The organism is Halogeometricum sp. CBA1124 (genome assembly GCF_009741955.1).
Lineage (GTDB): Archaea > Halobacteriota > Halobacteria > Halobacteriales > Haloferacaceae > Halogeometricum > Halogeometricum rufum.
Genome location: NZ_WPCD01000011.1, coordinates 1 through 47,309, shown reverse-complemented (window position 1 = coordinate 47,309; position 47,309 = coordinate 1). Strand labels below are relative to the sequence as shown.

General features: G+C 67.8%; 34 protein-coding genes and 11 pseudogenes. 24 read left to right on the top strand and 21 right to left on the bottom strand.

Annotated elements, in window-relative coordinates; genetic code table 11:
• Nucleotides 1-135: 135 nt before the first annotated feature.
• A complete protein-coding gene (locus tag GJ632_RS03130; RefSeq protein ID WP_191452047.1) occupies nucleotides 136-1,221 on the bottom strand; it encodes a site-2 protease family protein in 1,086 nt (361 codons plus the stop codon).
• Nucleotides 1,222-1,690: 469 nt separating this feature from the next.
• On the opposite strand from GJ632_RS03130, the pseudogene GJ632_RS25745 reads away from it, so the two are divergent.
• The 3 genes and pseudogenes from GJ632_RS25745 (at nucleotide 1,691) to GJ632_RS25740 (ending at nucleotide 3,778) form a co-directional block, all read left to right on the top strand.
• Nucleotides 1,691-3,008 (top strand): annotated as a pseudogene (locus GJ632_RS25745) (DUF362 domain-containing protein).
• Between the two features lie 114 nt (nucleotides 3,009-3,122).
• Nucleotides 3,123-3,281 (top strand): hypothetical protein, encoded by a 159-nt coding sequence (locus tag GJ632_RS03120; RefSeq protein ID WP_197427843.1) that lies wholly within the window; start codon nucleotides 3,123-3,125, stop codon nucleotides 3,279-3,281.
• Nucleotides 3,278-3,778: a PIN domain-containing protein gene (locus tag GJ632_RS25740; RefSeq protein ID WP_197427841.1), complete on the top strand. Its 501-nt coding sequence runs from the start codon at nucleotides 3,278-3,280 to the stop codon at nucleotides 3,776-3,778. The genes GJ632_RS03120 and GJ632_RS25740 overlap by 4 nt, the downstream gene beginning before the upstream one ends.
• Here GJ632_RS25740 and GJ632_RS03110 read toward each other — a convergent pair.
• From GJ632_RS03110 to GJ632_RS03100, 3 genes and pseudogenes are all read right to left on the bottom strand, one after another.
• Nucleotides 3,709-5,180 (bottom strand): annotated as a pseudogene (locus tag GJ632_RS03110) (MATE family efflux transporter). The gene GJ632_RS25740 and the pseudogene GJ632_RS03110 overlap by 70 nt on opposite strands.
• The gene (locus GJ632_RS03105; RefSeq protein ID WP_089810993.1) at nucleotides 5,177-5,773 is read right to left on the bottom strand and encodes a TetR/AcrR family transcriptional regulator; all 597 of its coding nucleotides are present in this window, start codon (nucleotides 5,771-5,773) and stop codon (nucleotides 5,177-5,179) included. The pseudogene GJ632_RS03110 and the gene GJ632_RS03105 overlap by 4 nt, the downstream one beginning before the upstream one ends.
• Before the next feature lie 170 nt (nucleotides 5,774-5,943).
• Nucleotides 5,944-6,153: a hypothetical protein gene (locus tag GJ632_RS03100; protein ID WP_231751290.1), complete on the bottom strand. Its 210-nt coding sequence runs from the start codon at nucleotides 6,151-6,153 to the stop codon at nucleotides 5,944-5,946.
• A 191-nt stretch (nucleotides 6,154-6,344) separates the two neighbouring features.
• Between GJ632_RS03100 and GJ632_RS03095 the strand changes: the two are divergent.
• The 5 genes and pseudogenes from GJ632_RS03095 to GJ632_RS03080 all read left to right on the top strand — a co-directional run bounded on the left by GJ632_RS03095 (nucleotide 6,345) and on the right by GJ632_RS03080 (nucleotide 10,821).
• Nucleotides 6,345-7,141 (top strand): annotated as a pseudogene (locus tag GJ632_RS03095) (SDR family oxidoreductase).
• A 153-nt stretch (nucleotides 7,142-7,294) separates the two neighbouring features.
• Nucleotides 7,295-8,416, top strand: a pseudogene (locus GJ632_RS03090) (MFS transporter).
• Between the two features lie 445 nt (nucleotides 8,417-8,861).
• Nucleotides 8,862-9,146: a winged helix-turn-helix domain-containing protein gene (locus GJ632_RS03085; RefSeq protein ID WP_089810989.1), complete on the top strand. Its 285-nt coding sequence runs from the start codon at nucleotides 8,862-8,864 to the stop codon at nucleotides 9,144-9,146.
• 458 nt (nucleotides 9,147-9,604) lie between these two features.
• A complete protein-coding gene (locus tag GJ632_RS25130; protein WP_343160991.1) occupies nucleotides 9,605-9,763 on the top strand; it encodes a hypothetical protein in 159 nt (52 codons plus the stop codon).
• Between the two features lie 35 nt (nucleotides 9,764-9,798).
• Nucleotides 9,799-10,821 (top strand): VCBS repeat-containing protein, encoded by a 1,023-nt coding sequence (locus GJ632_RS03080; protein ID WP_343160990.1) that lies wholly within the window; start codon nucleotides 9,799-9,801, stop codon nucleotides 10,819-10,821.
• 103 nt (nucleotides 10,822-10,924) lie between these two features.
• Here GJ632_RS03080 and GJ632_RS03075 read toward each other — a convergent pair whose 3' ends face one another.
• Both GJ632_RS03075 and GJ632_RS03070 read right to left on the bottom strand, forming a co-directional pair.
• Entirely contained in the window at nucleotides 10,925-11,284 is a 360-nt protein-coding gene (locus GJ632_RS03075; RefSeq protein WP_191452046.1) for a hypothetical protein, read from the bottom strand.
• Nucleotides 11,285-11,393: 109 nt separating this feature from the next.
• Nucleotides 11,394-12,914: a lipopolysaccharide biosynthesis protein gene (locus GJ632_RS03070; protein ID WP_089810983.1), complete on the bottom strand. Its 1,521-nt coding sequence runs from the start codon at nucleotides 12,912-12,914 to the stop codon at nucleotides 11,394-11,396.
• A 638-nt stretch (nucleotides 12,915-13,552) separates the two neighbouring features.
• Here GJ632_RS03070 and GJ632_RS25125 point away from each other — a divergent pair.
• Entirely contained in the window at nucleotides 13,553-14,665 is a 1,113-nt protein-coding gene (locus tag GJ632_RS25125; RefSeq protein ID WP_343160993.1) for a glycosyltransferase family 4 protein, read from the top strand.
• A gap of 158 nt (nucleotides 14,666-14,823) precedes the next feature.
• Here GJ632_RS25125 and GJ632_RS03060 read toward each other — a convergent pair whose 3' ends face one another.
• On the bottom strand, nucleotides 14,824-15,060 hold the full coding sequence (locus tag GJ632_RS03060) for a hypothetical protein (protein WP_191452045.1): 237 nt from the start codon (nucleotides 15,058-15,060) through the stop codon (nucleotides 14,824-14,826).
• 9 nt (nucleotides 15,061-15,069) lie between these two features.
• Here GJ632_RS03060 and GJ632_RS03055 point away from each other — a divergent pair, with 9 nt between their 5' ends.
• The 5 genes from GJ632_RS03055 (at nucleotide 15,070) to GJ632_RS03040 (ending at nucleotide 20,781) form a co-directional block, all read left to right on the top strand.
• A complete protein-coding gene (locus GJ632_RS03055) occupies nucleotides 15,070-16,626 on the top strand; it encodes a heparinase II/III family protein (protein WP_191452044.1) in 1,557 nt (518 codons plus the stop codon).
• A 207-nt stretch (nucleotides 16,627-16,833) separates the two neighbouring features.
• Nucleotides 16,834-17,247 carry a glycosyltransferase family 2 protein gene (locus GJ632_RS21855; RefSeq protein WP_197427839.1) on the top strand — a complete coding sequence of 138 codons (414 nt, stop codon included), beginning with the start codon at nucleotides 16,834-16,836 and terminating at the stop codon, nucleotides 17,245-17,247.
• A 98-nt stretch (nucleotides 17,248-17,345) separates the two neighbouring features.
• A complete protein-coding gene (locus tag GJ632_RS21850; RefSeq protein ID WP_197427837.1) occupies nucleotides 17,346-17,606 on the top strand; it encodes a hypothetical protein in 261 nt (86 codons plus the stop codon).
• A gap of 157 nt (nucleotides 17,607-17,763) precedes the next feature.
• Nucleotides 17,764-18,771, top strand: coding sequence for a DUF1616 domain-containing protein (locus GJ632_RS03045; RefSeq protein ID WP_191452043.1), 1,008 nt, complete (start codon nucleotides 17,764-17,766; stop codon nucleotides 18,769-18,771).
• Between the two features lie 144 nt (nucleotides 18,772-18,915).
• Nucleotides 18,916-20,781 carry a hypothetical protein gene (locus GJ632_RS03040; protein ID WP_191452042.1) on the top strand — a complete coding sequence of 622 codons (1,866 nt, stop codon included), beginning with the start codon at nucleotides 18,916-18,918 and terminating at the stop codon, nucleotides 20,779-20,781.
• 116 nt (nucleotides 20,782-20,897) lie between these two features.
• Here GJ632_RS03040 and GJ632_RS03030 read toward each other — a convergent pair.
• A pseudogene (locus tag GJ632_RS03030) lies at nucleotides 20,898-22,005 on the bottom strand (glycosyltransferase family 4 protein).
• The gene (locus GJ632_RS03025) at nucleotides 22,002-22,823 is read right to left on the bottom strand and encodes a glycosyltransferase family 4 protein (RefSeq protein WP_231751289.1); all 822 of its coding nucleotides are present in this window, start codon (nucleotides 22,821-22,823) and stop codon (nucleotides 22,002-22,004) included. Before GJ632_RS03025 ends, GJ632_RS03030 begins: the two are co-directional and overlap by 4 nt.
• A gap of 606 nt (nucleotides 22,824-23,429) precedes the next feature.
• On the opposite strand from GJ632_RS03025, the gene GJ632_RS03020 reads away from it, so the two are divergent.
• Entirely contained in the window at nucleotides 23,430-25,190 is a 1,761-nt protein-coding gene (locus GJ632_RS03020; RefSeq protein WP_191452039.1) for an asparagine synthase-related protein, read from the top strand.
• A 180-nt stretch (nucleotides 25,191-25,370) separates the two neighbouring features.
• On the top strand, nucleotides 25,371-26,798 hold the full coding sequence (locus GJ632_RS03015) for a sulfatase (protein WP_191452038.1): 1,428 nt from the start codon (nucleotides 25,371-25,373) through the stop codon (nucleotides 26,796-26,798).
• A gap of 168 nt (nucleotides 26,799-26,966) precedes the next feature.
• On the opposite strand, the gene GJ632_RS03010 is transcribed toward GJ632_RS03015, so the two are convergent.
• From GJ632_RS03010 to GJ632_RS02995, 4 genes are all read right to left on the bottom strand, one after another.
• Nucleotides 26,967-27,959 carry a hypothetical protein gene (locus GJ632_RS03010; RefSeq protein WP_231751288.1) on the bottom strand — a complete coding sequence of 331 codons (993 nt, stop codon included), beginning with the start codon at nucleotides 27,957-27,959 and terminating at the stop codon, nucleotides 26,967-26,969.
• A 123-nt stretch (nucleotides 27,960-28,082) separates the two neighbouring features.
• The gene (locus GJ632_RS03005) at nucleotides 28,083-29,429 is read right to left on the bottom strand and encodes a right-handed parallel beta-helix repeat-containing protein (RefSeq protein WP_191452037.1); all 1,347 of its coding nucleotides are present in this window, start codon (nucleotides 29,427-29,429) and stop codon (nucleotides 28,083-28,085) included.
• Between the two features lie 369 nt (nucleotides 29,430-29,798).
• Nucleotides 29,799-30,119 carry a hypothetical protein gene (locus tag GJ632_RS03000; RefSeq protein WP_191452036.1) on the bottom strand — a complete coding sequence of 107 codons (321 nt, stop codon included), beginning with the start codon at nucleotides 30,117-30,119 and terminating at the stop codon, nucleotides 29,799-29,801.
• The gene (locus GJ632_RS02995) at nucleotides 30,017-30,961 is read right to left on the bottom strand and encodes a glycosyl hydrolase family 28-related protein (protein WP_343160992.1); all 945 of its coding nucleotides are present in this window, start codon (nucleotides 30,959-30,961) and stop codon (nucleotides 30,017-30,019) included. Before GJ632_RS02995 ends, GJ632_RS03000 begins: the two co-directional genes overlap by 103 nt.
• Before the next feature lie 653 nt (nucleotides 30,962-31,614).
• Between GJ632_RS02995 and GJ632_RS22915 the strand changes: the two are divergent.
• Nucleotides 31,615-31,940: pseudogene (locus GJ632_RS22915) on the top strand (glycosyltransferase family 2 protein); the annotation flags it as partial.
• 69 nt (nucleotides 31,941-32,009) lie between these two features.
• Nucleotides 32,010-32,576, top strand: a complete 567-nt coding sequence (locus GJ632_RS22910; protein ID WP_231751286.1) for a hypothetical protein — start codon at nucleotides 32,010-32,012, stop codon at nucleotides 32,574-32,576.
• 39 nt (nucleotides 32,577-32,615) lie between these two features.
• Here GJ632_RS22910 and GJ632_RS02985 read toward each other — a convergent pair whose 3' ends face one another.
• On the bottom strand, nucleotides 32,616-34,097 hold the full coding sequence (locus GJ632_RS02985; RefSeq protein WP_191452034.1) for a carbohydrate-binding domain-containing protein: 1,482 nt from the start codon (nucleotides 34,095-34,097) through the stop codon (nucleotides 32,616-32,618).
• A 155-nt stretch (nucleotides 34,098-34,252) separates the two neighbouring features.
• Nucleotides 34,253-35,401, bottom strand: a complete 1,149-nt coding sequence (locus GJ632_RS02980) for a Gfo/Idh/MocA family protein (protein WP_191452033.1) — start codon at nucleotides 35,399-35,401, stop codon at nucleotides 34,253-34,255.
• A gap of 176 nt (nucleotides 35,402-35,577) precedes the next feature.
• Here GJ632_RS02980 and GJ632_RS02975 point away from each other — a divergent pair.
• A pseudogene (locus GJ632_RS02975) lies at nucleotides 35,578-36,503 on the top strand (NAD-dependent epimerase/dehydratase family protein).
• Here the strand turns inward: GJ632_RS02975 and msrA are convergent.
• Nucleotides 36,500-37,045 (bottom strand): peptide-methionine (S)-S-oxide reductase MsrA, encoded by a 546-nt coding sequence (gene msrA, locus GJ632_RS02970; protein ID WP_089810957.1) that lies wholly within the window; start codon nucleotides 37,043-37,045, stop codon nucleotides 36,500-36,502. The pseudogene GJ632_RS02975 and the gene msrA overlap by 4 nt on opposite strands.
• A 209-nt stretch (nucleotides 37,046-37,254) precedes the next feature.
• On the opposite strand from msrA, the gene GJ632_RS21845 reads away from it, so the two are divergent.
• Nucleotides 37,255-37,404: a hypothetical protein gene (locus GJ632_RS21845; RefSeq protein ID WP_177232715.1), complete on the top strand. Its 150-nt coding sequence runs from the start codon at nucleotides 37,255-37,257 to the stop codon at nucleotides 37,402-37,404.
• 43 nt (nucleotides 37,405-37,447) lie between these two features.
• Here the strand turns inward: GJ632_RS21845 and GJ632_RS02965 are convergent.
• From GJ632_RS02965 to GJ632_RS02950, 4 genes and pseudogenes are all read right to left on the bottom strand, one after another.
• A pseudogene (locus GJ632_RS02965) lies at nucleotides 37,448-38,571 on the bottom strand (aminotransferase class V-fold PLP-dependent enzyme).
• Nucleotides 38,572-38,596: 25 nt separating this feature from the next.
• On the bottom strand, nucleotides 38,597-38,854 hold the full coding sequence (locus tag GJ632_RS02960) for a hypothetical protein (protein ID WP_089810952.1): 258 nt from the start codon (nucleotides 38,852-38,854) through the stop codon (nucleotides 38,597-38,599).
• A 110-nt stretch (nucleotides 38,855-38,964) separates the two neighbouring features.
• Nucleotides 38,965-40,026, bottom strand: coding sequence for a zinc-dependent alcohol dehydrogenase family protein (locus GJ632_RS02955; RefSeq protein ID WP_191452032.1), 1,062 nt, complete (start codon nucleotides 40,024-40,026; stop codon nucleotides 38,965-38,967).
• A gap of 40 nt (nucleotides 40,027-40,066) precedes the next feature.
• Nucleotides 40,067-41,097 (bottom strand): annotated as a pseudogene (locus GJ632_RS02950) (NAD(P)-dependent alcohol dehydrogenase).
• 219 nt (nucleotides 41,098-41,316) lie between these two features.
• Here GJ632_RS02950 and GJ632_RS02945 point away from each other — a divergent pair.
• The 4 genes and pseudogenes from GJ632_RS02945 to GJ632_RS02930 all read left to right on the top strand — a co-directional run bounded on the left by GJ632_RS02945 (nucleotide 41,317) and on the right by GJ632_RS02930 (nucleotide 47,045).
• Nucleotides 41,317-43,560: a hypothetical protein gene (locus GJ632_RS02945; RefSeq protein ID WP_343160987.1), complete on the top strand. Its 2,244-nt coding sequence runs from the start codon at nucleotides 41,317-41,319 to the stop codon at nucleotides 43,558-43,560.
• A gap of 161 nt (nucleotides 43,561-43,721) precedes the next feature.
• Nucleotides 43,722-45,302, top strand: coding sequence for a long-chain fatty acid--CoA ligase (locus tag GJ632_RS02940; RefSeq protein WP_394351776.1), 1,581 nt, complete (start codon nucleotides 43,722-43,724; stop codon nucleotides 45,300-45,302).
• Nucleotides 45,299-46,437 (top strand): annotated as a pseudogene (locus tag GJ632_RS02935) (acyl-CoA dehydrogenase family protein). Before GJ632_RS02940 ends, GJ632_RS02935 begins: the two are co-directional and overlap by 4 nt.
• A gap of 92 nt (nucleotides 46,438-46,529) precedes the next feature.
• Entirely contained in the window at nucleotides 46,530-47,045 is a 516-nt protein-coding gene (locus GJ632_RS02930) for an Lrp/AsnC family transcriptional regulator (protein WP_191452030.1), read from the top strand.
• A 22-nt stretch (nucleotides 47,046-47,067) separates the two neighbouring features.
• On the opposite strand, the pseudogene GJ632_RS21840 reads toward GJ632_RS02930, so the two are convergent.
• A pseudogene (locus tag GJ632_RS21840) lies at nucleotides 47,068-47,309 on the bottom strand (TetR family transcriptional regulator); the annotation flags it as partial.

Below are 47,309 nucleotides of genomic sequence, written 5' to 3'. Positions count from 1 at the left end.
TTGCGGTCTCTCAGCCACTCGAACGTGCGTTCAGCATCCCGTCCGCCCTCGTGGACGGGTCGGCTGGAACGGTTATACGGTCGATCGGACGTACACCTCCGGGAATTTCGGCGGATGTACCTCCTCGAGACCGAACTACGCCAACACCAGCGAAACCGGCGTGAACGAGAGGACGCCGAGGAGGAGCGTCACCCCGCCGACGAGGAGACGCGAGACGCCGAGCGCGGAGTCGTCCAGCGGTTCCGCGCTCCCCATGCGCGCGAACAGCAGCGTCAGGAAGCCCCAGACGACCCAGAGGCTCACCGATTCGCCGTCGCCGAAGGCGTACAGGGACGCGGCGAGGCCGAACAGGACGACGGGGACGAGACGTTGAATCGTCGCGTGCGCGCGGCCGAACATGGCGCGGACGATGTGGCCGCCGTCGAGTTGACCGACCGGGAGGAGGTTGAGGAACGTGACGAACGCGCCCACCCACCCGCCGACGACGACGGGGTTCGCCATCAGCGACGCGTCGGCGTAGGTGAGCGGTTCGCCGAGTGCGGCCGCGACCAGTTGGATGAGCGGAGGGTAGCCCAACCGGACGGGGAACGCGCCGACTTCGACCGGCGGGAGAGAGACGCCGACGGCCGTCACGACCAGCGTGGCGGCGAGGCCCGCCAGCGGACCGGCGACGCCGATGTCGAACAGCGACTTCCGGTCGGGGAGCGTGTCGTTCATGCGGATGACCGCGCCCATCGTCCCGAGGAGCGTCGGGATGGGGACGAAGTACGGCAGCGACGCCTGCACGTCGTGGTGGCGACTGGCGACGTAGTGGCCGAGTTCGTGGACGCCGAGGACGCCGAGGACGGCGACGGTGAACGGCCACGCCTCGAGGACGCGCGTGGGGTTCGAGAGGGCGTCGATGCCGTACCACTGCGACCCCGCGAACAGCGTCGTCGCGACGGTGGCGAGGAAGAGGACGACGTTCGTCGTCGGGAAGCCGTCGACGCCGACCGACCGTTCGCGCGCGACGAGGACGTCCTCCCCCAGTTCGCGTTCCAGCGAGACGGTGTACCCCCGGTCGCGGAACGCGGGCGCGAGGGCACGGACGACCGACTCGCGGTCCGAACGCGGGCGGCCGTAGTAGCGCACCGCCTCGGCCGTCGTCTCGACCTCGTACACCTCGAACACGTCCGCCACTCGGCCCGGGTGGGGAGCGCCGTCGGGGGGCGTCTCGCTCATCGCGTCGACTAGGGACTCGACGTACAAAGGCCCACAGAATCCCGGAGCGAATGCCCTCGAACGCGGGCGTTTTACTCGCCGAACCCTTCGGGACCGAGACACGAGTCGCCCGACGTCCGTGGCTCCGTAACGTTCATTGCGTCCGCCAGTCGATTCCGCGTCCGTGGAGGTCACCATCCGGTGTTACGGCGATATCGCCGACGCGGTGGGCGAGCAGTCGCTCACGCGCGTCGTCGAACGCCGTTCGACCGTCGACGACGTGATTCGGGGGCTGGCGGCCGAGTTCGACGCGTTCGACCCCGAGTCGGTGTCTGACGACCTCGTCTGTCGCGTGAACGGCGCCGGCGCGACCGGACGACCAGACTCTCGCCAGGCGACGCCGTCGTCCTCACCGAACCGTCCGCCGAGGAGTGACCCGACGGCGGGACGGTCCCCCCGATTTACGTCCGGGCGCGCCGAGACGCCTCGCATGGAGTTTCCGGACATCGACACGGTCGACGAGCTAGTCGACGACGTGTCGTTCCCGACGTTCGCCACGGTCCGGCAGACGCCCGACACCGAACGCGTCGCGGACGTGCCCGCCGCGGCCCGCGACGCCGTCGAACGCCTCCTCTCCGACCGCGAACTCGACGCCGGCGCGTCCGTCGCGGTGGGCCTCGGCAGTCGGGGAATCACGACGTGGTCCCCGTCGCGTCCGCCGTGGTCGCCGTCCTCCGCGAACGCGGGTTCGACCCGTTCGTCGTCCCCGCGATGGGGAGTCACGGCGGCGCGTCGGCCGCGGGCCAGCGACGGACGCTGGACGCGCTCGGGCTGAACGAGGAGAGCCTCGGCTGTCCGATAGACGCCCGGATGGAGACGGTCGTGCTCGAACGCGACGGCGGCCCGGACGCCCACCTCGCGACGGCCGTCGCGGAGGCGGACGCCTTCCTCGTCGTCAATCGCGGAAACCGCACACGAACTTCACTGGGGACGTCGAGAGCGGCCTCTGCAAGATGACCGCCATCGGCCTCGGGAAGCGACCCGGGGCCGCCGCCGTCCACGCGCGGGCGGCCGAGGAGGGGTACGTCCCGGCCATCGTCGAGACGATGGAGACGATTCGCGCGGCGTCGCCGGCCGCGTTCCTCGGCGGCGTCGCCGTCGTCGAGAACTTCGCGGAGGAGACGGCGCGCGTCGCGGGCGTGCCGGCCGCCGACCTGCCGGGCGCGGAGGCGGAACTGCTCGACGACGCCAGGGCGGCGATGGCGACGCTCCCCGTCTCGGACCTCGACGTGCTGGTCGTCGAGCGACTCGGCAAGGACGTCTCGGGGACGGGGATGGACACGAACGTCGTCGGGCGGTACGGCGTCCTCGGGAGCGACGACCCCGAGACCCCTCGAATCGACCGCATCGTCGCGCTCGGACTCACCGAGGAGACGCACGGCAACGGCCACGGCATCGGACTGGCGGACCTCACCACCGTCGGCGTCGCCGAGTCGCTGGACCTCGACCAGATGTACGCGAACGCCCTCACCAGCGGATCGCTGTCGCGCGACGCGATTCCGGTTGCGCTCCCAACCGAGGAACTGGCGCTGGCCGCCGCCTGCACGACGGCCGGGCCGTACGACCCCGAGACGGTCCGAATCGCGTGGGTTCGCGACACCTCACACCTCGGGAAACTCCGCGTCTCGGAGGCGCTGGCGCGGGAGATAGAGCGCGGCGAGGACGAGGACGTGCGCGTGGGCGAGCGGTGGGAACTGACGTTCGAGGACGGGACGGCGGGGTTCGAGGCGCGCGACGAGACCGCGTAACCGCGCGTAACCTTCTTGGACGCGTATATCTGAATATACGGCATGAGTAAATCGTTCCGGGTGTCCCCGGAGTTCCACGAGTACGTCAAGTCACACAAACGGGACGACGAAACGATGGAGGAGACGCTCCGACGACTCATCGGCGGTCCCGACCCTGACGAAGTGTCGGGTATCCTGTCCGACGAAACAGCGGATTCCATCGAAGCCCAGCTAGAGAAAAAACGCGAGCGTGCGGTCGAAGAGAAGAACGACCTCGCGGAGCGATTCGAGTGATTCTCGACACGTCGTATCTCGTCCACCTGTTTCGTGGCCGGGACGACGCGCATCGGAAAGGAACGGCACTCGCGGACGCGAACGTCGTCCAACGTGTTCCGTCACCCGTCGTAACCGAGCTCTCGTACGGCGTTCGGATGTACGGCGACGACGACGAGAGACGACAGTTCGAGAATGCGATGCGGATGTACCCTGTCGTGGACCTCGACCGCGAACTCGCCCGACGAGCAGGAAACCTACTGGCCGGCGCGGACCGAGAGGCGGGGGGTGACAGCGGCATCGACACTATCGACCCAATGGTAGCAGCCGTCGCTGACGTTCTCGACGAACCGGTTCTCACGAGCACGTTCGGGACTTCCGAACGCTCGGTGTCGAAGTCGAGACCTACTGAGCGCCCGTCCTCGTCAAACACAGCGGATTGGGGCCGTCAGTCGTCCGCGGGCGTCGTCCGCGCGAGGGACCCCTCGCGCCACGTCCCGCGTCGGTACCACGCGTAGGCGATGGCCGCGCCGGCGACGTTCGAGACGGTGAACGCCATCCAGATGCCGGTCGACCCGTAGCCGAACGACTGCGAGGCGAAGTACGCGAACGGGAGGCGGATGAGTCCGAGCATCGTCACCGCGATGGCCGCCGCCGTCAGCGTCTCGCCCGCGCCGCGGAAACTCCCGGTGTACGAGCGCATGATGCCGATGAAGCCGAACGACGGCGCGACCCAGTAGAGGAAGTCCGCGCCGACGCGAATCACCTCGCGTCGTCGGTGAATATCGCGATTATCGGCTCGGCGGCGACGAACGCGACGACGCCCGCGAGCGAGAGGATGGCGAACATCGCTATCGCCGCGATGTTGGCGGCCTTCGCGGCGCGCCCCTCCTTCCCCGCGCCGATGTTCTGCCCCGTCATCGTCTCGACGCCGCGCGCGACGGCGATGGCGGGGAGGAAGATGACGGAGAACACGCGCACGCCGATGCCGTAGGCGGCGACGACGGTGGTCGGGAACATCCCGACGACGATGAGCAGCAGGTTCACCGAGAGGGCGCGGCCCGTCACCTCGACGGAGGCGGGGACGCCGATGTTGAGCAGTCGGCGGAGGTAGCCGAAGTCCGGGCGCATCTGCGAGAGGTGAATCTCGACGCCGCGGGTCCCTCGGAACATGATTGCCAGGCCGACGACGAGTGCGAGCGACCGGGAGAAGACGGTGGCGACGGCCGCACCGGCGATACCGGACCCGGCGTAGCCCGTGGCGGCGAGCAGTTGGGTCTGGAGTCCCCCGAGACCGAGCATCCCGAACAGAGGGTTGCCCTCGAATCCGAAGATGAGGATGGGGTCTAAGGCGATGTTGAGGACGACGGACCCGAACATGACGAGCATCGGCGTGATGGTGTCGCCGTACCCCCGCATGAGGGCGATGAAGACGAGGAAGCCGAACATGAACGGCAGGCCGAGCGAGATGATCTGCATGTACCCGCGCGCGAGGGGGAGCACGTCGGCGGACGCGCCGAACACCTGCAGGAGGGGGCCGACGATGACGTAGCCGAACAGGCCGAGGAACACCGACCCGACGAGCGAGAACGTCACCGTCTGCGACGCGGCGTACTCGGCCTTCTTCTCCTCGCCCGCACCCGTGTGCTGGGCGACGAGGACGCTGCCCGCGACGGACAGTCCCATGCCGAGGGCGATGAGGAGGAACACCATCGGGAACGCGAAACTGATGGCCGCCAGCGCGTTCGTGCTGAACTGGCCGAGCCAGAACGTGTCCGCGAGGTTGTACGCCGTCTGCAGGAGGTTCGTGACGACGATGGGGAGAGACAGATAGAACAGCGGTTTCGCGATGTCGCCCGACGTGAGGTCGAACTCGTCGCGACTCTTGAAGACGCCGTCCAACCGGTCGCGGAGGCTCACTCGCCCGCCCCTCCGTCATCGGCCAGCAGGGTCCCCTCGACGTAGTCGCGGAACGCGGCCAGCGAGTCGTCGAGGGGCGTTCCGACGGCGACGTTCTGCGTCCGGGCGCCCCGAACGTAGGTGACGACGAACGACGCCACCTCGTCGGGGTCGACGTCCGCGGCGAACGTCCCCTCCTCGACGCCCGTTTCGAGTATCGAGCGAACGCGAGCGGTGAACGTCTCGTCGAACCGTTCGAGGCGCGCGCGGAACGCGTCGTCGTAGGGGGCCTGCGCCTCGATTTCGAGGAGCGCCGTCCGGAACTCGTGAGGGTCGTCGTCCGTCGGCGGGAGCAGCACCGTCTCGACCAGCGACAGCAGTCGCTCCGCGGCGTCGTCGCCGTCCAGTTCGGCGATGCGCGCCTCGAACTGTTCGAACAGGCGGTCGAGAAACGCCACCAGCAGGTCGTGTTTACAGTCGAAGTGGTAGTGAAGCGCCGCCGTGCTCAGGCCCGCTTCGTCGGCGATATCCTGCATGGTCAGCCCCGCGTAGCCGTGCGTACGAAGGGCACTGTGCGTCCCGTCCATGATGTCGGCGGCGGCGTCAGAGCTCATGGGCTCCCTCCGAGAAATCGGTCACTGTTCGTACTGACTGGCTAGTCAGTCAAAAGCCTTGTAGCTGGCGAGTGCCGTGCCGGGAACGATAGCGCTATATCGGGTACTTGGACCAGAGCGTGCGTAAAGACACGCGCAGGTGGGAAGGCCGTCGAGTCCGCCGGCGCGGGTCACCAGGCGAAGAACTGGTTGGCGTCGCCCCAGAACAGGTCCTGCGGCGCGCGCCTGTCGGCCGCCCGCCGTTCGAACGACCGGTCGCCGAGGAGGTCCCGCACCACCTCTTCGGACAGGACGCCCGACTCGAACAGACTCCACACCTCCGCCTTCAGGTCGTCGGTCAGTTCGTCCGCCATCGTCTCGCCATCGTCGCCGGACGACATTGGTTTTCACACCGTACCACTCGTTAACAGCGTATTAACGTCCCGGTACGGGCGTCTCTGGCCGTCTCGCGCCGATATTTTACCATATTCCGAGTGAAGTTCGAACCGAGCGGGCGGGGGCGTTCGGGAGGACGGCACCGAAATCGACCGCCACGAGTAGCATTTTGAGGCAGACGCCCGCATTGTGTCACATGGACCTCGGAATCGCAGGTAACGCGGCACTCGTGACGGCGTCGAGTAGCGGTCTCGGAAAGGCATCGGCGCGCGCCCTCGCGGCGGAGGGCGCGAACGTGGTGATGAACGGGCGGGACGAGGACCGACTCGAATCGGCCGTCGCGGAGGTACAGGCCGACGCGGCGGACGGCGCGACGGTGGTCGGACACGCGGGCGACCTGACCGACGCGGACGACGTCGCGGCGATGGTCGAACGACCCGTCGAGGAGTTCGGCGGCCTCGACCACCTCGTCACCTCCGCGGGCGGGCCGCCGTCGGCCCCGTTCATGGAGACGACCGACGAGGACTGGTACGAGGCGTACGACCTCCTCGTGATGAGCGTCGTCCGGGCCGTCCGCGAGGCGGCGGACCACCTGCGGGCGGGCGACGGCGGCACCATCGTCAACATCACCTCCCGGAGCGTCAAGGAGGCCATCGACGGCCTCGTCCTCTCGACGCCGTGCGGATGAGCGTCGTCGGTCTGGAGAAGACGCTGTCGAAGGAACTCGCACCCGAGGTGCGGGCGAACACCGTCCTCCCCGGGTCGCACGAGACGCCGCGCATCGAGGAACTCGTCGAACAGGGGGTCGAACGCGGCGAGTACGACGACTATCAGGCCGGACTCGACGACTGGGCGCAGGGCATCCCCGTCGGTCACGTCGGCGACCCGATGGACCTCGGCCGGACCGTCGCCTTCCTCTCCTCGCCACAGTCGGAGTACATCAACGGTGCCGCCCTCCCCATCGACGGCGGGGCCGGCGCGTCGAACCTGTAGCGCGGGACTGCGCTCGGCGAGTGACGACGGGCCCGTGGCCGCCGCCCGCGAGCGGTTTCCGGAATCAGAAGCGACGTGGTGCCTCGCCTCGGAGTCCCGGGCGTGACAGAGAGGACGGCGACGACGGGCGAGGCGGGAACGTACGCGACGCGGATGCTGCTGGCCGTCTCGCTCGGGTGGGCCGTCCTCCAGACGGGGCGCTTTCTGCTCTCGCCGTTGCTCCCGACCATCATCGAGGACCTCGGCATCACCGAGGCGACGGCGGGACTGGCGCTCGCGTCGTTTCAGGGCGTCTACGCGGTGACGCAGTATCCCGGCGGCGAGTACTCCGACAACTGGAACCGGACGACGCTCGTCGTCCCCGGACTGGCGGTACTCGTCGTCGGCTTCCTCCTGTTCGGCGTCGCCACCAGTCTCGCCACGTTCCTCGTCGCCGCCGTCGTCGTCGGACTCGGGAAGGGCCTGTTCGCCATCCCGTCGCGCGCCCTCCTCTCGGACCTGTTCACCGCGCGGCGCGGCCGCGCACTTGGCATCTACGCCGCCGGCACGGACGTGGGCGGTCTGGTCTCCTCCGGCGTCGCCGTCCTCGCACTCACCTACGCGACGTGGCGGACGCCGTTCCTCCCCGTGGCAGTCGCACTCGCCGTCGTGACCGTCCTCTACGCCGTCTGGACGCGCGAGGGGTTCCGCGTGGGGTCGCCCTCCCTCGACGCCGTCGGGACGGTCCGCCGCCTCGTCGCCAGTTCCGATCAACGGGAGACGCTCGTCGCGTTCTCGCTGTTCTACTTCATGGTCGGCGGCTTCATCAACTTCTTTCCGACCTACCTCGCGCAGGCGCGGGGGTTCTCGGACGGGTTGGCGAGTGCGACGTTCGCCGTCGTCTTCGTCGTCGGCCTCGGCATCAAGCCCCTCGCGGGCGGCCTCGGCGACCGGTACTCTCGTCGCGGTATCGCCGTCGCCGGCCTCCTGCTCGGGGCCGCCGCCCTGACGGGACTCGTCCTCGCCACGTCCAGAATCGCGCTCCTCGCCGCCACCGTCGCGATGGCGGCCGGGTACAAGACGGGCTTTCCCCTCGCGGACGCCATCATCATGGACGACGCCCCAACGGACGGGATGGGCGCGGACCTCGGGGCGGCGCGCGCCCTCTTTCTCGCCGCGAACGCGCTCGGCCCGGCGTACGTCGCGTCGTCGTCACCTACGGCACCTACGCGCACGCGTTCGGGGGCTTCGGTCGTCTGCCTTCTCGTCGCGGCCGCACTGTTGCTGAGGGGATGACGCCGCGCCGACCCGGCGGACGCGGCGACGACTCCGCGCGAGTGGCGAACAGAGACTGCTTCCCCCGGCGGCGACGCGCGGTGGTTCGTCTCCGTCGAGACGACCAGATTCAGGCGGGGAGAATCGAAGAGTTATGAGACCGTTTGAAACAATCTAGCGGCGTGAGAGCATTTGTTTTGAATCTGAAGTCGTAATCCCAATCTCATTCGTTCAGGTTTTTATGATTGTCTCAGAATAACCAAAATTTATGCGAAAATCTTATTTAACGAAGCCCTAATTCGGTTATGATGGCAAAAATGGCAGAGCATCGGACCGGGCAAGTCGGGAAGAGTCGCGTGGGGGCGACTCGTCCGCCACGCCGACGCCGTTCGGGACGGCGTCGTACGGACGCGTGTATCGACGGTCGTCGTATTCGGTCAGTCGTTCGGGTCGAGGGGGGGCACCGATGAGCGTCGGAAAGAGTCGGTGGGACGAGGTGGGGTACATCATCAGTTCGCGGTACCGCGTGCTCGTCCTCGAACGTCTCATCGAGAGTCCGGCGACGCCGTCTCGTATCGCGTCGGACTCGAACAGTTCGATAACGCACGTCTCGCGCGCCTTACAGCAACTCCGGGAACGGTCGCACGTCGAACTCCTCGTCTCCGAAGACCGGAAGAAGGGCCGCGTCTACGGCATCACGGACGAAGGACGGTCGGTGTGGGAGACGGTCAACACGAAGAACATGGTCTGACCCGACGCACGGAGCGACACGGCACCACCGACGCCCGGGCCGTCGGTGGCCGGTGGGTGCGCGGCGGTCGGCCGAATCTGTTTTCGACGCGACTCGGAACGCTCGTGAATCGGTTCCCCACGGGGGCCAGCCGAGAGAAGGTGCAAAACGACGTTAAGATGACGTTAACTGGGAGAGATAGCGTTCGTCCTGACGTTCACTCGCACCCGAAGAGTCAGGAGAGCCGACTCGAACGGGCGGTGCGTCGGCGACGACAGACGGGGGCGCTACAGAGGTGGTCGCCGCCGCCAGAACCATCACGGCGAGCGTCACCTTCTGCATAACAAAGGCTCGGTTCGACGAGTATCGACCAATGCGACCAGACCAATCCATCGCATCGAGAGTGCCAGCGTCCGCCGACGGGGCGAACCGAGGAGACGCCGCGGCCGCGCGGGCACCGACTCGGGCGGGGGGCGGCGATGAGTAGCGACGAGTCGCGGACGGCGTCCGGCGGCCCCGGGGGCGCGACGACTCTCGGAGACGCCGACGGGACCGACGACAAGTACCGGTTCCGACACAAGGTCATCGACCCGGACCCGCCGAGCGGTCGACTGTTCATCTGCACCCGACGGACCTGACGGGGAACGGGCTTCCGGACCTCGTCGTCGGGGGGATGGGGTCGACGAACGTCTCGACGCCGATACCGGGACTGACGGTCGAGCGCTCGTCCCTCCCGGGGAACCTGTTCAAGCGGTTCGAACGCGACCTGTTCTGGTACGAGAACGGCACCTGGGACCGGCACGTGATGACCGACGAGACCGAACTCCGCCTCCTCGGCAGTACGCTCGTGGACTTCGACGGCGACGGGTCCGAGGACGTCGTCGTCGGGCAGGGCATCGGCTTCGGCGGCATCTTCTGGTTCGAACGACCGGACGACCCCCGCGAACAGTGGACCAAGCGCCTCCTCCGTGACGACTTCGAGAAGTACCACGACCTGGCGTTCGGCGACGTGGACAACGACGGCGACCCCGAACTGGTGGGCGTCTCACAGGAGAGCGAGACGGTGTTCTACTACGACGTCCCCGACGACCCGCGGCGGACGCCGTGGCCCGACGAGACGAAGCACGTCGTCGACTCCGGCGTCAACCTCGAAGGACTGGAGATAGTCGACGTCGACGGTGACGGCGAGAACGAACTCATCGCGGGCACGCACGTCTACCGACAGGGCGACGACGGGTGGGAACGCGAGACCATCGTCTCCGGGTGGGACTGGACGCGCGTGGCCGTCGCGGACCTCGACGACGACGGCGAACTCGAGGTGATATTCGCCGAGGGCGACTCCCCCCTCCTCGGCGACCACCCGGGACGCGTCGCGTGGTTCGACCCGCCGAACTGGGAGCAGCACACGCTGCGAGACGACCTCTACTGTCCGCACTCGCTGCAGGTGGCTGACCTCGACGGCAACGGCCGGCCGGACATCTACGTCGCCGAGATGGGCGCCGGCGAGAACGACGACCCCACGCACTACGTCTTCGAGAACCTCGGCGGCGGGGAGTTCGAAGAACACGTCGTCGCCAGGGGCGTCGAGACGCACGAGGCGAAACTCGTGGACATGACCGGCGACGGGCGACTCGACATCGTCGGGAAGTCCTACGAACCGGACGCGCACGTCGACGTCTGGTACAACGAGTCCTGAGTCGTCGCCGCCCCGCTTCCTTTTTCGGTTCGTCCGGCGCAGTCGCCTCAGTTTCGGCGGCGAGCGACGGCGTCGGCGTCGGTGACCGCTCGTCTCGACGGAGTCAGGGCAGCAGTTCCGGCAACTGCTGGAGGACGAGGTAGCCGAAGACGACGAAGCCGGCGCGCACGACCCAGTTGAGTCGGGACCACCACGTCGGGATGCGGTCGGTCGGGGCCAAGACGATGCGGAGGACGAGCAGTCCCAGGAACGAGATGACGAAGTAGAGCTCCGGCGTCCACATCTCGAGGACGAAGAGGACGGCGGCTATCAGGACCATCGCCGCCGTCTGCGCGACGGCGAAGATTCTGAGTCTGTCCGCCCCGTCCGACCACTGCTGTCGCTGGCGCGTCCCGGCGTGGTACCCGCCGGACCCGTCGCAGGCGGCCACCGCACGCTTCGTCTCGTCGTCGCCGTCAGACATGGTTTCGGGATGCATCGAGTATCTGTGCTGTGCTCACGTTTGTCTCGCGTGGGAATTCGGCTCGGTCGGTTTGAATATTGCTACTGTCATGGATTCGTGAGAGCGGTGGTCAGAGCATGTCGCGGATGTCTTTGATGTCGTGCAGGATGTTCCAGTTGATGCGGGAGTCGAGGGCCACGACGGCCGTCGCGTACGTCGCGACGCCGACGACGACGAGGACGAGGAGCGACAGGTACGCCGGGAGGTCAGAGACGGCGTTCCGCGTCCAGAAGACGGTGACGCCCATGAGCGCCGCCGCCGGGAGCGGGTAGGCGAACTCCAGCAGCAACCGCTTGAAGTCCGCGTCCGCGGCGCTCGCAGCGAGGTACGTGTCTATCGGGAACATGATGAACGCGTACACGAGCGTGATGACCAGCGCGGTGCCGGTGAGGCCGTACTCCACCGTCGCGGGGTACAGGGGAATCGCCATGAGGACGATGCTGACGAGTTGGAGTTTGACGAGGTAGTCGGGGTGGCCGGTGGCGCGCCAGACGGATCCGTACGAGGAGACGAAGCCGCGTATCATCCCGTAGCCGGCGAGCACCTGCATCGGGACGACCATCGGCATCCACTGCTCGCCGAGGACGGCCTTCACGAACGTCGGCGCGACCATGGCGATGCCGACGGCCATCGGCGCGGCGAGGAACGCGGAGATGCGGACGGTCTTGTAGAACGCGGTTCTGAGCTTCTGCAGGTCGTCCTGCACCTCCGAGTACGCCGGGAACGACACCGAGGAGATGACGTGCGTGACCTCCGTCGCGGGCGCGTTCGACAGGCGGTAGGCCATCTGGTAGAAGCCGAGCGAACTCGACGCCAGCAGCCAGCCGACGAAGTGGTCGTCGCCCTCGTTGCGGATGTAGTTCGCGATGCTGCCGCCGGTTATCCACTTGCCGTAGTCGAACATCTCGCGCGCCAACTCGAGGTCGAACCGCGGCCACGGCCGGTAGCCGTGGAGGACGTACGACAGGAACGTCCGGACCACGTTCCGCGAGAGGTAGCCGACGACGAGCGCCCACGCCGTCGGACTCCAGAGCGCGTACGCGAGTGCGGCGAGGAAGTACGCCGCCTCGCCGCTCACGTCGTAGACGAACTCCTTGTGGAAGACCAGGTCCTTTCTGAAGTAGAGGATGCCCGGGTTCCGCAGGCCGAGGACGAGCGGTCCGATGGCCATCACCGGGAGAATCTCCGTCACGATGGGTTCGTTGTAGAAGGACCCCACGTAGGGCGCGCTGAAGAACAGGATGGCCGAGAGGAGAACACCACGAGTGGCGTTCATCACCCACGCGGTGTCGAGGTATCTGTCCACGTTCGAGTCGCGGTTGTAGATGAGGGCGTCGTCGAGTCCGAGCTTCGAGAACCGTTCGAGCCCGATGATGACGAGCATCCCGATGGCGACGATACCGAACGCGCGCGGCGTGAGGAGTCGCGCGAGGAGAATCGCCGTCAGGAGCTGAAAGATGCGGCCCGAGACGTTGAGCGCCGTCGCCCAGATGCCGCCGGTGACCGCTCGTTCCATGAGCGTCCCTTCCGGCGTCAGCGTCTGCTTGACCCTGGCGAACGCCTTGCGGAGACGGTCCGTTATCCCCGACATCTACCGACTCACCCTCCCGCGTCGTCCGCGCGACTCGTCGGCACCCCCGAGCAGTCGCTCGACTGGAGCCTCCGGAAACCTACCGAACGGAACTGTATCGCTCATGTTTCCGGTCAGTTGTAATTTTAGCCAGTTAGTTAATCAGTCTAAACCCGGACTGAACGACGGCCAAAGCTGATAACAACTCCCGAGACCGCCCGCGTTCGACCGCGAAACCCAGAATCCGGAGCGCGCCGGGTTTTCCCCGGAACGAGGGCCCTACCCCGCACCTGGTCAGCTGGAAAACAAAGTAGGTGCGAATTAACAAACAGGAATCATATCGCATATCCCCGTAGATGAGTCACAATCACGGCAGGCAACTGGGGATGCCGCCTTCGGCGCTGCGCGCGCGGCAGGGTCGAAACGCGTCGCGGGAACGGACGGGCAACGAGGAATGCCGACGATGAGCGAGTCGGACAGACGAATCGTCGTCGTCTCCCAGCACTTTCCCCCGGACACGAGCGGCCACGCCTCTCGGATGACTGATATGACGAAGAACCTCGACGCCATCGGGTGGGAGGTGGACGGTACTCGCACCCCCGCCGAGCTTCCCGCACGGCGAGTTCGACCAGCAGTGGTACCGGTCGGAGTCGAGCACCATCGACGGAGTAAACGTCAATCGAATCTGGAGTTGGCAGCCGACCACGTCCGACCCGAGCGTCCTCTCCCGCCTCGCCTACTACATCACGTTCGCCCTCCACGCGACGCTGTGGCTGCTGTTCAACAGCCGCAAGTACGACGTGGTGCTCACGACGACGCCGCCCATCTTCACCGGCATGGCCGGGTTCGTGCCGTCGCTCACCGGCACCCGGTGGGTCGTCGACGTGCGGGACCTGTGGATAGACGCCTCCGTCTCGCTCGGCTTCATCGGCGAGGGCGGGATACTGGAACGGTCGAGTCGGGCGTTCCAGCGGCAGGTGCTCCGGACGGGCGACACCGTCGCCGTGACGACGGAGATGCTCGGAGAGGCGCTGTGTGAACAGTACGGCGAGGAGTTGCGCGAGAAACTCGTCGTCGTCCCGAACGGCGTCGACATGTCGCGGTTCGGCGTCGAGTCCGAACCGACGGCCGAGTCGGAGGCCATCTCCGTCCCCGCGGGCGGTTCCGAGTCCGAACCGGCGACGGGGTCGGAGCCAGAGGCGAAGGCGGAGTCGGAGGACCGGCCGTCTATCGTCTACGTCGGCAACATCGGGCACGCGCAGGACCTCGAATCGTGCATCCGCGCGATGAATCTCGTCTCGCACGACGCGGTGCTCCGCCTCGTCGGCGGCGGCGACACCGTGCCGCGACTCAAGCGAATCGCCGCCGAGGAGGGACTGGAGGACCGCGTGGAGTTCGTCGAACCGATTCCGCGCGAGGAGATTCCGGACCTGCTGTCGGAGTCGGACATCGGCATCGCACCGCTCGTCCGCGACGAGGAACTGGCGTACGCCATGCCGACGAAGGTGTACGAGTACTTCGGCTGCGGCCTGCCGATCGTCGTCACCGGTTGCGGCGAACTCGAACGGTTCGTCCGGGAGTCCGGCGGCGGCATCCACGTGGACAACGACCCCCGCGAAATCGCCGCCGCGTTCGACAGACTGCTCGCCGACGAGGCGATGCGGACCGACATGGGCGCGAACGGACACGAGTACGTCCGGACCCGGTACGACCGGCGACGAATCGCCGAGCGCCTCGACGGGCACGTCAGAGAACTCGTGGGAGGCGACTGACGGCGATGCGAGGCCAGCAGCCAGCCGTGGTGGACCGTGAGTGACCTGCAGTCGCGACTGGCCCGTCTCGTCGACGGCCAGACGCTGCCGTTGCTGTTTCACACGGCGGCGAACATGGAACCGAGACAGCTCGTCGGCGTCGCCGAGCGGAAGGTCCGTCACGCCGTCGTCCCCCCGCTCCCCGTCGACTTCGCGCCCGGTACGACAGCCGCGTTCCCGAGCGACTCACCTGCTCGCCGGGACCGCTCCGCGCGAACACGGCGATACTCCGTCGGAGCCTCTCGGCGGACGAGCGTGCGACGTTCCGGGCGCACGCCGCCGAGGCCACCGACGGCGACGTCACCTTCCTCGACCGCACCGTCCGCGTCGAGGACGGCGACGGCGTCGGGTGGCACGGCGAAGCCGTGTACGAACCGCCGGCGCTGTGGGCGCTGAAGTTCCACGGCTTCGAGTTCCTCAAGGGCGCGTACCTCGGACACGACGACCCGACAGACTGCCCGGCCGCCACCGAGACGTTCCCGTGGTGGCTCGCCGACTGGCAGGCGGACGACGGCACCGACATCGGAGCCGAGGCGTACCTGCGGCGCGCGTGGACGCCGCACTCGGTGTCGTTCAGGCTCATGAACGTCGCCCGGTACTACGCGTGGCTCCGCGCCGACGAGGGACACCCCGCCCTCGCCGCGCGGTTGCATCGCCTCCTCCACCGGAACGCGAGTTTCCTCGCGAACCACGTCGAACACGACGTCGGCGGCAACCACCTCATCGAGAACGGCGTCGCCCTCGTCATCGCGGGACTGCTGGTGGACGACGCCGGCGACCCGTGGGTCGAGACGGGCGTGAACGTCCTGTGCGACGCCGCCGACCAGTTCCTGCCCGACGGCGGCCACTTCGAGCTAAGTCCGATGTACCACGTCCAGACGCTGACCCGGTATCTGACCGCGCTGGACCTGCTCCGACGGTACGGGCGCACCCCATCGGCGGCGATTCGCGACGCCGCCGAGCGCGGGACCCGGTTCCTCCGGGCTATCGAACCTCCGGACGGGGAACTGCCGCTTCTCAACGACGCCGTCCACGGCGAGTCGCTGTCGCTCCGGGCCTGCCTCCGGTACGCGAGTGCGGTCGGCGTGGACCCCGGGCCGTCGACGACGACGGCGCTCCCCGACTCGGGGTACTACTGGCTCGGGCGGGGCGAGGACGCCCTCCTCGTCGACGCCGGGGGAATCGGCCCGCGGCACCTGCCGGCGCACTCGCACAACGACCACCTCTCGATTCTGCTGTGGGCGGACGGCCGGCCCGTCCTCACGGACACCGGGACGTACGAGTACGCGCCGACCGAGAAGCGACAGTACACGCGGAGCGTCGCCGCGCACAACACGGTTCAGTACGGCGACGTGGAGCCGATTCCCATCGCCGGGAGCTACCTGATGGGCCGGCGGTTCGAGCCGACGGTCGAGTACGGCGTCGCGGACGGCGTGACGGTGTTCGACGGCGCCTACCGCCGGGCGGGCGGCGGACCCGACGCCTACGGCCACCGACGCCGCATCTACGCGGACGACGGCTGGTGGCTGGTCTGGGACCACGTCACCGCGAGCGAACCCCGACCCGTCCACAGCCGACTCCACGTCGACCCGTCGGTCGCGGTGGACACGACCGCGTCCGCCGACACCACCGCGTCCGCCGTTCCGTCCGCGTTCGTCCTGCGCGCCGACGACGACGGGACCGACGGCCACGGCGACGGCGAGGACGACCGGAACGAGCCGCTGGCGTATCTGTCCCCCCTCGACGCGGACGAGGCGACGGTCGGCACCAGCCCGTACTATCCGGCGTTCCTGACCGAGGTCGAACGGGAGTCGCTCACGCTCGGCGCGTCGGGGGCGGACGTCTCGTTCGGCTTCCTGCTCTCGCGCGACCGTACGACGCCGTGGCCGTCGAGTGCGACGACGGCGGTCCGGCGACGCTGACGCTGGATGGGACGGTTCACGGGCTCCCGGAGACGCCGCCGTGACGCCGCTATCGGCACCGTGGGGCGGGCTGCGACGTCTCCGAGGGATAGCGAGAGCATATGCCGCTCATAACAATGCTCCGTCTTCCCTACCATTCGACCGAGAGCGGTCGCGACCCCCCGTCGCGGCCCGACCCGGCAGTTCGACACGAACCAGAGAGAAGACATGGTAGACATCTCCATCATCATTCCGACGCTCGAAACGGACCCGACGTTCGGGTGGGAACAGCAACTGGAAGCCGCGGCCGTCGAGGGAGAGGTCGTCCTGCGGGACGACCCGACCGCCTCGGCGGCCAGAAACGCCGGCATCCGCGAGGCCAGCGCCGACAAACTGGTCTTCCTCGACGACGACTCCGACCCGCAGGAGGGCTACTTCGAACGCGTGTCGGCGCTGTTGGACGACCACCCGGCGGTGACCGGCCGCATCGTCGACACCGGCGCGCGCATCACGCGCGGCCTCTCCAACCAGTACGACCAGGGCGACGAGGCGCACGTCACGGAGACGGTGGTCGGCTGCAACATGGCGATTCGCCGGTCGGTGCTGGAGGACGTGGGCGGGTTCGACGAGCGACTGCCGTAGGACACGAGGAGACCGAACTCGCCGACCGCATCTCCGAGCGGTACGACTTCTGGTACGACCCGGACCTCGTCGTCGCGCACCCGTTCGCCGACTCGCTGTTGGACTACTACGGCAAGGCCTACCGACACGGCCGCGAGGCGATTCCGTACTACCTGATACGCGGCGAGAACGTCCACTCGCGCATACTCACGCAGGCGCTCGTCCCGACGAACTACCTCGGCGACTCCCTCCGCGGAACGCTGTTCGCGGCGACGAGTCAGGTCGTGCGGACGGTCGGACTCCTGCAGGGCTACAGAAAGTACGTGCGGGGCGGTCGGTCGTCGGCGTACACCGGCCGCCGGAACCCGCTCGACGAGTGACCGTGTCGCCATCCACTCGTCTCGAACGGCTGTCGCCCGCCGCCGTCTCGCGACGGACCAACGGGCAGGGTAGCGAGTTCCTGAACGCGTCGCAATCGGTGGTTAAACGCCTCCTGCCGGGCGACGTTTTTAGACCGATGACGGGGTATCACCGCTCATGGTAAGTCGTCCCGACCGCGCGCAGACGACGGACGCCGGGCTAGTGGCGACGTTCGTCGACCTCGTCCTCGCGGCCGCACTCACCGCCGCCGTCTTCGGTATCGCAGTCACGGGGGCGTCCTCGTCGGTTCTGGACCCGCTACACGTCGTCCTCGGGGGACTGCTCGTCTTCGTGCTCCCCGGGTACGCGCTCACCGCCGCGCTCTTTCCGGCCCGGTCCGCGCCGCGTTCGCCGGCCGACGCGCCGCCGGACCACCCCTCCGTCTCCTCGACGGAGCGGGTTGTCCTCAGCGTCGGACTGAGTCTGGCCGCCACGCCGCTGACCGTCCTGGCGCTGAACTTCACCGAGTTCGGCATCGGCCGGGCGTCCGTGCTGAACGGACTGGTCGTCGTCGTCGCCGTCGCCCTCGTCGTCGCCACGGTCCGCCGGGCGACGCTCCCGCCGCACCAGCGGTTCCGGCTCTCGCTCTCGTGGCTTCCGAGCGGGTCCGCCGGCGGGCTTCGCGCGGTTCCGGCGACGAACGTCCTGATTGCCGTGTTCCTTCTGGCGTCGGCCGGCCTCGTCGGCGCGACGCTGGCGGAACCGCAGAACGGCGAGCGCTACACCGAGTTCTACCTGTTGACCGACAACGGCGAGAACGGGACGCTCGTCGCGGACGAGTACCCCGCGCGACTCGACCCGGTCGAACCGCGGTCGCTGTACGTGGGCATCGCGAACCACGAGGAGCGAACCGTCGACTACACCGTCGTCGCCGAACTGCAGCGGATAGAGACGCGAGACGGCGAGCGGACCGTCGTCGCCGAGAGCGAACTCGACCGCTTCACCACGACGCTCGCGGCGGGCGAGGCGACCCGACAGCAGCGCGAACTCACGACCGACTCCGCCGTGACCGGCGAAGAACTCCGCCTCATCTTCCTGCTGTACAGGGGCACGCCGCCGGAGACGCCGACGGAGGCGAACGCGTACCGTTCGACCCACATCTGGGTGAACGCGACAGCACCGTAGACTCACACCCATGACCGACCACACCGACACCGACCGACGACACCGCCCGCGAACCGACTACCCACGGGGACGGCGGTCAGATTCGCCGCGCGGACGCCGCACGTCGCCCACGGGCGTCGAACCGACCGCCGGAGGGACCGCGAGATGAGCGGTGCCGGCGACTCCGGCGGACTGTCGAGACGCAGCGCCGCCGATGCGCTGTCGAAACTCGCCGGCGCGGACACGCGGTGGGCCGTGACCGCCGGGTTCGGCATCGTCGTCGTCCTCGCGTACGTCCTGTTCTCGACGCCGCCGGCGCCCGCCTTCGAGATGTCCATCTACGACGCGTACCCGTGGTACTTCTGGGCGCTGGCGATTCTCGCGCTGCTCATCGGCCACTACGCCGTCCTCGAACACGTCTTCCGCGAGCGCACGGACGGCACGTGGCGACTCGGCGTCCTGCTGATACTCGTCGTCGAGGCGCTCCTGCTGTTGCTCCCGTACTTCAGGGGCTACCCCGTGTTCGGCCGCGGCGACGTGCTGACTCACGTCGGGCAGATACAGACTATCATGGCGACGGGCGTCGCCGGGCAGGAGGACATCTACCCGAACGTCCACTTCCTCGTGGTGAGTTTCTCCTACGCGAGCGACGTCGAGGCGATGCACCTCATCAACGCCATCTCCGTCGTCGTCTCGCTGTTCTCGGTGGTGGCGTCGTTCGCCCTCGTCGCGTCGGTGTACGACCGGACGCGCGCGCTGTTGACGCTGCCGTTCGTGACGCTGCTCATCGGCGGCACGGCGCACGTGAACCCCTCGCCGTACCCGCAGAGCGTCCTCCTGGTCCCGTTCGTCCTCTACCTGTTCTTCATGGAGCAGCAGACGCGGTCGACGGCGGTCCGCGTCGCCCTCGTCGTCGTCGTCGCCGCGATGGTCATCTACCACCCGCTAACGACGCTGTTCCTCCTGTTCGTCCTCCTCGTCTACGGCATCGCGAGGGCGCTCCACGACCGGGAGCTACTGGTTGGCGAGTCCGCCGACTGGCGGAGCGCCGTCGGCGCGGCACCGGTCGCGCACCTCGCCGTCGGGATGTTCGCGGCGTGGTATCTGGACTTCTCGCAGGTGACGAAGAAGATTCAGGCCGTCGTGCAGACGTTCGTCGGCTCCGAGAGCGGGACGTCGACGCTCGACTCCTACAGTTCGACGGTGTCGGAGACCAGTCCGGCGCTGCTGGACGTGATACGCATCGGCCTCGTCAAGTACGGGGTGTCGGGCATCCTGCTCACGCTCGCGGGCCTCTACACGCTGTGGGTCGTCGTGTCGGTACTCCGTCGCCGGCCCGACCTGGACGCCTACCGGACGACGTTCATCGGCGGGTTCGGCCTGTTCGCCGGGGTCACGGTGCCGTTCCTCGTGATGGACCTCGTCGTCGGGTTCGGTCGACCGCTCATGCTCGCGCGGATATTCGCCGCGCTGCTCGCCGGGTCGCTGTTCTACGCCGTCTACCGCGCGACGGGGTGGAAGCGCGCCGTCCGCGTCGGTGCCTACCTCGTCCTCGTCGCCCTCGTCGTCGTCAGCACGTTCGGCCTCTACTACTCGCCGTACGCCATCCAGAGCAACCACCAGGTGACGAACGCCGAACTCGACGGCGCGGAGTGGACGCTGGCGTACCGCGACTCGAGCAACCCGACCACGCAGTACGGCATCAACCTCCGCCGGTTCCGAGACGCCATCTACGGGACGGCGGGCTACTCGAAGGACGAGGTCATCCCGGCCAGCACCACCGAGGGGCCGCCGGCGCACTTCAACTACACCGAACACGACACGCTGGGGGCCAGTTACGACACCGACAGGTACATGCTGATCACTCGCGGCGGGCGGATATTCTACGAGGAGATGTATCCGGACTACCGCGAGTTCTGGCGGTTCGAGGCCGAGGACTACGCGCGTCTCGAACGCGACGGCACCGTCTCGCACGTCTACGCCAACGGCGGCTACGACACCTACCTCGTCAACGCGACGCGCGGCGGGTAACTGACGAGAGGGAGACTGACCGACGAAGGAAAGACTGACCGACAAGAGGAAGACCGACCGACGAGAGGAAGACTAGCGACGAGAGAAGAGAGGAGCCGTTTCTCGGCGGTGCCGCTTTATCTGTGCTTCAGAATCCCGGTCATCGCCGCGACGAGTTGGTCGCCGATGGCCGCGGGGTCGTTCTCGGTCCGAACCCGTTCGCGCGCGTTCTCGCCCATCCGGACCCGGTCGTCGCGCGCCAGCAGTTCGGTCACGCGACGCGCCACGGCGTCCGGCGTCGCCTCACTCAGCACCAGTCCGTTCTCGCCGTCCTCGACCTGTTCGACCATGCCGTGCGCCGCGTTGACCACCGCGGGGAGCGCCGACTGCTGCGCTTCCAGCACCGCGCGGGGGGTAGCCGTCGATGTGCGAGACGTAGACGAACGCGTCGGCGAGTGCGTACAGATCGGCCACGTCGTCCACGAAGCCGACGACGTAGATTCGGTCGCGGACCGCCGGGTCGTCGATGGCGTCGACCGCTCGCCGCACGGCGTCGAGGTGCGTGCCGCCGCCGGCGACGACGTACGCGGCGTCCTCGTGGGCCGCGAGGACCGACTCCATCCCGCGGACGACGGTGCGGACGCCCTCGTACTTGCCGCGGTACTTGAGGTTCGTCACCGTCAGCAGCACCGTCTCCTCGTCGATGCCGAAGCGCTCTCTGGCCGCCGCCGCGGACCCGTCGTCCCTGTCCGGGACGAGGGGGACGTGGACCACGCGGACCTGTTCGGGCCGACAACCGGTTCGCTCGACGACCACCTCCTTCAGTTCCTCGGAGACGACGACGTAGCCGCACGCCGACGCGTAGATGGCCTCGTCGAGGGCGTACGTGAGGTAGTAGCGCAGTTTCGTGGCGACGCTGCCGTCGCCGTCGACCCGGTATATCTCGTTCAGGCCGCGCCAGTGGTCGCCCTTGAACCTGAAGACGAACGGGACGCCGCGGAGGACGCAGACGGCCGCGACGATGAAGCCGAGCAGTCCGAGGCAGTCCGACAGCACGGCGTCCGGCGCGGGGTCGCTGGTCAGTTCGACGAGCCGAGCGACGGTCTTCACGTTCCGCTCGACGAAGCCGTCGTCGGGGTCGATGTCGACCACTTCGACGGTTCCGTCCGCGAGCGTCAGCGGTTCGGCCACCTCGTGGGACCGGTGGGCGGTGACCGCCGCGATGCGGAGGGCGTCATCGGTCATTCCAGCGCCTCGCGGTGGAGGCGGTGGACGCGTTCGGCGTGGTCGTCCCACGTCCACCCCTGCTCGACGAGTCGTTCGCGTCCCCGCCTCCCCATCTCCCGCAGACGCTCCCGGTCGGCCGACAGCGACGTGAGTTCGTCGCGGAGTCTGTCGGTGTCGCCCGGCGGGATGAGGACGCCCGTCTCGCCGTCCGCGACCTGTTCGGGGACGCCGCCGACGGTGGTCGAGAGGACCGCCGTCTCGGCGGCCATCGCCTCGTAGATGACCGTCGGACGCCCCTCGGCGTGACTCGGGAGGACGAGCACGTCGGCGACGGCCAGCCACCGGCGAAGCGCCAGCGACGTGATTCCGGTGTAGACGTGGCGCGCGGAGAACGGACTCGACGAGAGGGCGCGCCGGAGCGTCCACTCCTCGTCGCCGCCGTGACCGACGAAGACGAACTCCGTGTTCGGGAGGTCGAGCGTCGGGAGAATCTCGGCCAACTCGGGGATACCCTTCCGCTCGCAGAACTCGCCGACGAACAGCGCCACCGTCGCGTCGGGGTCGATGCCGAGTTCCTCGCGGAGTTCGTCGCGGCGTTCGACCGGGTAGCGCGACGGCGTCGCGCCGATGGGGACCACCTCGACTTTCGACCGGGAGACGCGCTCTCCGGCCTTCTCCGCGAGGGCGTCGCTGACGCACAGCACCTTCGTCGCGGCGTCGAGCGTCTCGTCCACCTTCTCGCGGACGTCGTCGGCCAACTCGTCGTACTCGTTCATGAAGTGACCGTGCGAGACGACGAACAGGGGCACGTCGTGTCGCTCGCAGTAGTCCACCATCCCGTAGCCGTCGAGGTAGATGTGGCAGGCGTGGACGCGTCCGGTACGTCGACGTCCGCTCGACGTATCTGGGCACGCGCTTGGCGAACGAGTCGCCGGCGGCCCCGTAGAAGAACCGCTTCGGTAGCAGGTAGAAGAAGCGCGGGTGGTGGACGTCGTAGCCGTTCCATCCCTCGACGGTCGGCAGCATGGAGAACTCCGAGTGCGGGCCGACCGGCGGCGCGAACGGACGCGGCGAGACGACGTCCACCTCCATCCCGCGGCGCATGAGCGACTGAACGATTCGCTGATTGAACAGCCCGATGTACGGGTTAACCGCGTCTGGATGGTTGACTGCGCTCGCCAGAACGCTGTGAGTCATCGTACTACTGTCGGCGGAAATGGCCCTAAGTTATATCACACCTACTGAATTCGAATCGACCGACCGCGTCGCGGAGCGTCCGGGCTGGCGGTTTCCCGCCGGTCGGCGGCGGCGAACGAGCGACGACGGGCGCGGCGTAACTGCCGACTACGCGGACGCGGCGCGTCGCGCGCGACCCGCGCCGACGCCGCGAGGGCAGATATAGGGTAAGTAACTATTTGAAATAGCTAACAGAGATACGCCACATGTCAGGCGTAGTCGGGAGCCGGTCCATCGCGGAGAGCGAGGACGCGGCCCAGGAGACTCCCGTTCACGGAATCTCCGACGAGGTGGAAGAGCGAGTCGAACGGGAGACCACGTCGCTGTACGCTCGAATTCCGGCGGGCGACCAGAAGGGCGTCCGGACGCTGGCGGACGGCGACCGGACGCTGTTCGTCTACGGCGCGGTCACCACGGACCACTGGCGGGAGGCGGACGACGACGAACTGGTCGCGGAGTTCTTCGAGGACCCGGTGGCCGCGGCCGAACGGACGGACGGGACGTTCCTCCTCGTGGGCGTCGACGACGGGGCGGACCGCCTCCTCGTGGCGACGGACAAACTCGGCGCTCGTTCGTGCTTCCTCGTCGACGACCAGCCCGTCTTCTCGACGGCCGTCGCGGCCTGCCTCCCGTTCGTCGACGACCCGACGCTGGACGAACAGGCCGTCTCCGACTTCCTCCTGATGGGACTGCTGTGGGGGACGCGGACGCTCGTCTCGGAGGTGTCGATGGCTCGCCCCGCGACGGTGTACGAGTTCGACGACGGCGAGTGGCGCGGCGAGCGCTACTGGAAGCCGCGCTACGATCAGGCGCAACCGGGGAGCGCGTACCTCGACGAACTCGCTTCGCGCTTCACGAACGCCGTCGACCGGACGGCGTCGACGCTCCCCGAAGAGGCGGGAATCTGGCTCTCCGGCGGCCTCGACAGTCGGAACACGAGTGCCGCGCTCTGTCAGTCGGCCGACAGCGGGGCGTACGACTTCCGACGACTGTCGGCGTACACGTACGACGCGAACCCGCCGACGGGCGACAACATCCAGATAGCCAGACAGGTGGTCGAGCGACTGGGGATGGAGATGACCGAACTCGACCTGCTGCCCTCACCAGAACGCATCGAGCGACTCGTGGACGTCTGCGGTGGGATGGTCGCGTGGCACATCACGAAGAACCTCTCGGGGTCGTACGACGTCGGCGACTCCGGCGTGTTCATGGAGGGCGTCGAGGGGTCGCTGCTCGGCGACCACCTCCTGCAGTCGCACTTCGACTACGACTCGGCCGTCGAGTCGCAGATAGCCAGCGAGGCGTCGCAGGACATCGACTTCGTGGAGGACTGTCTGGCCATCAGCGTCGACCCCGTCCGGACGTTCCGGGAGGAGGCCGACCGGACGGAGGAGAACGCGTTCCACCACAAGGTGTTGGACATCCACTTCAAGAACTACTACAACCGCTGTGCGCTGGCGTCGAACGCCATCATCCGCGACGTCGGCGGCGACAGGGTCGTCTACACCGACGGGGACTTTCTGGAGTGGTGCGCGCGGATACCGACGACGTACCGCAAGGGCACGTTCCCGTTCACGAAGTCGATACCGATGGGCACCTCGCGGGCGAAACTCGGTCTGACGAGGCGCGTCGCCCCCGAACTCGCCGACATCACCTACGAGCGGACGAAACTGCCGCCGAAGTGGCCCTACCCGGCGCACGTCTGCGGCTTCGTCGCCAACGTGGGGCTCGGCCGACTCCAGTCGAAGCCGACGTACGGCGCCGAACAGCTCACGGACATCTGGCTCCGGATGGACACCGAGTTGGCCGACTGGACCGAGGAGTACCTGCGAAAGGCGGCCGAACGCGACGTGTTCGACGACGGCATCACGCGCCTGTGGGACCGTCACCAGCGCGGCGAGAACCTCTCGTCGATGATGGCGAACATCACGTCGCTGGAGTACTGGCTCGAGACGTATCTGGACTGACGCGGCGGGCGGAACGCCGTCGCGACCGAATCCCTTCTCACGGTCGTCACGCGGCACCAGTCGGTGGTGTGAGCCGTCCACATCGGCGTTTAGGGGGTGGTTTCGTTCCGCGGCCGGCGCGCGAACTGGTTTATGGACTGTAAAAATAAAGCCGTTGAGAGCATCCCTCGCGGTAGAGCAATGACTACGGACAGTCGCCCAAACATCATCTGGCTGAATCTGGACAGCATTCGGGCCGACCGAACCTCGCTCGCGGGCTATCACCGCGACACGACGCCGAACATGCGGCGAATCGCGGCCGACGCCGACGGGCAGGCGTTCACCGACTGCGTCTCGCACGCGATGTGGTCGCTCCCCTCCGACGCGTCGATACTCACCGGCACCTACCCCTCCCACCACGGCACCGGGTTGTGGAACGACGTCCTCCCCGAGGGCATCACCACCGTCCCGGAGCGGTTCGCCGAACTGGGGTACCGGACGGTCGGGCTCTCGCAGAACGCCTACTGCAGCGACTCGACGGGGCTCTCCCGCGGGTTCGAGGAGTTCACGTGGATGGACAAGTCGAACCTCCTGCAGACGGCCGGGCCGCGAATTCTCCTGAAGTACCTCCTCGGACTGCGCCGCCACTCCGCCGGCTACACGACGGACGCCAGCCGACATCGCCCCGAGTTCATCGCGACAGAGGTGGCCAAGCGACAACTCGGCTCCTACGCGGGCGGCGACGACCCCTTCTTCATGTTCGTGCACACACAGGGCGCGCACCTGCCGTACATCCCGCCGTTGCCGTACCGCGACGCCTTCACCGACGACATCGAACTGTCCACCGAGGAGGCCGTCGAGGTGGCGTTCGACCGGAGCATGAACTACTACCGCGAGATAGCGAACGGCTGCGAGTTCTCGGACGCGGAGAAGGAGGCGATAGACGCGATGTACGACGGCGTCCTCGCCTACGCCGACCAGCAGGTGGGCGACCTGTTCGACCACGTCCAGTCGCTCGACATGGGGCCGACCATCTTCGTCGTCACCGGCGACCACGGTGACCTGCTGGGCGAACACGGCGTCCTCGGCCACCAGTTCTCACTGCACGACGGCCTCGTCAACGTCCCCACCGTCGTCCACGGACTCCCGTCGGCGACCGACCTCCCGAGCGACTCGCTGGTCCAGCACATCGACGTGATGCAGATGCTGCTCGCGGAGGCGGGCGCGTCCGACGCGACGCTGGACGAACTCCAGGGCATCGACCCGCGAGAGGAGGAGCGAACGTACGCGCTCAGCCAACGCGGCAACGAGACGTACGAGACGGCGGTCGAGCAGGTTCGAGCGCACAACCCGGACGCGAACCTCGACCGGTTCCAGTCGGGACTGCTGCACGCCGTCCGCAGCGACGAGTACAAGTGGCTCCGCGGTGACCGCGGCGACGAACTGTACCGACTCGACGACGAGGACACCGACGTGTCGTCGGCCCATCCGGCCGTCGCCGAGGAGCACCGCGCGTTCTTCGAGACGTTCTCCGAGACCCTCGGCAGAGAACAGCGCAACACCGAGAAGCGCGAGATGTCGAGCGCGATGAAGAAACAGCTCTCGGACCTCGGCTACGTGATGGACTGACCGGGTCGCCGCGCCGAACCCGTCACGACGCGACCGACGTCTCCTGCACCGCACCGAACGCCCCGACGCTATCGGCTCTTCTGTTCCGTCTCACACCTGCCGGCGATACCGCGTCAGTAGAAATCGTCCGCACCGGTCGAGCGCCGACTCGTCTCGAACGCCGGCCGCTCAGAGGTAGCCCAGTTGGGCCAACCGCTCTTCGACGTCCTGGTCCGTCTCCGTCTGTCTGGCGGCGTCCACGTCGGGCGTGTGCTCGCCGGTGTCGGTGGCGGTGGCGGTGGCCCACGGGACCCGCTTCAGGTCGGGATGGACGAACCCCTCGGGGTGGCCGTAGACGCCCATCTCGCCGAACAGGTCCCCGTGGTCCGCCGTGATGACGACCTTCTCGGCGTCGACGTTCTTCAGGAGCGTCTCGATGGAGTCGAGGACGAACCGCAGGTTGTCCATGTACATCTCCCACACCTCTTCGGTGGTCGTCTCGCCGTTCTGGAGGGCCTCCCACGGGTCCTGTTCGACCGGCGTGACGGGACGCTTCTCGCGGAACGCGCGCGAGATGTACGGCGTGTGCGGCTGGAAGTAGTGCAGCACCATCCGGCCGGAGTCCATCTGTCGACCCATCTTGATGGCGTGGTCGGTGACTATCTCCGGCGGCGGCGCCGAGAAGTAGTCCTCGTAGTCGTGGCGGTGTATCTGCAGGAAGCTCTTGAACGTGGACTTCTCGACGACGTCCCAGTTCGCCCACATCAGCGGGATGGCGTACGCCTTGGGCGGGAACACCCGGTCGTCGAACGTCTGCGGGATGAACGGGTTCGTCGTGATGAGGGCGGTGTCGGCTATTTCCGAGCGATACTCGTTGGTGAACGTCTTGCAGATCCACTCGTGGGAGGCGCTCCCGACCGACCAGATGGAGTCGACGGACTCGATGAAGTCGTACTCCGGCGCCACGGCCCGGAGAGCGTCGACGCGGCAGGCGTCGAGGACGATGAGGAGGTCCCAGTCCCGTTCGTAGATGTTCGTGCCGAGCGGGTACCGGGTCGTCAAGGAGAGGTACGGCCCGTTGAACGCACCGCGGAGAGATTTCAAGAGCGCCTGCTTCGAACTACTCCCGTTCTCGACGGCGGTGGAGTACTCGTCGAGCCAGGCCCGAACGTCGGTGTGCATGTACTGGGAAAATAAGACCAAATGAGCATATAGTTATAGAGCGGACAACACGACAGCGCGGCCGTGCGACCGGGAGCGCGCGGTCGCCGGCGGCCGTGGTAGCGGCCGGCTACCGTCGCGGTGTCAGTGCTGCTGTTCGAGCGTCTGGATACGCTGGACGAGTTCGAGCACGTCGGCCTCTATCTTCTCGAAGTTCTCGTTCAGCGGGACGTGCCAGTCGACCGTTCCGGCCGAGGGCGTCTGATACCCGCCGTACTGCGCGGGGTCCGGCGACGTGACGGTGTCGGAGCCCGAATCGGTAGAGGAGTCGGTGGTCGCGCCCGGTCCGACCTGGTCCTCGGTGGGAACGGTCGGCTGGAGCGCGCTCCCGGACGACGCGTCCACGACGGTCCCTCGGTCGGACCAACTGGACGGACTGGTCGTGCCGCCGTAGACGACTTGGTCGATGGTGCCGTCGCCGCTGGCGATGCTGACGGCGTCGTAGTCGTTGTTCCGCCCGACGTTGTGGATGGAGATGGTGTCCGCGGCCACGTTCATCCCGTCGAGGTAGATGCCACCGCCCCGGCGGTTCTCGGTGTTGACGTTCTTGATGGCGACGTTCGAGAGTTCCAGCGTGCCCGGGACCGGCAGGTCGATGCCCGGCCACTTCGCGCCGTCGATGACGACGTTCTCCAGCGCGACGGTGCCGATGCTGGCCGAGGAGGGGTTCGCCTTCACGGGTATCTCCGTCTCGCTGCTCCCCTTCATGAGCGTGTTTCTGACCGTCGTCTTCGCGTTCTCCTGCGTGAGTTTGAGCGACCCGCGGTAGGCGTCCCGCATCACGCAGTCCTCGATGACGACCGTCTGCCAGTCGCGTCGGTTGGACTGGCCCACGTCCACGTCGGTCCCTCGCTGACCCGTGAACAGGCAGCGACGAATCATCGTCGTCGTCTGCGACGTCTGGTTCGGACTGATGCCGTGCCCGCCGTTGGAGACGTAGCCGGCGTCGGCGAAGTGCGACGTCGTAATCTCCGCGTCCATGTCGCCCGAGAGCTTCAGATTGTCGTTCTGAGCGCTCTTCAGGCGGCAGTTCCGCATCGTGAACTTCCCCTCGGCCTCCGTGAGGATACAGAGACCGACGGAGTCGTCCGACTGCCGGTCCTTGTTGCCGTCCACGGTCAGTCCCTCGAACGTGACGTTCTGCGGCGGCTGAGACCCCTTCACGAGGAAGACGAAGTGGGCTCGGCTGTGACCGCCGGCCATCTTGATCGTGACGTCGTCCGGGCCGCGCCCGACCACGTGAGGTTGTCCCAACTGCCGTCGTTCGGGTAGTTCAGAGGGATGCGCGTGTTCGACCCGACGCGGTACGTCCCCGGCGGGAAGTGAACGGTCCCCCCCCGGGCCCGCCGCGTCCGCGGCGTCCCGAATCGCCTGCGTGTCGTCGCCCGACCCGTCTCCGACCGCACCAAAGTTTGTGACGTCCTTCGACATTGTCGTGCGTGCTACAGGTGACCGTTGTCCGACCGGCGCTTCTCACATTCGCGATGCGTTCCCCGAGTGACCCACCCGGACACTCTCTGTTCTTCTTCCATACCTCTCGGTCCCCCTCAGATTTGAATAAGTGTTCTTTCCAGATGTTCCCCGGAACGTCGGCCTCTGCCGCCGGATTCCGGCCAGATACTCCCGATTTGCATACCAAGTCGATACCAATTCGGTCGGGCTGGCGGCGAGGAGCGGGTGGTCGAATCCGAGACGCGGTTCGAGAGCGCCTCAAGCACCAATTTACTTGAATTTTAGGAAGAATATAAATTCGTCAGAAGGAGAGTTACAGGAGGATTTTACTATCAGTCTCAGAGACGGTTACCGCGGTCCGACGTCGTCCACGGAGACGACGTCCGGTTGTATCGGGTCGCCTCTGACCCGGTTCTTCACCTCGACGCCGTCGGCGGTGCCGAAGTCGCCGACGTCGTTGTAGACGAGTTCGTCTATCGACCCCGCCGCCTCCTCGATGTTGAGCGCGATGCTGTTGTTGTTCTGGCCGACGTTGTGGATGGAGACGCGCCCGGAGGAACCGAAGTCTATCTTTCTGGTGAAGATGCCGCCTCTGTCCCGTCCGCGCGCTTGTTGTCCTGGTCGATGTTCTTCAGAGCGACTTCGTTCAGTTTCAGCCGGCCGGGACACGGCAGGTCGATGCCCGGCCACCCGCCGCCGTCGACGAGGACGTTGTCGAGGACCAGGTCGTCGATGGTGACGTCCGTGGGGTTGACCTTCACCGGAATCGTCGTCGAGTCGTCGCCGAGCATCTGCGTGTTCCGGACCGTCGTCCGCTTGTTCTCGGTCGAAATCTTGAGCGACCCGGGACTGTTCCGCAGGACGCATCGCTCGACCAGCACGGTCTGCAACCGCGCGTCGTCGTTCTGGCCGACGTCGATGGAGACGCCGCCGGAGTTCTCACAGAGAACGTGGCTGATGACCGTCTCCGCCGGGTGCCGCGCCTGATTCGGCGAGATGTCGTGCCCGCCGTTCGAGCGCAACCCGTTGTCGTGGAAGTGGCAGTACCGGATGTCGCCGCGCATCCCGCCGTTCAGTTGGACGCCGGTGTTCTGCCACCCGGTCACGACGCAGTCGCGCATGACGAACTCGCCCTCGGCCTCCGTCCGGACGCCGAGACCCGGGTTGGGGCCCTGTTCGCTCTTGTTTCCGTCGATGGTGAGGCGTTCGAGTCTGACGGTGCCGACGCTCTCGCCGGGGTCCGTCCTGATGTAGATGGCGCTGTGGACGGTCTGGTGGCCCGGCGCGAGGACCAGTCGCGTCTCGCCGTCGGCGGGGTCGGCGCCTCTGATGGTGACGTTCGCGTGCTCCGCGCCGAGGCGAATCGCCTCGCCCTCGGTGTTGGTGCCGTCGATGCGGATGGTCCCCGGCGGCATCCAGACGATTCCGCCGGGCGACGCCGCCTCTATCGCGCGCATTATCGCCCCGGAGTCGTCGGTCGTGCCGTCGACCGCGGCGCCGTAGTCGCGGATGTCCTCCTTCGGGACCGGGTTCGGTCGTCGTCGGCCCCTCCGTGGCCGTCGCGGGCGGCGGCGTCTCGGTGGGCGTCTGAGGACCGGGTCCCTCCTCCGACGGCGCGAGAGCGGAGAGTGCGAGTGCGACGGCGGCGACGACGGCCGCGGCTATCCCGGCTATCGCCTCCCGGCGCGATATCTCACGTTCGGTCATCCGTCGTCCCACTCGCTCGGGTCGTCAGCGGTTCTGTGCGTCGTCTGCCGATGAGGGTGCAAACCCCGATGTTGTCGCGGTAAACTCGTGTATAGATCCATGAATGGTAGCGTCGGGACGTCGACTGCGTCCAACGCGAGCGTCGTTTGATGCTCGAACGTCTCCACCGGTTAAAGGTATAAGCTCGGTAGGAGGGCGACCAAGTCGGTTCGTGCGAGGGCGTGTCTGACTGTCTCAATCGTATAGCGACGATTAGTAGTAATATAACTAGTTGTTCTCGGTTGGCACGTGGTCGTCGTCACGTGGGGTGTCCATCGAGCGTCGGCGTCGTAGTTCTTGGCGTTCCGAGTAATGAGACATATAACAGTATGCGTACGCGCAGAGGAACGGACGAGTAAGATGTCTCGGTCGAACGCCACGAAACGACGCTCGCGACGCCCCCGATGCAGGTGACTCCATGACTCGAACCTCCTCGACGGACGACCCGCTGGTCACGGTGATCATCACGACGTACAACCGCCCGGAATACCTGCGGTCGGCGGTGCAGACGGTATCCGAGCAACGGTACGCGCCCATCGAACTCGTCGTCGTCGACGACTGCTCGGAGGTGCCCGCGAGTGACGTCCTCGCCGACGCCGCGCCCGACGTGCGCGACTTCGAGATAGTCCGTCACGACGAGAACCGCGGCGCGAACGCCGCGCGGAACACGGGCGCGAGGCGGCGACGGGCACGTACATCGCCTTCCTCGACGACGACGACCGGTGGGCGCCGGAGAAACTCGCGAAACAGGTCGCACGGTTCCGCGACGCCGACGACGACGTCGGACTCGTCTACGTCGGGCGGAAGGGGACGATGAACGGCGAGGTTCGCGACGTGGTCGTCCCGGACCGAATCGACGGCGACGTCACGAAGGCCGTCCTCTGTCAGAACGTCGTCGGCACGCAGTCGGCGGTGATGGTCCGCACGGACCTCGCAAAGGAGACGCCCTTCGACGAACGCTTCAAGCGGTGGGCCGACCTGGAGTGGTACGTCTCCCTGTCGACGAAGTGCGACTTCGAACCGGTCAGAGAGCCACTCGTCACCTACGAGTACGACGCCCACAACCGCATCTCGGACAACTACGACAACCTGCTGGAGAGCTACCGGCTCTTCGTCGAGAAGTACCGCGGGCTGGCCGCCGAGTACGGACCGCTGTTCGAGCGCAAGATGCTCGGGTGGACGGCGTACCGGGTCGGCGCGGCGTCCATCAACGACAGAAACTACGGCGTCGCCCGCCGGTTCTTCCTCAAGGCGGTGCAGCACTACCCGCTGGAGCCGAAGTTCCACCTGTACGCCGCGGTGACGTTGGGCGGGCGGGCGACGCACCGCCTCGCGCAGGCCGCGAACCGCCTCGTCGCCCGGACGCCCGTCACCGAGTAGTCGCCGCCCCGGTCCGCGACGGGACCGAGCGTCGACGCGCTAGTTCTCGACGCCGCCGTACCCCAGTTCGCCGTAGCCCTGAACGCCGTAGTTGTCGTCGTCGGACGTGGGCGTGGGAGTCGGCGTCGGCGTCGGCGTCGCGGTGGGCGTCTCCGTCGTCGTCTCCGTGGGCGTGGGCGTCGCCGTCTCCGTGACGGTCGGCTGGTTGCTCGTGAACTCCAGCCAGTTGAGGTTGGCGTCGCCGTCGAGGACTTCGACGCGCAGGACCTGTCCCGCGCCGCCGGACAGGGTCACGTCCTCCAGCGTCACCGTCGTCCACGACTGCCAGCCGCCCGTGTTCGGCACTTCGACGACGCCGAGTTCGTCCCACCCCAGCAGCACGCGGAACCGGTTGCCGCCCTCGGGCGAGGCGACGCGGAGGTCGATGTCGTACGACCCGGCCGTCACGTCCACGGTGTACTCCAGCCACTCGTCTTGCTGCATCCAGCCGACGTTGTAGGTGCCCGAGGAGTCGCCCGTGCTCTCGATGTCCACGGCCTCGTCGGTCCGGAAGTCGCCCCCCTTCGCGTCGCTGGTCGTGTCGAAGTAGGCGACGCCGTCGCCGCCGTCGTCGTAGTGTTGGGCCTGAATCTGCCCGGGAATCGTCCGCGCCTGCCCGCCGAACGGCGACTGGCCGTCCGTGGGCGTGGGCGTGGGCGTTGGCGTCTCCGTGGGCGTGGGCGTCGCCGTCTCCGTGGGCGTGGGCGTCGCCGTCTCGGTCTGCGTCGGAGTCTCCGTCGCAGTCGGTGTCGCCGTCTCCGTCGCCGTGGGAGTCTCCGTCGCAGTCGGCGTCTCGGTCGTCGCGCCGTCGTCGCTCTGCGAGACGGCCAGCGTGTAGTCGCCGCTGCCGTCCTGCACGTTGACCACCTGCACGTAGTGCGTCCCCGATTCCTCGACGGGGCTTCGGACCGTCACCGCGCCCGAGGCACCGAGGTATCGGAGGTTGCTCCAGTCGCCCTCCGTGTCGTAGACGATGACCGCCGTCACGCCCGTCTTCACCGCGCGGTCGAAGTCGACGACGAGTTCCCGTCCGCTCGTCGCGTCGACGGCGTACCAGTCGACCTCGGACTCCGTGAGCGTCCCGGAGACGGTGGCCCCGAGGTCGAGAGCCATCGCGGTCGCCTGCGTGTCGTTCGGTTCGGACTCGCCGACCGAGAGGTCCAGCGACGAACTCTGCTGGAGGACGGCCGCGCCGCCGTACCCGAACGCCGACATCGGCTGGACGCGGGCGACGTCGTTCGCCGACCCGGTACACCCGGCGACCGACGCCGACGCCGTCGTCGCGGCGACGCCGACCATCTTCAGATACGACCGCCGGCCGATTTCGACGCGGTCGGACGGCACGTCGGCATCGGCCTCTGTCTCGGCGTCGGACGCGGGTCGCGGCGTCGACTCCGCTGAGTCGCCGGAGAACAGGTTCTTGATAGTCTCACCGAGACCGCCGTCGTCGGTCCGGTCGTCGTCGGGGGTGTTCGCACTCATTCTGAGCCGACGTACAGGAATGCCGTAAGTATCTGTTTTCCATACTTACAGGTAATCGGTAGCGAACTCCTCCCCACATCGTATCTTTTACTTACCAACCCGGCCGCAATAATGTCGATTCGGCGAGTGCGCGGGGGGTCGAGGCCGAGTCCGCGTCAGGCGTCGGGCGACGCGAGCAGTTCGTTCGACTCGACCATCTCCTCGAGGGCGTTCCCGTCGGCGTCGAGGGGGAGGACGACGCGTTCCCGCCGCCGCGCGGACTCCCACGCGGCGAAGATGAGTTCCGTCGACTGGAGGGCGTTCTCGGCGGCCAACTCGGAGGTGCGGTCCTCTCTGAGCGCCGAGACCACGTCCTCGATGGCGCGTTCGACGTACGTCGTCGAACGGAAGCGGTCGGCGGAGACGAACGGGAGGCGCGAAGCGACCTTCTGCGCCGCGGCCTGCGGGCGCGACGTGTTCGGGCCGTGCGCGCCGTCGCCGCCGGTGTCGCCCTCGGTCCACCCGTTCGTCGACCCGTTCCGGTACCGAAGCGGTGGGCCGTCGTCGACGCAGACGTCTATCATCCCGTCGTCGCCGACGAGGCGAATCTGCGCGGGGAGGACGCTGTAGTCGCCGGTGGAGGCGACGCCGACGACGCCGTTCTCGTAGCCCCACTGCGCGACGGCGTTGTTCTCGTTGTGCGCGCCGAACTGGACGTTCTCCTCGCTGTAGTCGATGCCGCAGAGCATCCACTCCGGCGGCGACTGGTCGACGTAGTGGCCGCAGAGGTCGAACAGGTGCGTCCCGAAGTCGAAGAGGTTCGGGCCGCCGAGTTCGACGCGTTCCAGCGACCCGATAGCGCCGTCGTCGAGCAGTCGCTTCGCCTCGCGGAACGGCTTGCCGAACCGTCGCTGGTGGTTGAACGTGAGTCGGACGCCGGCCTCCTCGCAGGCCTTCGCCATCCGCTTGGCGTCGCCCCACGTCTTCGCCATCGGCTTCTCGCAGTGAATCGCCTGCACGGAGTCGCTCTCGGCGCACTGCACGACCACGTCGGCGTGGACCGACGGCGGCACCGTGACGCTCACCACGTCAGGCCGTACCTCCGCGAGCATCTGCCCCACGTCCTCGTAGACGGCGTCCTCCCCGAGACCCCACGTCTCGGCGAACGCCTCCGCGTTCGGTCGGACGATGTCGACGCAGGCGGCGAGTCGGCAGTCGTCGAGTCGGTCGTACGCCGAAGCGTGTCGATACCCCATCGCGTAGCCGTCGGTGTCCGGTTCCTCCGGGTCGGGACCGGTCCCGACGACGGCGACGTCGTACGTCATCGTCGGGAGGTGGCGGCCACGACGTATCAGTAAGGACGACATAACGCCGCGTTCGCGCGGCGACGGGGCCGCATACTTTTGTCCGAGAGCCGTGTTCGACCGGACGACGGTCGCGGGATTCCGTGCGTTCGCACGAACGGCGGAGCCCCGAGAGTGAGACCGACCATCTCGTCACAATGAACGAACAAGACATCAAGGAGAAGACGGTCGTCGTCACCGGCGGCGCGGGGTTCATCGGGAGTCGCATCGCCGACGCACTCGTCGCCGACAACGAGGTACGCGTCCTCGACGACCTCTCGACGGGCGCGGCGGACAACCTCCCCGACGGCGTCGAACTGGTCGAGGGCGACGTCCGAGACGAGACCGTCGTCCGGGAGGCGGTCGAAGGGGCCGACCTGGTGTTCCACGAGGCGGCGGAGGTGAGCGTCACGCGGAGCATCGAACAACCGCAACGGAGCAACGACGTGAACCTCGGCGGGACGCTGAACGTCCTCGAAGCGGCCCGCGACGCCGACGCCCGCGTCGTGTTCGCCTCCAGTTGCGCGGTCTACGGCGTCCCCGACGGGGTGCCGATAAGCGAGGACGCACCGGCCCGTCCCCGGTCGCCGTACGCCATCGACAAGTACGCCGCCGAGTCGTACGTCCGGGCGTACCACGACCTCTACGGACTGGAGACGGTCGCCCTCCGGTACTTCAACGTCTACGGGCCCGGGCAGACCGCGGGCCAGTACAGCGGCGTCATCAGCATCTTCGTGGACCAGGCGCGTCGCGGCGACCCCCTCACCGTCGAGGGCGACGGGACGCAGACGCGGGACTTCGTCTACGTCGACGACGTGGTCCGCGCGAACCTCGCGGCGGCCACCACGGACGCCGTCGGCGAGGCGTTCACGTCGGCACCGGGTCGGAGACGACCATCCGCGAACTAGCCGAGACGGTTCGGAGCGTCACCGGGAGCGACAGCGACATCGTCCACGAGGACGTTCGCCCCGGCGACGTGCCCGCGAGTCTCGCGGACCTGCGTCGGGCGCGCGAGGCCCTCGGCTACGAACCGACGGTGACGCTAGAGACGGGACTGCGGCGCGTCGTCGAAGTGGACGACTAGTTGACGCCGCGGACCTTCCCCGCGAACTTCTCGCGGACCTTCTCCAGTTTCGGCGGAATCTGCACCGCGCAGTAGGGCTTGTCGGGGTTCTTCTCGTAGTAGTCCTGGTGGTACTCCTCCGCCTCGTAGAACGTGTCGAGGGGGGCGACTTCCGTGACGATGTCGTCGTCGTAGACGCCGGACTCGTTCATCTCCGCGACGAGTCGTTCCACCGTCTCGCGTTGCTCCTCGGAGTGGTAGAACACCGCAGAGCGGTACTGCGACCCAACGTCCGGCCCCTGTCGGTCCTCAGTCGTCGGGTCGTGGATGGCGAAGAACACCTCCAGCAGTTCCTCGAAGGTGATGCGGTCGGGGTCGAACGCCACCTGGACGACTTCGGCGTGACCGGTCGTCCCCTCGCAGACCTGTTCGTACGTCGGGTTCTCGACGTGTCCGCCCGCGTAGCCCGAAGTGACGGACTCGACGCCGACGAGTTCCTTCATCGGGGCCTCGATGCACCAGAAACAGCCACCGCCGAGCGTCGCCAGTTCCGTGTCGGTCATACCGTCCGTTCGGTCGGCACCCGCAAAAGTCGCTCGGAGGCGGAACGTCGTAGTCCCGGCGAGGAAATCGGCCGTTCGGCCCGTAGTGTCGTCGTTCTTCGGACGATGTCGGGACGAATTTGGGTGAGAACTCGGAAAATTTTCTTTATTAGTCTCTCCCTCCCTGTGAACGAGGAACACACAGATGACTGCAGCACAGGAGCGACGAGATGCCGACGTGTGAACACTGCGATACGCACGTCTCCGACCGGTTCGTGCGCGTCTTCGCCGACGACTCGGGGACGGTGCGCGCCTGCCCGAACTGCTCGGCCAACGCGGGTATCGCGGAGGTGATGCGAAGTCGGGCGCGAGGCGTCTGAGACCGGCGCGCCCGGCGTCCGAGGCGTCCCCGCCGACGCTACGTTACCAGCCCGTCTCCTCCAACCCCTCGACCAGACGGTCCACGTCCGCGGCGGTGTTGACGACGTGGAGCGACGCGCGAATCGACCCGTCGAGCGACGGAATCGGGCGGACGACGACGCCGTACTCCTCCTTCAGCGTCTCGACCGTCTCCTCGGGGTCGTCGACGCGAATCGTCACGAGGCCCGTCTCCGGGTCCGCGGGGCTGAGTAGCCTCTCGTCCGGGACGCGGTCCGCGAGTCGCGCCGCCAGACGGAGGACGTGCGACTCCACGACGTCCATCCCGACCGACTCGATGGTCTCGATGGCCGTCTGGAGGGCGACGTACGGCGCGAGGTTCGTCGTCCCGATTTCGAACCGCGGCGCTCCCCGCTTGAGTGCGTAGTCGGCCGCGCCGGGGTCCTCGACGCTTCGGTAGCCGATGGCCGCGGGTTCGAGGTCGTCGCGGACCGACTCCTCGACGTAGAGGAACCCGCCGCCCCACGTGCCGAGAAGCCACTTGTGCCCGGCGGCGGCGACGGCGTCCGCGCCCCACTCGGTCACGTCCAACGGGGAGTGGCCGGGCACCTGCACGGCGTCCACGAGGACGAACGCACCCGCGTCGTGGGCCTCCTCGACCAGTTCCTCGACGGGGAGGAACGTGCCGTAGTTCCACGTGATGGCGCTGAAGCAGACGAGTTTCGCGTCCTGCACGGCCTCGCGGTACGCCTCGCGGTCGATTCGGCCGTCCTCCGTCGGGACGACGCGGACCTCACAGCCCCGGCGTCGAGGCGCGACCACGGGAGGACGCCCGCGGGGTGTTCGAGGTCCGTCCGGACGATTGCGTCGCCCGGTTCCCACTCCAACGCCGTCGCGACGCGGTTGATGCCGTCGGACGTGCTCTGGGTCAGCGCTATCTCCGTCTCCGCCGCGCCGAGGAAGTCGGCGACGGTCGCTCGGACGTCCTCGTACGTGTCGAACGCGAGCGGGTACGGTCCCTCCTCGCTCGCGGCGTCGTACTCGTGACGCGCCAGAAACGCCTGTGCGGCCTCCACGACGGGGCGGGGACTCGGCCCACTCGCGCCCGTGTTCATGTAGCGCACGTCCTCGAACGCCGGGACTGCCTCCCTGAGATCGGTCGGGTCCATGCGGGACGATTGCGGACGCGGGATATCAGTCCGGCGGTGGCGGCCGTTCCGGTTCGCCGGCGTCCTCGCCCTTCGAGACGAACAGGCGCCGCGGGAGGACGATACCGCGCGCGAAGACGTACCCGACGAGTCCGACGACGACGCAGATGGCGGACTCGACGATTCCGATGGGGCCGAGTGCGACGCGCCAGAATATCAGAACTGAAACCGGCATCGCGACCGATAGCGTCACGTCCATGAACAGCGCGAGGATGAACGCGACGGGATGGGTCTGTGTCGGCACGATATCACCTGGTGGGCGTGAGAGGTGATTTCTCCTTATCAGTATTGAATCTCACGGAGGAGTATCGCGTTCGATAGCGGCGCGGCGACGGAAGCGACCGGCGGCGTCGCTCAGAACTCGTCGACGACGGGGATACCGACCGTCCCGAAGTCGGTCATCGCGGCGAGTTGGTCGGAGACGCCGTCGAGGCCCACGCGGTCGGTGACGACGGCGCTGGGGTCGAGTTTGCCGCTGGCGACCATCCGGAATATCTCGTCGTACTTCGTCGGCGGCATCCCCAGCGAACCGAGGAACTCTATCTCGTTCATCACCATCGCGTCCGTCGGGAGTTCGACGGTGCCGCCCTCCTCCTCCGTCGTCAGGCCGATTTGGACGTGCTGTCCGCGCGTCCCGAGGCTTCCCACCGAGTTCTGGCACGTCTCGGCGATGCCGAGAGCGTCCACGGAGACGCCGACGTGGTCGTCGGCGATGTCGCGCACTTCGCCGGGAACGTCTCCCACGTCGCCGGCGTTCACCGTCGCCGCCGCGCCGAGGTCCTCGGCGAGTTCGAGTTTCTCGTCGTCCAAGTCCACGGCGACGACGTTGCCGCCGAGGGCGTCGGCGATGTGGATGGCCGAGAGACCGACGCCGCCGCACCCGTGGACGGCCACCCAGTCGCCCGCCTCCACGTCCGCGCGGTGCGCGAGGGCGTGGAAGGAGGTCATGAACCGACAGCCGAGGCCGGCCATATCGGTGGAGGAGACGCCGTCCGGCAGGCCGACGACGTTGTAGTCGGCCGCCGGAACGTGGACCTGTTCGGCGAACGCGCCCTGTGCCACTTCGGTGAACCCGAGCGGAACGACGTTCTCGCAGGTGTTGCCGTGGCCGTTGGCGCACTGCGGACAGGTGCCGTCGCCGAGGTTGAACGGGACGGCGACGTGGTCGCCCTCGCGGACCGTCTCCACGTCGTCGCCCACCTCGACGACGCGCCCGGCGGGTTCGTGGCCGAGAATCTGCCCCGTCGGCGGTTTGAGTCCCAACCAGTCCCAGTCGCCCTGCCACCCGTGCCAGTCGCTCCGGCAGATGCCGCAGGCCTCCAGTTCGACGACCGCCCCGTCGGCGGCGACGTCGGGTGCGTCTACGTCTTCGATGCTCAGCGGTTCGCCGTACTCCTCCAACACTGCGGCGCGCATACCGACGACTCGCGCCCGATTGTGATAAAAATTCGTTAGGTTACTCGCGGACTGTCACCATTCCCTTCACGACGTCGGGTTCGCGGGCGCGTTCGAACGCCGCGGTGAGGTCCGCCATCGGCATCTCGAAGTCGATCATCTTCTCGCGTCGACGGCGCCGCGTTCGAGGAGGGAGACGGCGTCCGCGTACGTGTTGCGGAAGCGGAACGACCCGCGGAAGTCGAGTTCCTTGTCGACGATTTCGTTCGTCTCGATGGGTATCTCGTCCTCGGCCGAGAGGCCGATGCAGAGGACGGTGCCGCCGCGTCGGACGACGTCCACCGTCGACGCGACGGCGGGCGGTGCGCCGGACGCCTCTATCACCGCGTCCACCCCCTCGCCGTCGGTGAAGTCTGCGACGGCCGCCGAGAGCGACTCCTCCGCGGGGTTCACCGTCGCCGTCGCGCCGTACGCCTCGGCGCGTTCGAGTTTCTCCGGGACCACGTCGGAGACGAGGACCGACCCTGCGCCCGCGGCCCTGACCGCCTCGCTGACCAGCATCCCGATGGGGCCCGCACCGGTGACGAGGACGGCGTCGCCGAGGCCGATTTCGGCCCGCCGCGTCGCGTGGAGGGCGACGCTCAGCGGTTCGCAGAGCGCACCCGCGCGCGTCGAGACGCCCTCGGGGAGGCGGTAGGCGAAGTCGGCGTCCCACGCGACGTACTCGGCGAACGCGCCGTCGTCCGGCGGCGTCGCCATGAACTCCACGTCGGGACAGAGGTTGTACTCGCCCGACCGACACCGCGCGCACTCGCCGCACGGGATGCCAGGTTCGAGGGCCACCTCGTCGCCGGCGTCGAGACCAGTCACCTCGTCGCCGACGGCGACGACTTCGCCCGCGCTCTCGTGGCCGAGAATCAGCGGGTCTTCGACCACGTAGTCGCCGATGCGGCCGTGTTCGTAGTAGTGGACGTCCGACCCGCAGATGCCGACGTGCCGGACTTCGACGAGAACCTCGTCGGCCGCAGGGTCCGGGCGGTCCCGTTCTCGGTGCTCGAAGACGCCGGGTTCGGTGAGTTCGACGACGTGCATGGGGCGCTATTGGCGGGCGAACGACAAAAAGTGCGAAGGCGAGGGCGGCGAGAGCGACGCGTGCGAGAGCGACGGTCACGTCCCCCGGTGGGGAGAGCGTCGAATCGGTCCGGACCAGAAGACCTATCCGGCCGTTGCCGTACCGACAGGTATGAATCACGACAGGTTCGCCCGCGCCGCCGGACGCAGTCCGCCGGGCGCGGCGGGAGGCGGTCCGCCGTGACGGGCGGCGGGAACCGCCTCTCGCGGCGACGACTCCTCGCGGCCGTCGCCGGCGCGAGTGCCGCGGGCCTCGCGGGGTGTTCGGCGTCCGAGAGCGAACCGAACGGTACGACCACCGCCGTCGAGACGAACGAGGCGCGGACGCTCGCCGAACGTTACGCGCCCGTGCTGTACTTCGACGCGAACGAGCGCTGGTTCCCGACGGACCCGCGACCCTACGAGTCCGAACGCGACGGCGACCCGGTCGTCTCGGGGTTCGACGCCCTCGACGGCTACAGCGAACGGCGCGCCGAGACGCGGGTACCGGAGCCGACGGTGTTCTACAACGTCCGGTCGTACGCGGGGTCGCCGCTGACCGTCGTCCAGTACTGGCTCTACTCGGCGTTCGACCAGTTCACGACGAACTTCCACTGGCACGACTGGGAGGTTATCCACGTCTTCGTCGACACCGAACGCGACGAGGCGCGCCTCCACGTCGCGAGTTCGCACTCCCGACGCGTGCCGAACAACGAACATCTGGACCCCGAGGAGACGGTGCCGCGGGTGCTCTCGGAGTTGGGGTCGCACTCCAGTGCGCTCTCGCTGAACGAAGAGCGAGAGAGCTTCCAGCGCGTCTCCATCGACGGCGTCCCGGCGGACATCACGAACCGCGCCATCGGCGGACTGGCGTCGCTGGCGGACGTGCCCGCCGCCTACGGCCTGCCGCGCGACGAGGGGTTCCGACTGCCGTTCGTCGTCCCGGAACTGGACGGCGCGCCGGTGTACGAACACGACCGACTGCCCGCCGTCACGCGCGAGGGCCTCGTTCCCGAGCGTCTCACGATTCGCTCGTTCGACGACCTCTCGTCGCCGCCGACGGACCTCCCGGCCCGCGAGACGGGCGTCGTCCTCGACTTCGAGGGCCGCGAGGACCCCGAAGGCGAGGAGGCGTACGCGCTGGTGCCGGCCGAGGAAGTCGAACACGTCGACGCGTTCACCGGGCCGCAGTTGAGCTTCGAGTTCGCCGTTCCGGGGTTCGCGGAGGACGCCATCGCCGGTCACCTGACGACGACGGACCCGCCGTGGACGCAGGCGCGGTACGAGGACCCCGCCGCCGACATCACGGACCCCACGCACCGCGCGGCCCTCGCCGAACGGTACGACGCCGTCGGCGCGCCGGGGTCTGTCGGGAGCCTCGTCGCGTCGGTGACGGAGGCGGTGACGACGGACGACGCGCCGGCGGGCGAGGGGCTCACCACCCGCGAGTCGAGCGTCGAGGCCGTCGCCCTCCTGGAGAGCGACCCGACGGCGGTGCCGACGTTCGGCGGCGCACTCGTCCTCAGAGACGTGCCGCCGGGCGAGCATCGACTGACCGTCAACCGGGCCGGTACCGCGCCGTTCAGCCAGCGGGTTCGCGTCGAGGACGCCGGGTCCGACTCCGGCGGCGACTCCGGGGAGACGGCGACGGAGGACGCGAAGCCGGAGGACACGCAGACCGCGGACACGCAGACCGCGGACGCGCAGACCGAGAACACGACGGCGGACGGGGCGGCCGAGTCGCCGCCGGGCGTCACCGTCGCGGGCGCGGACGGAGAGATTCCGCTGGTCGCCGAGGGCGACGCCGTGAAACTGCGCGTCGACGCCGAGGGCACCGACGCGACGCTGACCGACGTGGCCGTCGAGGACGACTTCGCCGGGCGACTGTACGACGCGCCCGTGCGGGGGTCGGACGCCGTCTACGTCCACCGCGGCGGCGCGTACACGACCGAAGTCCGCGACGACGACGGTGCGGTCGGGGCGTTCCGCGTCAACCCCGCCGCGGAGTCGGCCGTCACCATCGACCGGCCGCGGACGGGGAAGGCCTCCCTCGCGTCGTTCCTCGCCGACGTCTCCCGGGAGACGGCCGCGACGGTGCGGGAGGCGACGGAAGGTGAGGACGGCGATGGTAGCACCGACGGCGGCACCGAGAGCGACGGTACCGGGGGCGGCACGGGCCCCGCCGCGAACGCCGTCGGCGGACTCACGCGGTCGCTCGAAGCCGTCGCCGCGTCTGCCGACCGGGCGGCGGAACGCGCCGAGTCGGGCGACGCGCCGGGCGCGGACCGCGCACTCGAAGCGATCACCGACGCCCTCGGACGCGCGAAGGAGCGTCTCGAAGACGCGAGCGACGAACTCCCCGGTCCGGCGGCGAACGCCGCGCGCGCCCGCCTCGACCAGGCGAGCCGTCGCGGCGAACAGGCGCTGGCGGCGGAGAAACTCTGAAGCGACCGGGAACTCCGAAGTGGCGAGTCCGGCGGCGAGCGCCGACCCCGCCGACCGCGTTCGTTCTAACGGAGTAAACTTCTGCAGGAGAATCGCTGACCGTTGGTAAATCTATGGCGAACACTTTTGCCCTCCGCTTTCGGAATTTCGAACGTTCGACAATGACAAGCATGGTTCAGGACATCGCGGCGGCCGTGGAGTCGTATCCGGAGGAGACGGCCGTCGGGTTCCGCGGGCAGGAGTGGAGTTACGAACAGTTGTGGGGGATGACCGGGCAGTTCGCGGCCGGGTTGGCGGACCACGGTATCGGCCCGGGCGACAGAGTCGCCGTCTACCTCCCGAACCTCCCGCAGTTCGTCACCGCCTTCCACGGGACGCTACACGCGGGGGGTATCGTCGTCCCGATGAACCCCCAGTACAAGACCCGGGAGATATCGCACCTGCTCGCCGACAGCGGTGCCACCGTCGTCGTCGCCCTCGCTGACCTCGTGCCGTTCGTGGACGCCGTCCGCGACGACACCGACGTCGAACACGTCGTGAGCGTCGGCGGCGAGGCGGAGGGGGCGATTCCGTTCGAGGAGTTCCTCGCCGACGAACCCGCCGCAGTGGTCGAACGCGACGACGACGACGTGGCGGTCCAACCGTACACGTCGGGCACGACGGGAAAGCCGAAGGGCGTCCTCCTCACGCATCACAACCTCGCGTGGGACGCGCGGGCGACGGCGAAACTGCTGCCCGGCGGCGTCGAACCCGACGACAAGTTCCTCGGCGTCCTCCCACTCTTCCACATCTACGGGATGACGGTGACGATGATAGCCACCCTGTTCGAGGGCGGCGGCTACTACCCCCTCCCCGCGTGGGACGCCGAGGACACCCTGTCGGCCATCGAAGCCGAGCAGTTGACCGTGATGCACGGCGTCCCCGCGATGTTCAACGACCTGATAAACTTCGACGGCGCGGACGACTACGACATCTCGTCGATTCGCTTCGCGAACTCCGGCGGGAGCAGTCTCCCCATCGAGGTGATGCGACAGTTCGAGGAGACGTTCGACGTGGAACTGTACGAGGGGTACGGCCTGACGGAGACCAGTCCGGTGACGCACGCGAACTACCCCGGTGCGCGCCGTCCCGGCAGCATCGGCAAGCCCCTCGACGGACTGGAGGCTCGCATCGTCGACGACGACTTCGAGGACGTGCCGCCCGTCGCGGAGGGGCCGGTGGACGAGGAGGCGGTCGACTTAGACGAGATTACGGGCGAACTGGTCATCCACGGGCCGAACGTGATGCAGGGGTACTACGGCCTGCCGGAGGCGAACGAGGAGGCGTTCACCGAAGCGGACGGCAAGCGGTGGTTCCACACCGGCGACGTGGGCTACCGCGACGAGGACGACTTCTACTACGTCGTGGACCGCGAGAAGCACATGATCGTCACCGGCGGCTACAACGTCTACCCGCGGGAGGTGGAGGAACTCCTCTTCGAACACCCCACCATCGCGGACGCGGCGGTGGTCGGCATCCCGGACGAACGCCGCGGGGAGACGGTGAAGGCGTTCGTCGTCCCCGTTCCGGACGCCGACCTGACGCCCGACGACGTGCGGGAGTACTGCCTCGAGAACCTCGCGGAGTACAAACACCCCCGGGAGGTGGCGTTCATCGACGAACTGCCGCGGACGACGACGGGCAAGGTCCAGAAGTTCGAACTGCGCGAACGCGAGGCGGACGCCGGAGGTGACAGCGAATGAGTTTCCAACTGAACGACGAGCAACGGGCGATTCGCGAGATGGTACGGGAGTTCGGCGAGAACGAGATACGGCCCGTCGCCCGCGAACACGACGAGGAACGGAAGTATCCCCACGACCTGATCGAGGAGGCGGCGAAGTACGACCTCGTCGCGCCCAACATCCCCGAGGAGTACGGCGGGCCCGGGATGGACACGCTGTCGTCCGTCGTCGTCACCGAGGAACTGTGGCGCGCGACCCCGGCATCGGGAGCGCAATCGGGTCCCGCGGGTTCGGCACGACGATGATACAGCAGTTCGGCGACGACTGGATGAAAGAGGAGTGGTTACCGAAGGTCGCCTCGGGCGACGCCGCGACCTGTTCGTGCATCTCCGAACCGGCTCACGGGTCCGACGTGGCCGGTATCGAGACGCGCGCGGAGGAAGCGGACGGCGGGTACGTCCTCGACGGGACGAAGATGTGGATAACGAACGGCACCGTCGCCGACGTGGCCGTCGTGATGGCGAAGACGACGCCGGGCGAACGCCACCGCGGCATCACGGCGTTCCTCGTCCCCACGGACCTCGAGGGGTTCGAGACGACGCCCATCAAGAACAAACTCGGCATCCGCGCCTCCGACCTCGCCGAAGTCGTCCTCGACGACGTGTACGTGCCGGAGGAGAACGTCATCGGCGCGGTGGACCAGGGGTTCTACCAACTGATGGCGTTCTTCGCCGACGGCCGGGTCAGCGTCGCCGCGCAGGCCGTCGGCGTCGCGCAGGCGGCGGTGGACGCGGCCGTCGAGTACGCCAACGAACGCGAGCAGGGCGGACAGAAGATAGCCGAGTACCAGGCCATCAGCCACAAGCTAGCCGAGATGGCGACTGACGTGGAGGCGGCCCGGTCGCTGACGTACCGCGCGGCCACGCACGTCGAGAGTGGCGACGACCAGACCGCCGCCAAGTTCGCCAGCATGGCGAAACTGTTCGCCAGCGAACGCGCCGTCGACGTGGCCGACGAGGGCATCCAGGTCCACGGGGGCGCGGGATTCGTCACGGACCACCCCGCAGAGCGGTTCTACCGCGACGCCCGCATCACGAAGATATACGAGGGGACCAGCGAGATTCAGAAGAACATCGTCGCGGACCAGATACTCTGAGCGGCGCCGGTGCGCGCCGCGCCGCCACTCGAATCAGATCGGACGGCGGACCGAAAGCGACACCACACACGACCGAAATCACGGAGACACAGATGGACGACGACGCCCCCGACTGGACGTTCAAGGAACGCGACACGGTCATCCTCCGCGAGTTGGCGGCGGACCCGCAGCGTTCATCGCGGGAGTTGACCCGGATTCTCGCGGAGAAGCACGACATCGACGTGTCCCACGTCACCATCTCGGAGACGATACGCCGGATGCGCGAGGAGGGCGTCTTTCGGGAGGCCATCGTGCCGAACGAGGAGTACTTCACGTTCGCGCTGTTCGAGTTCAAGTTCAACCCCGAACACTTCGCCGACGAGTGGCACGACGCGATGGTCCACATCCGCGACGACCCGCACACGCTGTTTTACTTCCTCTCGGACGGCGAGTACCAGTGGAAGTCGGTGATGATGTTCGAGTCGGCGCAGGCGCAGTCGCAGTGGATTCACGAGTTCTACAAGCGCCACGGCAAGGTGGTCTCGAACCTCCGGAACTCCGTGGTACACAACGTCTTGAAGTTCCACACCGACCCGGAACTGCTCTCGTGCCTCGGCCGCGAGGAGTGACCGCGGCCGCAGGAGCGCGCGTTCAGGTCGGCTCGTAGCTCCGGACGCGGTGAATCGCGGTTCGGTAGCCCGTGAGGGCGACGAGGACGCCCGCGAGGACGAGGAGCGAGACGACGCTCGCTCTGAACGTCGCCGGCGGCACGCCCGCCACGCCGGAGACGGCGGCGACGACGACCGACGCCGGTGCCGGCGCGGCGACGAGGAGGGCGAGGAGGCCGGACGGGACGACGACGGCGACGCCGTGAGCGAGGACGGCGAGCGTCC

Excerpts from the sequence above, each read along its gene's own strand:
- GJ632_RS03040 (WP_191452042.1), top strand. The coding sequence starts at position 18,916 with ATGAGCGGTGCCGGCGACTCCGGCGGACTGTCGAGACGCAGCGCCGCC.
- GJ632_RS03015 (WP_191452038.1), top strand. The coding sequence starts at position 25,371 with ATGACTACGGACAGTCGCCCAAACATCATCTGGCTGAATCTGGACAGC.
- GJ632_RS03080 (WP_343160990.1), top strand. The coding sequence starts at position 9,799 with ATGGGGTCGACGAACGTCTCGACGCCGATACCGGGACTGACGGTCGAG.
- GJ632_RS02980 (WP_191452033.1), bottom strand. The coding sequence starts at position 35,401 with ATGACGTACGACGTCGCCGTCGTCGGGACCGGTCCCGACCCGGAGGAA.
- GJ632_RS03025 (WP_231751289.1), bottom strand. The coding sequence starts at position 22,823 with ATGGTGGACTACTGCGAGCGACACGACGTGCCCCTGTTCGTCGTCTCG.
- GJ632_RS02985 (WP_191452034.1), bottom strand. The coding sequence starts at position 34,097 with ATGAGTGCGAACACCCCCGACGACGACCGGACCGACGACGGCGGTCTC.
- msrA (WP_089810957.1), bottom strand. The coding sequence starts at position 37,045 with ATGACCGACACGGAACTGGCGACGCTCGGCGGTGGCTGTTTCTGGTGC.
- GJ632_RS03010 (WP_231751288.1), bottom strand. The coding sequence starts at position 27,959 with ATGCACACCGACGTTCGGGCCTGGCTCGACGAGTACTCCACCGCCGTC.
- GJ632_RS03105 (WP_089810993.1), bottom strand. The coding sequence starts at position 5,773 with ATGAGCTCTGACGCCGCCGCCGACATCATGGACGGGACGCACAGTGCC.
- GJ632_RS03100 (WP_231751290.1), bottom strand. The coding sequence starts at position 6,153 with ATGTCGTCCGGCGACGATGGCGAGACGATGGCGGACGAACTGACCGAC.
- GJ632_RS03005 (WP_191452037.1), bottom strand. The coding sequence starts at position 29,429 with ATGTCGAAGGACGTCACAAACTTTGGTGCGGTCGGAGACGGGTCGGGC.
- GJ632_RS03085 (WP_089810989.1), top strand. The coding sequence starts at position 8,862 with ATGAGCGTCGGAAAGAGTCGGTGGGACGAGGTGGGGTACATCATCAGT.
- GJ632_RS03120 (WP_197427843.1), top strand. The coding sequence starts at position 3,123 with ATGGAGGAGACGCTCCGACGACTCATCGGCGGTCCCGACCCTGACGAA.
- GJ632_RS03075 (WP_191452046.1), bottom strand. The coding sequence starts at position 11,284 with ATGTCTGACGGCGACGACGAGACGAAGCGTGCGGTGGCCGCCTGCGAC.
- GJ632_RS03130 (WP_191452047.1), bottom strand. The coding sequence starts at position 1,221 with ATGAGCGAGACGCCCCCCGACGGCGCTCCCCACCCGGGCCGAGTGGCG.
- GJ632_RS03070 (WP_089810983.1), bottom strand. The coding sequence starts at position 12,914 with ATGTCGGGGATAACGGACCGTCTCCGCAAGGCGTTCGCCAGGGTCAAG.
- GJ632_RS21845 (WP_177232715.1), top strand. The coding sequence starts at position 37,255 with ATGCCGACGTGTGAACACTGCGATACGCACGTCTCCGACCGGTTCGTG.
- GJ632_RS22910 (WP_231751286.1), top strand. The coding sequence starts at position 32,010 with ATGAACGGCGAGGTTCGCGACGTGGTCGTCCCGGACCGAATCGACGGC.
- GJ632_RS02955 (WP_191452032.1), bottom strand. The coding sequence starts at position 40,026 with ATGCGCGCCGCAGTGTTGGAGGAGTACGGCGAACCGCTGAGCATCGAA.
- GJ632_RS02940 (WP_394351776.1), top strand. The coding sequence starts at position 43,722 with ATGACAAGCATGGTTCAGGACATCGCGGCGGCCGTGGAGTCGTATCCG.
- GJ632_RS25130 (WP_343160991.1), top strand. The coding sequence starts at position 9,605 with ATGAGTAGCGACGAGTCGCGGACGGCGTCCGGCGGCCCCGGGGGCGCG.
- GJ632_RS03020 (WP_191452039.1), top strand. The coding sequence starts at position 23,430 with ATGTCAGGCGTAGTCGGGAGCCGGTCCATCGCGGAGAGCGAGGACGCG.
- GJ632_RS03045 (WP_191452043.1), top strand. The coding sequence starts at position 17,764 with ATGGTAAGTCGTCCCGACCGCGCGCAGACGACGGACGCCGGGCTAGTG.
- GJ632_RS21855 (WP_197427839.1), top strand. The coding sequence starts at position 16,834 with ATGGTAGACATCTCCATCATCATTCCGACGCTCGAAACGGACCCGACG.
- GJ632_RS02930 (WP_191452030.1), top strand. The coding sequence starts at position 46,530 with ATGGACGACGACGCCCCCGACTGGACGTTCAAGGAACGCGACACGGTC.